At 46.6% G+C, this 57,671-nt stretch carries 51 protein-coding genes (2 of these 51 cut by a window edge); 29 read left to right on the forward strand and 22 right to left on the reverse strand.

Annotated features, from left to right (window positions below; genetic code table 11):
- The 10 genes from ASG33_RS05395 to ASG33_RS05445 all read left to right on the forward strand — a co-directional run.
- A protein-coding gene (locus tag ASG33_RS05395) for an ABC transporter permease (protein WP_056281145.1) crosses the window boundary here: on the forward strand, positions 1-376 show its final stretch. It extends 2,027 nt beyond the left edge of the window; 376 of the gene's 2,403 nt are visible here — the last part of the coding sequence; the start codon falls outside the window, past its left edge; the stop codon is at positions 374-376.
- 176 nt (positions 377-552) lie between these two features.
- Positions 553-2,922, forward strand: coding sequence for an ABC transporter permease (locus ASG33_RS05400; RefSeq protein ID WP_056281147.1), 2,370 nt, complete (start codon positions 553-555; stop codon positions 2,920-2,922).
- A gap of 300 nt (positions 2,923-3,222) precedes the next feature.
- Entirely contained in the window at positions 3,223-4,257 is a 1,035-nt protein-coding gene (locus ASG33_RS05410) for an ABC transporter permease (protein WP_162242726.1), read from the forward strand.
- Positions 4,258-4,277: 20 nt separating this feature from the next.
- Positions 4,278-6,710 (forward strand): ABC transporter permease, encoded by a 2,433-nt coding sequence (locus ASG33_RS05415; protein ID WP_056281152.1) that lies wholly within the window; start codon positions 4,278-4,280, stop codon positions 6,708-6,710.
- 249 nt (positions 6,711-6,959) lie between these two features.
- Positions 6,960-9,341, forward strand: a complete 2,382-nt coding sequence (locus ASG33_RS05420) for an ABC transporter permease (protein ID WP_056281155.1) — start codon at positions 6,960-6,962, stop codon at positions 9,339-9,341.
- A gap of 30 nt (positions 9,342-9,371) precedes the next feature.
- Entirely contained in the window at positions 9,372-11,744 is a 2,373-nt protein-coding gene (locus ASG33_RS05425) for an ABC transporter permease (RefSeq protein WP_056281156.1), read from the forward strand.
- Between the two features lie 161 nt (positions 11,745-11,905).
- Positions 11,906-13,405, forward strand: coding sequence for a capsule assembly Wzi family protein (locus ASG33_RS05430; RefSeq protein ID WP_229238562.1), 1,500 nt, complete (start codon positions 11,906-11,908; stop codon positions 13,403-13,405).
- 214 nt (positions 13,406-13,619) lie between these two features.
- Positions 13,620-16,019, forward strand: coding sequence for an ABC transporter permease (locus ASG33_RS05435; RefSeq protein WP_056281161.1), 2,400 nt, complete (start codon positions 13,620-13,622; stop codon positions 16,017-16,019).
- Positions 16,020-16,078: 59 nt separating this feature from the next.
- Positions 16,079-16,366 carry a hypothetical protein gene (locus ASG33_RS05440; protein ID WP_056281164.1) on the forward strand — a complete coding sequence of 96 codons (288 nt, stop codon included), beginning with the start codon at positions 16,079-16,081 and terminating at the stop codon, positions 16,364-16,366.
- Positions 16,367-16,468: 102 nt separating this feature from the next.
- A complete protein-coding gene (locus ASG33_RS05445) occupies positions 16,469-17,677 on the forward strand; it encodes a hypothetical protein (protein WP_056281166.1) in 1,209 nt (402 codons plus the stop codon).
- A 64-nt stretch (positions 17,678-17,741) separates the two neighbouring features.
- On the opposite strand, the gene ASG33_RS05450 is transcribed toward ASG33_RS05445, so the two are convergent.
- The 3 genes from ASG33_RS05450 to ASG33_RS05460 are packed head-to-tail and all read right to left on the reverse strand — an operon-like array spanning position 17,742 to position 20,393.
- Positions 17,742-18,605, reverse strand: coding sequence for a carbohydrate-binding family 9-like protein (locus ASG33_RS05450; RefSeq protein WP_229238563.1), 864 nt, complete (start codon positions 18,603-18,605; stop codon positions 17,742-17,744).
- The gene (locus tag ASG33_RS05455; protein WP_056281168.1) at positions 18,602-19,075 is read right to left on the reverse strand and encodes a GNAT family N-acetyltransferase; all 474 of its coding nucleotides are present in this window, start codon (positions 19,073-19,075) and stop codon (positions 18,602-18,604) included. Before ASG33_RS05455 ends, ASG33_RS05450 begins: the two co-directional genes overlap by 4 nt.
- A 1-nt stretch (position 19,076) precedes the next feature.
- Positions 19,077-20,393: a hypothetical protein gene (locus tag ASG33_RS05460; RefSeq protein WP_056281169.1), complete on the reverse strand. Its 1,317-nt coding sequence runs from the start codon at positions 20,391-20,393 to the stop codon at positions 19,077-19,079.
- Positions 20,394-20,615: 222 nt separating this feature from the next.
- Between ASG33_RS05460 and ASG33_RS05470 the strand changes: the two genes are divergently transcribed.
- Entirely contained in the window at positions 20,616-21,185 is a 570-nt protein-coding gene (locus tag ASG33_RS05470; RefSeq protein ID WP_056281173.1) for an RNA polymerase sigma factor, read from the forward strand.
- 293 nt (positions 21,186-21,478) lie between these two features.
- On the opposite strand, the gene ASG33_RS26150 is transcribed toward ASG33_RS05470, so the two are convergent.
- Positions 21,479-21,610 carry a hypothetical protein gene (locus ASG33_RS26150; RefSeq protein ID WP_255356466.1) on the reverse strand — a complete coding sequence of 44 codons (132 nt, stop codon included), beginning with the start codon at positions 21,608-21,610 and terminating at the stop codon, positions 21,479-21,481.
- Positions 21,611-21,885: 275 nt separating this feature from the next.
- Between ASG33_RS26150 and ASG33_RS05480 the strand changes: the two genes are divergently transcribed.
- From ASG33_RS05480 to ASG33_RS05490, 3 genes are all read left to right on the forward strand, one after another.
- Positions 21,886-24,336 (forward strand): T9SS type A sorting domain-containing protein, encoded by a 2,451-nt coding sequence (locus ASG33_RS05480; protein WP_056281177.1) that lies wholly within the window; start codon positions 21,886-21,888, stop codon positions 24,334-24,336.
- A gap of 113 nt (positions 24,337-24,449) precedes the next feature.
- Positions 24,450-25,841, forward strand: coding sequence for a GH1 family beta-glucosidase (locus tag ASG33_RS05485; RefSeq protein WP_229238564.1), 1,392 nt, complete (start codon positions 24,450-24,452; stop codon positions 25,839-25,841).
- Between the two features lie 73 nt (positions 25,842-25,914).
- Entirely contained in the window at positions 25,915-26,271 is a 357-nt protein-coding gene (locus tag ASG33_RS05490) for a hypothetical protein (protein ID WP_056281179.1), read from the forward strand.
- Here ASG33_RS05490 and ASG33_RS05495 read toward each other — a convergent pair whose 3' ends face one another.
- Complete coding sequence (locus tag ASG33_RS05495; protein WP_056281180.1) at positions 26,272-26,499, reverse strand: hypothetical protein; 228 nt, start codon at positions 26,497-26,499, stop codon at positions 26,272-26,274. It lies immediately after the preceding gene.
- 263 nt (positions 26,500-26,762) lie between these two features.
- Between ASG33_RS05495 and ASG33_RS05500 the strand changes: the two genes are divergently transcribed.
- Together ASG33_RS05500 and ASG33_RS05505 are read left to right on the forward strand one after the other, a co-directional pair.
- A complete protein-coding gene (locus ASG33_RS05500; RefSeq protein ID WP_056281182.1) occupies positions 26,763-27,803 on the forward strand; it encodes a DUF4097 family beta strand repeat-containing protein in 1,041 nt (346 codons plus the stop codon).
- 114 nt (positions 27,804-27,917) lie between these two features.
- Complete coding sequence (locus tag ASG33_RS05505) at positions 27,918-28,889, forward strand: helix-hairpin-helix domain-containing protein (RefSeq protein WP_056281184.1); 972 nt, start codon at positions 27,918-27,920, stop codon at positions 28,887-28,889.
- 4 nt (positions 28,890-28,893) lie between these two features.
- On the opposite strand, the gene ASG33_RS05510 is transcribed toward ASG33_RS05505, so the two are convergent.
- Positions 28,894-29,664 (reverse strand): TIGR00730 family Rossman fold protein, encoded by a 771-nt coding sequence (locus tag ASG33_RS05510; RefSeq protein ID WP_157474580.1) that lies wholly within the window; start codon positions 29,662-29,664, stop codon positions 28,894-28,896.
- 132 nt (positions 29,665-29,796) lie between these two features.
- On the opposite strand from ASG33_RS05510, the gene rpiB reads away from it, so the two are divergent.
- On the forward strand, positions 29,797-30,228 hold the full coding sequence (gene rpiB, locus ASG33_RS05515; RefSeq protein ID WP_031525927.1) for a ribose 5-phosphate isomerase B: 432 nt from the start codon (positions 29,797-29,799) through the stop codon (positions 30,226-30,228).
- On the opposite strand, the gene ASG33_RS05520 is transcribed toward rpiB, so the two are convergent.
- A complete protein-coding gene (locus ASG33_RS05520) occupies positions 30,225-31,637 on the reverse strand; it encodes a hypothetical protein (protein WP_056281185.1) in 1,413 nt (470 codons plus the stop codon). The two genes, rpiB and ASG33_RS05520, sit on opposite strands and share 4 nt — an antisense overlap.
- Before the next feature lie 206 nt (positions 31,638-31,843).
- Between ASG33_RS05520 and rbfA the strand changes: the two genes are divergently transcribed.
- Genes rbfA through ASG33_RS05535 form a run of 3 tightly spaced genes read left to right on the forward strand, consistent with a single transcriptional unit; the run spans position 31,844 to position 36,145 of the window.
- On the forward strand, positions 31,844-32,227 hold the full coding sequence (rbfA, locus tag ASG33_RS05525) for a 30S ribosome-binding factor RbfA (RefSeq protein WP_056281187.1): 384 nt from the start codon (positions 31,844-31,846) through the stop codon (positions 32,225-32,227).
- Positions 32,228-32,243: 16 nt separating this feature from the next.
- Positions 32,244-33,470: an FtsX-like permease family protein gene (locus tag ASG33_RS05530; RefSeq protein WP_056281189.1), complete on the forward strand. Its 1,227-nt coding sequence runs from the start codon at positions 32,244-32,246 to the stop codon at positions 33,468-33,470.
- Positions 33,471-33,511: 41 nt separating this feature from the next.
- Positions 33,512-36,145 (forward strand): M1 family metallopeptidase, encoded by a 2,634-nt coding sequence (locus ASG33_RS05535; RefSeq protein WP_229238565.1) that lies wholly within the window; start codon positions 33,512-33,514, stop codon positions 36,143-36,145.
- Between the two features lie 9 nt (positions 36,146-36,154).
- On the opposite strand, the gene ASG33_RS05540 is transcribed toward ASG33_RS05535, so the two are convergent.
- From ASG33_RS05540 to rplU, 6 genes are all read right to left on the reverse strand, one after another.
- Positions 36,155-37,219 (reverse strand): substrate-binding domain-containing protein, encoded by a 1,065-nt coding sequence (locus ASG33_RS05540; protein WP_056281193.1) that lies wholly within the window; start codon positions 37,217-37,219, stop codon positions 36,155-36,157.
- 522 nt (positions 37,220-37,741) lie between these two features.
- Positions 37,742-38,788, reverse strand: a complete 1,047-nt coding sequence (locus ASG33_RS05545; RefSeq protein WP_056281195.1) for a ferredoxin--NADP reductase — start codon at positions 38,786-38,788, stop codon at positions 37,742-37,744.
- A 1-nt stretch (position 38,789) separates the two neighbouring features.
- Entirely contained in the window at positions 38,790-39,905 is a 1,116-nt protein-coding gene (locus ASG33_RS05550; protein ID WP_056281197.1) for a hypothetical protein, read from the reverse strand.
- 77 nt (positions 39,906-39,982) lie between these two features.
- Positions 39,983-40,579 carry a NifU family protein gene (locus ASG33_RS05555; protein WP_056281199.1) on the reverse strand — a complete coding sequence of 199 codons (597 nt, stop codon included), beginning with the start codon at positions 40,577-40,579 and terminating at the stop codon, positions 39,983-39,985.
- 139 nt (positions 40,580-40,718) lie between these two features.
- Complete coding sequence (gene rpmA, locus ASG33_RS05560; RefSeq protein WP_031525912.1) at positions 40,719-41,009, reverse strand: 50S ribosomal protein L27; 291 nt, start codon at positions 41,007-41,009, stop codon at positions 40,719-40,721.
- 74 nt (positions 41,010-41,083) lie between these two features.
- Entirely contained in the window at positions 41,084-41,395 is a 312-nt protein-coding gene (rplU, locus tag ASG33_RS05565) for a 50S ribosomal protein L21 (RefSeq protein ID WP_056281202.1), read from the reverse strand.
- Between the two features lie 352 nt (positions 41,396-41,747).
- Between rplU and ASG33_RS05570 the strand changes: the two genes are divergently transcribed.
- The 7 genes from ASG33_RS05570 (at position 41,748) to ASG33_RS05600 (ending at position 47,302) form a co-directional block, all read left to right on the forward strand.
- Positions 41,748-42,401 (forward strand): thioredoxin family protein, encoded by a 654-nt coding sequence (locus ASG33_RS05570; protein ID WP_056281203.1) that lies wholly within the window; start codon positions 41,748-41,750, stop codon positions 42,399-42,401.
- Positions 42,402-42,420: 19 nt separating this feature from the next.
- Positions 42,421-43,329 carry an SMP-30/gluconolactonase/LRE family protein gene (locus tag ASG33_RS05575; protein WP_056281205.1) on the forward strand — a complete coding sequence of 303 codons (909 nt, stop codon included), beginning with the start codon at positions 42,421-42,423 and terminating at the stop codon, positions 43,327-43,329.
- Positions 43,330-43,439: 110 nt separating this feature from the next.
- Positions 43,440-44,117 (forward strand): DUF1361 domain-containing protein, encoded by a 678-nt coding sequence (locus ASG33_RS05580; protein WP_157474582.1) that lies wholly within the window; start codon positions 43,440-43,442, stop codon positions 44,115-44,117.
- Positions 44,092-44,466 carry a diacylglycerol kinase family protein gene (locus ASG33_RS05585; protein ID WP_056281208.1) on the forward strand — a complete coding sequence of 125 codons (375 nt, stop codon included), beginning with the start codon at positions 44,092-44,094 and terminating at the stop codon, positions 44,464-44,466. Before ASG33_RS05580 ends, ASG33_RS05585 begins: the two co-directional genes overlap by 26 nt.
- Before the next feature lie 36 nt (positions 44,467-44,502).
- Positions 44,503-45,618, forward strand: coding sequence for a hypothetical protein (locus ASG33_RS26195; RefSeq protein ID WP_056281210.1), 1,116 nt, complete (start codon positions 44,503-44,505; stop codon positions 45,616-45,618).
- A 20-nt stretch (positions 45,619-45,638) separates the two neighbouring features.
- Positions 45,639-45,935, forward strand: coding sequence for a transcriptional regulator (locus tag ASG33_RS05595; protein ID WP_056281212.1), 297 nt, complete (start codon positions 45,639-45,641; stop codon positions 45,933-45,935).
- Positions 45,936-46,216: 281 nt separating this feature from the next.
- Entirely contained in the window at positions 46,217-47,302 is a 1,086-nt protein-coding gene (locus ASG33_RS05600; RefSeq protein WP_056281214.1) for a hypothetical protein, read from the forward strand.
- A gap of 71 nt (positions 47,303-47,373) precedes the next feature.
- On the opposite strand, the gene ASG33_RS05605 is transcribed toward ASG33_RS05600, so the two are convergent.
- Positions 47,374-47,874: a DUF2911 domain-containing protein gene (locus ASG33_RS05605; protein ID WP_056281215.1), complete on the reverse strand. Its 501-nt coding sequence runs from the start codon at positions 47,872-47,874 to the stop codon at positions 47,374-47,376.
- Positions 47,875-48,060: 186 nt separating this feature from the next.
- On the opposite strand from ASG33_RS05605, the gene recG reads away from it, so the two are divergent.
- A complete protein-coding gene (gene recG, locus ASG33_RS05610) occupies positions 48,061-50,181 on the forward strand; it encodes an ATP-dependent DNA helicase RecG (RefSeq protein ID WP_056281217.1) in 2,121 nt (706 codons plus the stop codon).
- A 3-nt stretch (positions 50,182-50,184) separates the two neighbouring features.
- Here recG and ASG33_RS05615 read toward each other — a convergent pair whose 3' ends face one another.
- The 8 genes from ASG33_RS05615 to ASG33_RS05650 all read right to left on the reverse strand — a co-directional run bounded on the left by ASG33_RS05615 (position 50,185) and on the right by ASG33_RS05650 (position 57,466).
- On the reverse strand, positions 50,185-51,528 hold the full coding sequence (locus tag ASG33_RS05615) for an FGGY-family carbohydrate kinase (protein WP_056281219.1): 1,344 nt from the start codon (positions 51,526-51,528) through the stop codon (positions 50,185-50,187).
- A 126-nt stretch (positions 51,529-51,654) separates the two neighbouring features.
- Entirely contained in the window at positions 51,655-52,350 is a 696-nt protein-coding gene (locus ASG33_RS05620) for a GDSL-type esterase/lipase family protein (RefSeq protein ID WP_056281221.1), read from the reverse strand.
- A gap of 76 nt (positions 52,351-52,426) precedes the next feature.
- Positions 52,427-53,122, reverse strand: a complete 696-nt coding sequence (locus tag ASG33_RS05625) for a hypothetical protein (protein ID WP_056281222.1) — start codon at positions 53,120-53,122, stop codon at positions 52,427-52,429.
- 5 nt (positions 53,123-53,127) lie between these two features.
- Positions 53,128-53,808 carry a hypothetical protein gene (locus tag ASG33_RS05630; protein ID WP_056281224.1) on the reverse strand — a complete coding sequence of 227 codons (681 nt, stop codon included), beginning with the start codon at positions 53,806-53,808 and terminating at the stop codon, positions 53,128-53,130.
- A 250-nt stretch (positions 53,809-54,058) separates the two neighbouring features.
- Positions 54,059-55,369, reverse strand: a complete 1,311-nt coding sequence (locus ASG33_RS05635; RefSeq protein WP_056281226.1) for a TolC family protein — start codon at positions 55,367-55,369, stop codon at positions 54,059-54,061.
- Positions 55,370-55,384: 15 nt separating this feature from the next.
- Positions 55,385-56,047: an ABC transporter ATP-binding protein gene (locus tag ASG33_RS05640; protein ID WP_056281229.1), complete on the reverse strand. Its 663-nt coding sequence runs from the start codon at positions 56,045-56,047 to the stop codon at positions 55,385-55,387.
- Positions 56,048-56,321: 274 nt separating this feature from the next.
- Positions 56,322-57,227, reverse strand: coding sequence for a winged helix-turn-helix domain-containing protein (locus ASG33_RS05645; protein WP_056281231.1), 906 nt, complete (start codon positions 57,225-57,227; stop codon positions 56,322-56,324).
- A gap of 14 nt (positions 57,228-57,241) precedes the next feature.
- Positions 57,242-57,466 (reverse strand): hypothetical protein, encoded by a 225-nt coding sequence (locus ASG33_RS05650; protein ID WP_056281235.1) that lies wholly within the window; start codon positions 57,464-57,466, stop codon positions 57,242-57,244.
- Between the two features lie 189 nt (positions 57,467-57,655).
- Between ASG33_RS05650 and ASG33_RS05655 the strand changes: the two genes are divergently transcribed.
- Positions 57,656-57,671 carry the start of an MFS transporter gene (locus ASG33_RS05655; protein WP_056283325.1) on the forward strand. 1,229 nt of this gene lie beyond the right edge of the window, so 16 of the gene's 1,245 nt are visible here — the first part of the coding sequence; the start codon lies at positions 57,656-57,658; the stop codon falls past the right edge of the window.

Here is a 57,671-nt window from a genome sequence, read left to right on the forward strand (position 1 = left end):
GCTCTTTGGCATTTTCGCAGGTATCGCAATCCTGATCTCCTGTATGGGCTTGCTGGGACTGTCGATGTTCATGGCTGAGCTGCGGACCAAGGAAATCGGTGTGCGGAAAGTACTCGGCGCGTCGGTATCAAGTCTGGTGATTATGCTTTCCAACGATTTCCTGAAACTCGTAACCATCGCTATCCTGATTGCCTCGCCCGTTGCCTGGTGGGCAATGAACAACTGGCTGCAGGAATTTGCATACCATACAAGCATTCACATAGGCGTATTCCTTTTTGCAGCCCTGATATCGGTTGGGATCGCATTGCTGACCATCAGTTTCCAAAGTGTGAAAGCAGCATTGATGAACCCTGTGAAATCTTTGAAGTCGGAGTAATGGAGGAAAGGGAGAAAGGAGGAAGGGGAGGAAGGGGAGGATGGAGGAAGAAGGGAAGAATGTAAGAAATGGAGAATGGTAAGAAATGGAGGATGGAGAATAGACGAATTTAAGTTAATATAAATCCCTTTCCTCATTCCTCCCTTTCTTCCCTTTCCTCCTTAAAAATAAGAACTATGCTGAAAAACTATCTGAAAATCGCTTTCCGGACGCTGGTACATAGCAAGACCTACTCGGTGATCAATATTGCCGGGTTGGCTTTGGGAATGGCCGTTTCTGTTTTGATCCTCATTTTCGTCATGCACGAGCTGAGTTTTGATAAGTTCCATGCAAACCATGAACGCATATTCAGGCTTGTTGCCAAGATCAGGATAGACGGCAATGATCTTCAAATGACCGGGTTTAAGCGGGAGGTTGGTCCGGCATTGAAAAGGACGGAGCCGCACGTAAAGGATTTTGTGCGGATTAAAGAAGCTTATGACAAAGTGGTAATGAAATCGCCGGCTACCGGCCAGCTTTTCTACGAGGAAAATTTCCTTTTTGCGGATCCTTCCTTTTTCTCCGTATTCTCATTCACGTTCAAGGAAGGAAGCAGTCGCGCGCTCGACAAGCCGTTTACGCTGGTGATTTCCGAGCGGGCGGCGCATAAGTACTTCGGCACAGCCGATCCCATTGGAAAGACGATTTTGTACGATGGAAAACATCCGATGCAAATCACCGGTATCATTGAAAATGCGCCTTCCAACTCCACATTTGACCTCGATTTTATTACTGCTGCCAGTACTTTCCCACAGATAAGCGAACAGAACAAAGCGCTCTATGAAAATGAAGGTGTCTTTACCACTTACCTGCTGCTTGACTCGGAAAAGTCGGCGCGCAATGTGGAAAACCGGATTGGAAAGCTTAGCAGTACTACCGATTTTTTTGATAAAGACTCAAAGTATGTGCTCGATCAGTTCAGCACAATCCATTTGGGAAACAACTTTGAAGGGATAGGAGCGGGCAGGATGATACCGGTTTTTGCAGGAATTGCATTGCTGATCCTGTTTCTCGCACTGTTTAATTATATGAGTCTTACCACAGCCCGTTCCACTTTACGCGCGAAAGAAGTGGGTGTGCGGAAGGTAGTAGGCGCAGGTAAAAAGGGCCTTGTTACACAGTTTTACATGGAGTCGGTCCTGGTTTGCACGATCGCATTCCTGCTGTCTTTTGTGCTCGTCAACCTGCTGATGCAGCCGTTTTATAACCTGCTTGGCCTGCATATAGACGCTGCATTCCTGCTGTCGCCGCCCTTTATAACTTTCCTGATTGTGCTGCTGGTAATCACCGCAATCTTCGCGGGCAGCTATCCAGCACTGGTACTGTCGGGATTTGCTCCATTGGAGGTACTAAAAGGCCGCCTCTCTGGCGGACAAAGTGGTGCGGCGGTCAGAAAGACGTTTATGGTTTTCCAGTTTACCGTTTCAATTGCATTGATCGTGTGCAGCCTGGTTGTGAAATACCAGCTTACATTCCTGCAAAACAAAGAGCTCGGCTTCTACAAAGATCAGGTGCTTGCCATTCCCATTACCCAGTCACTTGCCGGTAACTACTTTCCATTGCGGAATGAGATCCGCGGGCGCGCCGGGGTAAATGGCGTTTCGGCTACTAACTCGGGGCTTTTTAAAGGTTATAACATATGGTTCCTGAAAAATTTCACAACACAAAAGGACGTGGGACTGATCACGATGGTGGCCGACAAGAATTTTGTAAAAACACTGGGCTTAAAACTGAAAGTGGCCCCCCAGCCGGGCACGTATAAAAACCGGAACTATGTGCTGCTCAATGAAGCCGCGATCAAAGAGCTGGGGATAAAAGGGGACCCAGTAGGGCAGAAGCTGGGTGACAAGGATGAAATTGCCGGAATCGTCAAAAACTTTCACTATAACTCACCGCGGGAAGGTATACGCGGGCTGGGACTTTATGTGATGAGCGATACGACCAATATCCTCAAATACTCCAATTCCAATGGAATACTTTATGCCCGCCTTGATCCCAAAGCCGATATCAAGGCAAATGTGGAAGCGATCGGTCGGATCTTCAAAAAGTACGAACTGGACAAACCATTTGAGTACTACTTCCTGGACGATGCATTCAACGAAACATTCCAGACGGAGGTACGCATGTCAAAAATGTTCTCGCTGTTTACAGGCGTAGCCATTTTCATCGCCTGCATGGGACTTTTCGGGCTGGTTACATTCACTGCCGAAACGCGCACAAGGGAGATCGGGATCCGGAAAGTTCTGGGCGCGTCGGTGGCGGGGATTGTTACTTTATTATCAAAAGATTTTATCAGACTGGTATTGTTGTCGATTGTCTTTTCCCTGCCGATCGCCTGGTATTTCATGGAAAAATGGCTGGAAGATTTCTCCTATCGCATTCAAATCCCGGTCTGGATCTATCTCACCGCCAGCCTCGCCGCCATCATCATCGCCCTCATCACGATCAGTTTCCAAAGTATCAAAGCAGCCTTGATGAACCCGGTGGATTCATTGAAGCGGGAGTAAAAGAGAATGGAGTAACGGAATATCGAACAACTTAACACACTACATTATGATGCTGAACTATTTGAAGATTGCGTTTCGCAATCTCATCAACAACAAGACTTATTCCCTGATTAATGTCGCCGGACTTGCAATAGGACTGGCAGTTTCGTTCCTCATCTTGCTTTTTGTAATGCATGAGCTTAGTTATGACAGATTTAATAGCAAGGGTCATCGATAAGAAAACTGTTTATGGTATTTCAGTTTGCAGTTTCAACTGCACTCATTATTTGCAGCATGATAGTTAAAGATCAGGTTTCTTATATGCAGAATAGAGAATTGGGTTTGTACAAGGATCAAGTCTTATCTATCCCAGTTACGAATGACAGCATACAGCATCTTTTTGCATTAAAGGATGAACTGGTCCAACAAGCCGGGGTGCAGAGTGCATCCATTACTGATCTCGGGCTTTTTCGGAGTTATAACATTTGGTCTATCAAGGATTCACGTACAAACAAGAAAGTGAATTTGTATTACATAGTAACTGATCCTGGATTTATTAAAACGCTGGGTATTAAATGGAAAATTGCTCCTGCATCAGGGACATTTACCAGCAGAAAACATGTGTTGCTGAATGAGGCAGCTGTAAAGGCATTTGATATAGAGAAAAAACCGATAGGGAAGTCTGTTAACGATTTGGATGAAGTCGCTGGCGTTCTGAATGACTTTCAATTTACATCTCCTCGTGACGGCATTAAGCCGATGGCTTTGATGATTGAAACCGATCCAGGCAGTTTTGATAAAGCAGCTGGCTCTAACGGCGGCATACTTTACGCCCGGCTTGATACCAAAGCAGATGTGAAAAGTAGTATTCAGGCAATTGAACAAAAATTCGCGAAGTATTATCCCGGAAGACCATTCGAGTACTATTTTCTTGACGACGCGTTCAATCAAACCATTAAGACGGAAATAAGAATGGCGAAGATGTTCGCTGTATTTACAGGACTTGCGATTTTCATCGCCTGTATTGGTCTTTTCGGTTTGGTAACTTTTACGGCCGAAGTACGAACAAAAGAAATCGGAATAAGAAAGGTGCTTGGTGCTTCGGTAGCAAGGATTGTTGCATTGATAGCTCAGGATTTTGCAAGATTGGTAATGATCTCAATTGCAATCTCCATCCCCGTAGCCTGGTACTTCATGAATAAATGGTTACAGGATTTTCAGTACCGGATTGAAATAAGCTGGTGGATGCTCGCCGGCGCCGCGACCATCGCTATTGTTATCGCATTCATTACTATAAGCTTCCAAAGCATCAAAGCAGCCTTGATGAACCCGGTGGATTCATTGAAGCGGGACTGACGTCAAAAAACAGATATAACATGTTAATCAATCATCTCAAAATTGCATTGCGCACTTTGTTGCGGTACCGGAATTATACGATCCTGAATGTAATGGGCCTGTCCGTAGGCGTAGCTGCCTGCCTGCTGCTGTATGTTGTTTTTAATTACGAATCAGGCTTTGATAAATTCCATTCGAAACACGACCGCATTTACCGGATTGTGAGAGAAACGCAGTATCCCAGCGGTCAGACAGACTATTCTCCCGGTAACCCACTGCCTTTTTCAGCTGCATTGAAAGTGGATTTGCCGCAGCTCACAAAGATTGTCCCGGTAAATGGTACCATGGACGCGCAGGTTACGGTTTTAGGGAAAGATGCCAATAACCAATCGCAACATCAAAAGTTCAGGGAAGACGAGGAAGGCCTCATGACGGAGCCGGAGTTCTTTGACATCTTTGATTTTGCCTGGCTGGCTGGCTCAAAAGACGTATTAAAAGATCCCAATGTGGTCGTACTCTCCAGAAGAAGAGCCGAGAAGTACTTCGGGAGCTGGCAGGAAGCGGTTGGCAAGTATTTGAAGATCAACAATAAGGTGGTAATGCAGGTTGGCGGCATACTCGCTGATCCGCCGGTACACACCGATCTGCCCGTAGATATGGTGGTATCCTACGAGAGCAAGCGGCAGCAGCCATTGATGTTCGGTCACGGAGATTTCAGTAACTGGGGCGCCACCAGCAGCGACGATCAGATCTTTGTTCTTTTGCCTGAAAATATGACGGTAGCCTCAGTTGAAAACCTGCTTGCCAAATTCATAGTCAAACACTACGATAAAGAGAATCACCAGTCGAGGATAAAGCTGCATTTAAGTCCGCTCGCCGACCAGCATCACGATAGCCGCTATCTTAATTTCTCAAATCACCAAACCAGCAGGGGAGTACTCTGGACGCTCGTTGTCATCGGGTTTCTCATCATTTTTATGGCTTGCGTGAACTTTGTAAATCTCGCAACAGTGCAATCGGCGAGACGGGCAATGGAAGTGGGTGTGCGGAAAGTGCTGGGCAGCAGCCGGCAGGAGCTCATGAGGCAGTTCCTGAGTGAAACCTTTTTGGTCGTGAGCTTTTCAGTGGGGCTGAGTGCGCTGTTGGCCACGTTTTGTATGCCTCTTCTTGGCAAAATATCCCAGGTGCCGGCCGACCTTCCCGTAGTAAGCAATCCGCGGATCTGGTTGTTTGTCGTCATTCTTTCCCTTGCGATAAGCATGGTCGCGGGATTTTATCCAGCTATTGTTATGTCAGGCTTTAAACCAATTGAGGCTATCAAAAGCCGGGCAGCGACGCGGTCTATCGGAGGTATTTCGCTCCAAAAAGCATTGATCGTGATCCAGTTTGGTATGTCTCAAATCCTCGTGGTGGGTACAATCGTGACGATCACACAAATGCATTTCGTGCAAAACCTGGATATGGGTTTTACCAAAGAAGGGGTTTACTCGGTTACACTCGATGATGCTTACGGCAGCCGGTTTCAGACTTTTAAAAATGAGTTGCTGCAAGATCCGGAGATCAATGCGGTCAGCTTTGCTTCGGATGTGCCCTCGTCTGACAACAAATGGTCGGGAAACTTCGCATTTGACAACAGGGGTAAAGACGAGGATTTTCAGATATTCAACAAGTTTGCCGATGAGGATTATTTCAAAACATACGGACTGGAATTTGTTGCCGGAAAGCATTACGAGCGGGGAGATTCGGTTGGCTCGTGTGTGGTGAATGAGACTTTGCTGAAAAAGCTGAATATCAAAGATCCTGCTTCGGTAGTCGGTAAAAACATCAGACTGGGCGGAGGAAGCTGGCAGCCAATCGTGGGTGTTGTGAAAGATTTTAAGACCAGCTCGGCGCGCGAAGCAATGACGCCGGTACTGATCCTGCCTATGAAGCAGTTTTACTGGCAGAGCGGCATTAAAATCCGCACGCAAAACCTCTCCAAGTCAGTTGCGTATATTGAGCGTGTTTACGGCAAAGTGTTCCCCGAAGTAGCTTTTCAGGGTGAGTTTTTCGACGAGTCGATCATCGATTTTTATAAACAGGAAAGACAAATGAGCCTGCTCTATCAGATTTTTGCAGGATTGTCGATCTTCATCGCCTGTCTCGGGCTGTTCGGTCTTGCTACATTCATGGCGCAGCAGCGGATGAAAGAGATTGGTGTCCGTAAAGTACTCGGCGCGTCTGTTTCCAGCATTGTAACGCTGCTATCCAGAGATTTCCTCACCCTTGTTGCGATTGCCATTTTGATCAGCTCGCCCGTAGCCTGGTACTTCATGAATAAATGGTTACAGGATTTTCAGTACCGGATCGAAATAAGCTGGTGGATGTTCGCCACCGCCGCAGCCCTCGCCATTGTCATCGCATTCATCACTGTAAGTTTCCAAAGTATCAAAGCAGCCTTGATGAACCCGGTGAAGAGTTTGAAAAGTGAGTAGGGAGAAGGAGGAAAGGGAGGACGGGGGAAAAGGAGGAAGGGGCTGGTATTTCGCCGTTAATCCGAACAAAAAACGTCCGAATGCGAACAGTGGTTTTCTGTGTTTAAATTGTAAATACCTTATTTTGAGCTTCTTAGGTAGGTGTTCTGGTGTTGGCGCATAATTTGTATCACCGCCAATAGCTAATAGCTAACAGCCAAACCCCATTCTCCATATTTACTTTCCTCCATACGTTTAACCCAATAAGGAATGTTAAAAAACTATCTGAAAATCGCTTTTCGAAACCTTTGGAAGCATAAGGTTTTTTCTTTTATCAATGTAATGGGACTGACCGTAGGGATGTCGGCTTGCTTCCTGATTTTCCTGTATGTCAGCTTTGAGCTGAATTATGATGCTTTTCATAGCAAGGGAGATCGTATTTACAGGCTCGTTACCGACATTAAAACGCCCTCCGAAACCATTAACACCAGTTCTACCTCGTGGGCTTTTGCTCCGGCTATTGCTGCTGATCTTCCTGAGGTGGAGGCTTTTACGCGAGTTAGCGGCGGTAGTTTCCTTGTCAGGAAAGGCGATATCAAATTTCAGGAGGAGAATACGGTTTTTGCGGATTCCAGCTTTTTCCGTGTTTTTGATTTTAAACTGTTAAAAGGAAATCCAAAAACGGCATTGAAGAACCAGCTCAGCCTGGTACTGAGTGAAAAGGCTGTGGAAAAGTATTTCGGCAATGCGGACCCGATCGGACAAACGCTCCTGCTCTCAGGTGACGGGCTGCCTGCGGTGGTAACGGGCGTTTTGCAGGATATTCCTGAAAATTCGCAGATCAAGGCGGATATGATTATTTCCATGTCCACGCAAACGCAGCGGTTTAGCAAAGACCTGGACGAACAATGGGGCAATTTCGGCGCTACTACTTACCTGCTGCTCAAACCCGGAACTACCGGGGCTGCACTGGAAAAGAAGCTGCCTGCTTTTTTGAAAAAACGGGCTGGTAAGCTGATGGACCAGATGCAGATGCATTACACCCTTTTTCTGGAACCGCTCAGAGATGTATACCTGCATTCGACACGCGGCGGGCAGGAGACGGGGAGTATGAACAATGTGTACATATTTGCGGCAGTTGCGATCTTTATCCTGCTGATCGCGTGCATTAACTTTATCAATCTCACTACCGCGCGTTCCGTTGAGCGGGCAAAAGAAGTGGGAATCCGCAAAGTGGTAGGAGCGCCTAAATCCCTGGTGGCGCGGCAGTTTATCAGTGAATCGGTGCTGCTTTGTCTCATTGCATTCATTTTATCCATGCTCCTGTCGGCTGCCTTGATGCCGTTGTTCAATACGCTCGCCGGAAAGATCATCAGCACGGGTATTTTCAGTAATCCTTCTTACGTATTGATCATGTTTGTGGCGGCATTGTGCATTGGTGTGCTGGCGGGGATCTATCCGGCTCTGGTACTTTCGTCATTTGAGCCGGTGGTTGTATTAAAAGGCAGGTTTACCACGAGTGTGAAAGGGATATTGCTGAGAAAAGGGTTGGTAACAGTTCAGTTTGCGATTTCAATTGCGCTGATCATTTCAACGATCGTGGTTTATACACAAATGAACTACATGCGCAACCGCGACCTGGGTTTTGCCAAAGACCAGATGCTGATCGTGAACTCTCAGGGAGATCCTAAAAAGGAAGCATTCAGGCAGTCGCTGACTAATCTGGCCGGCGTGAAATCGACTACCATTTCTTCCAGCGTACCTGGTAGCGGCAATCCCGGCGCCTATTCAGAGATCGAGAACAAGAGCGGGGATCTGCAGATCGCCAACCTCGATCTGTACTTTGTCGATTTTGACTATATCCAGCATTTTGGCTTGAAAATGGCTGCGGGCCGGCCGTTTTCAAAGGAATTTGGAACAGATACCACACAGGCAATGGTCATGAATGAAGCTGCGGCCAAGCTTTTCGGGTACAGCAAGCCGGAAGAAGCGATTGGTCGCAGGTTCAAGCAGTGGGGCAGGGAAGGCAAGATTGTGGGTGTTGTCAAAGATTTCCACTTCCGTTCATTGCAGGAAACGATCAAGCCGCTTACCATGCGCATTGAACCCAATGGGACAGAGCTGATTTCCGTAAAAATGGAAGGCAAGGATGTGAAAACCACATTGGCGGCAGTAGAGCAGAAGTGGAAGCAAATGATTCCGGAGCGACCATTTAGCTACTATTTCATGGATGAATTTTTCGACCGGCAGTACCGGGCGGAAGAGCGTTTTGAAAAGCTGTTCTTCAACTTCGCCATACTGGCTATTTTCATTTCGTGCCTGGGACTGCTCGGCCTGGCTTCTTACAGTACCATGCAGCGCACGAAAGAGATCGGTGTGAGAAAAGTAATGGGCGCGTCGATCGGCAGCATAGTCGGACTGCTTTCCAGGGATTTTCTGAAACTGGTATTCATCGCATTCATTATTGCCTCGCCGGTGGCCTACTTTGCGATGTACAAATGGCTCGAAAACTTTGCGTACAAAACAGATATATACTGGTGGATATTCGTACTCGCCGGCATTCTTTCCACCGCCATCGCCTTCCTGACCGTCAGCTTCCAGAGTATCCGGGCCGCAGTCATGAATCCGGTGCGGAGTTTGAGAAGTGAGTAAAAGGGAGAAAGGAGGAAAACCCAAAAAACTATGTTCAACAACTATCTTAAAATTGCGTTTCGTAACCTCTGGAAAAATAAGGGTTACTCAGCTATTAACATTGTCGGGTTGTCGGTGGGAATGGCGGTGGCTGTGCTGATCGGGCTCTGGGTTTTTGATGAGCTTTCGTTTAATAAGTACCATAAAAATTACGACCGCCTGGGCCAGGTCTGGCAGTTCGTCAAATTTGATGTCGAGAAGTCGGCGTACAATGTAGCGCCGGTTCCTTTGGCAGAGGAGCTGCGAAGTAAGTATCCGGACTTTGAAAAGGTCAGTCTTTCCGGATTCAAATCAGCGATTTTATCTGCCGGAGAAAAGAAGTTTGAGCAGACCGGCCAGTATGTCGAGCCTGATTTCATCGGGATGATGGGCGTGAAAATTGTTGCAGGTACCGGCAGCAATTTTGCAGATATCAATTCAATTCTGCTTTCAGAATCGCTGGCCAGATCATTTTTCGGAGCTGAAAATCCGCTTAACAGAATGATCAGGATTAACAACAAGGAAGAAGTAAAAGTAGCAGGGATTTATGAAGATATGCCGTCGAGCAGCAGTTTTAAGGAAGCGTCTTTTCTTGCTCCCTGGAAGTTGCTGGTTTCAATGGATAACTATGCGAGAAGCGCTTCCACACAATGGGACGAAAATTCATTTCAGGTATATGTACAGCTGAAAGAAGGAGCTGATTTCGGTAAGGTATCTTCCAAGATCAAAGAAACGAGAATGAAAAGGGATGATCCGCCTGCTTACCATCCCGAGTTTTTCATTCATCCGATGAGCAGCTGGCACTTGTACTCGGATTTTCAAAACGGGATCAACACAGGCGGGATGATCACGTTTGTCTGGCTGTTTGGTACAATAGGTGTATTTGTGCTTTTGCTTGCTTGTATCAACTTTATGAACCTGAGTACGGCGCGGTCAGAGAAGCGGGCGAAGGAAGTAGGTATCCGGAAGGCAATTGGCTCGTTGCGGCAGCAGCTGATCAGTCAGTTCTTTTGTGAATCGTTCCTGGTGGTATTTATCGCGTTTTCCATTTCCATTCTGTTGGTCGCATTGTCGCTGCCGATGTTCAATCAGGTGGCAGAAAAGGAAATAACATTGCCTGTGGCAAATCTGCGTTTCTGGATCGCCGGACTTGGTTTCAGTGCAATAACTGCATTGATCTCGGGCAGTTATCCCGCGTTTTACCTCTCCTCATTTCAGCCATTGAAAGTTTTGAAAGGGACCTTCAGAGTTGGCAAGCTTGCATTGATTCCGCGCAAAGTACTGGTGGTGCTGCAATTTACAGTTTCAGTCACTTTGATAGCAGGTACGATCATTGTTTTCAGACAAATAGAATTTGCCAAAGACAGGCCGGTGGGTTACAACAGGGAAGGTTTGATTGAAGTGGAGATGAGCACTCCTGACTTGTACAACCACTATAATGCACTGAAAAACGAGCTGCTTGGTTCCGGCGCAGTTTCCGCATTCTCTGAATCAAGCGGCTCTTTGACAGTACAGTATGGGGGTACCACCAATATTTCCTGGGCTGGTAAAGCATCCGGGTCTCAGCCGCTGATTATGTCCAACTCAGTAACGCACGATTACGGTAAAACGGTAGGATGGAAGCTAAAAGCCGGAAGGGACTTTTCCCGGGATTTCTCAACAGACTCCTCCGCCATTATCCTGAACGAAACCGCTGCAAAACTGATGGGATTCAAAAAGCCACTTGAAGCCGTTGTTAAATTGAACGGTAGAGAATTCAGGGTGATCGGAGTGATTGAAAATATGATCAAGGAATCACCTTTTTCGGAAGTAAGTCCATCATTTTTCGTGATTAACTATACTGGAGTGAATATGATCAATATGCGCTTATCAGGCACATTGGGCATAAGCCAGTCACTTGCACGTATCGAAAACGTATTCAAAAAGTTCAGTCCGGGCAGTCCGTTTGAGTACCGCTTTGTGGACAAGGAGTTTTTAAAGAAGTTTGGCGAAGAAGAGCGGATCGCACGTTTGGCTTCATTTTTCACATTGCTCGCAATCTTCATTTCATGTCTCGGACTCTTCGGGTTGTCTTCGTTTGTAGCCGAGCAACGGACCAAGGAAATAGGAGTTCGAAAGGTGCTAGGTGCTTCCGTGGCGAATCTTTGGCAACTGCTTTCTCGTGATTTCGTCTTTCTGGTTATGTTATCCTGCCTTATATCCTGTCCGATTGCAGGGTATTTCATGGAAAGCTGGCTGGACCACTACACGTACCGCGAGCCGATCTCCTGGTGGGTATTCGGATTAACAGGCTGCGGTGCGCTCCTGATCACACTGCTGACAGTAAGTTACCAGGCAATCAAAGCCGCACTTGTTGACCCTGTGCGGAGTTTGAGAAGTGAGTGAAATAAAGGAGGAAAGGGAGGATGGAGGAAGTCCCTTTCCTCCCCTTATTCCCTTTCCTCCTTTTCCTAAAACCTATAGGAGTAATTAGGGCTTTTTGAGGCTTTGCGCATAGATATACATTGCAAGCTCTTATCTTGCAGTATATTACTTCATCTAGCAAGATGCCTCTGCCCAGAATATTTACAATCACATTTATAGCGATCGCAATGCTGTGGTCGGTCTGCTCATACGGGCAAAGAAAACCCTTACCAGCTCATTTGTCGGCACAGGCAGAGCTTGGCGTGATCGCCGCCTCCAATGAAACTACACCGTTCTGGCTACGTACCAATCAGTTTGGTATCATTCCTACTGACGCTCCGGCGGCATTGCTGTCTGCTGCGCTGCGCAGGAACTATGTTTTTTATGATAGCCTCAGTAAAAAGGCACGCAAGTTCGACTGGAGTGCCTCTGTAAAGCCCGTATTGGTTTATTCCAAAGCAAACGACGCCAAAGTGCTGTTGCCCGAGGCTTACGCCAGTGTGCGTTTCAAAAATGTTGAGCTTTATGCCGGCAGGAGAATGGAGCTGATGGGACTCGGGGATTCTACGCTGAGTATGGGCTTTTACTCCGGCTCCGGAAATGCATTGCCGATACCCAAAGTGCAGATTGGTACCATTGGTTTTACACCTCTCAAATTCACGAAAAATTTCCTCGCGATCCACGCCGGCTTCTCACACGGCTGGTTTGCTACCAACTACCTTGAAGGTGTGCGTTTGCACCAGAAGTTTATGTATTTCCGGTTCGGAAAGCCCAAATCGAATGTGAAGGTATACGCCGGTCTTAACCACAACGTGCTTTGGGCCGGGCAGGCCGATTATCTGAAAAATGAGCCAGACCTGGCCAAAGACGGCAAATTCCCATCTTCATGGAGCCTTTATCCGAACATTGTATTTGCCTATACTCCTAAAAACTGGTACGAGAAAAATGGTTACGGCGCATTTGACAGTTACCGCCTTGGTAACCACCTGGGGAGCTATGATTTTGGTGTGGAAGCAAAGGTGCTTGGCTATAATATGTTTGTATACCACCAGCACCCGTTTGAGGATGTTTCCAGTATGATTTTTAAAAATGTTCCTGACGGGCTTTATGGGATCAGCTTTAAATCGAAGAATGCAGCTGCCGGAAATATGTTCAGACTTACGCGGCTTACGCTGGAATTCCTGACTACCAAAGATCAGTCCGGGTCGACATTCTATATACCTGGCAGCAAATTCCAGGGAGCTGATAATTACCTGAACCATAGCCAGTATGTACAGGGATGGTCTTATCAGGGCAATGCGGTGGGGACACCTTTCATTATCCCCGGCAAAGATATGGATCAAAGCAGGCCGAAAAGCGGACGTTTTTATCCCAACAATCGCGTCAACGTATGGTATGCAGGGGCACAGGCTATTTTAGGTAAATCCTGGCAATTTGGAGTGCGCGGTTCGTTCAGCCGGAACTTCGGAACCCCCGGCGACAGCTTTGAGCCTCCGCGCAGTCAATTGTCACTTCTGGCATCTGCCGGGTACAAACTTCCCAAGCTAAGGAACACCAGCCTTACAGCCCGCCTGTCGACCGATAGCGGCGAAATTTTCAGGAACAGCACTGGCGGTTTTCTCGGCATTTCAAGGACCTGGTAGCGGGCCGGATTGTCACTGCAATTTACAATGTTCAAAGGTGGACAAGCCTGTCCGCTTTTGAACATTTTTTTTGGTTTATAGTCGCGCAGGCAGTTGTATATGAGGTATTTACAGAGCTTGGCATAGGTTTGTTGCAAAAGGTTATTTACATGAAACAGCTTCCCGAAGCGTCACTTTAATCATGTGAGTACAAACCCTTTTTCCTGACAGGCAGATGCTTAAAAACTACCTCAAAATTGCATTTCGAAACATCTGGAAAAACAAGGTTTTTTCTGCGATCAATATCATCGGTCTGGCAGTAAGTATGGCGGCCTGTATCGTGATCATGCTATTTGTGGTTTACGAAAAGAGTTTTGACCGGCAGCACTCAAAAAATATTTACCGCCTCGACGAAGTACAGAAATTTGAAGGAATGGTGGCACCGCAGAAAGTGGCACTTTCTATGTTCCCGATGGGCCCGACCCTCAAAAATGAATACCCGGAGATCCGCAACTACACACGCGTCAACGCAAGTACCGACATGCTCGTTATGCGGGGACAAAAGAAGGTGGAGCTACCAAGAATCCTCTGGGCTGATTCCAGCTTTTTCAGCCTGTTTGATTTCAGGCTGCTGGAAGGAGAGCGCGAAAATGTACTTAAAGAGCCAAATACCGTGGTGTTATCCCGGGAATATGCCACCAACATTTTCGGGAACGAAGATCCGATCGGCAAGACGATCAACCACTACGGGAGCGATACACTTGCTTTGAAGGTGACCGGAATCATGGAAAATGTACCTGCCAATTCCCACCTGCAGTTTGACGCATTGTTCTCGTTCAGTTCAATCACGCGCCCCGATTTCATGGACAACTGGGGCGGCAACTGGCTGGTCACTTATCTTGAACTTGCACCTGGTACCAACGTCGCCAGCCTTGAAAGGAAGTTCCCTTCCTTTTTGCAAAAGCACATGAAAGGAGATAACTGGAAGTTCTATGAGCTCTTTTTACAACCGCTCGCCGAAGTGCATGCGAAGTCCACCGACATCACGCACGATTACATCAACTTCCAGAAATTCGATCAGAAATACACTTATATCTTCTCATTGATCGCGCTGATCGTACTGGTTATTGCGTGTGTGAACTTCATGAACTTGTCAACCGCACGGTCTACCGGCCGGGCCAAAGAGGTAGGTATCCGTAAGTCCATTGGCGCGCAGCGCTTGCAGCTTTCCGGTCAGTTTTTGGGCGAATCTATTCTGCTATGCATGATTTCGCTGGTGCTCGCTGTATTGATCGTCAAGCTGCTGCTTCCATCCGTCTCGGATTTCAGTCAGCGAAAGCTCGATTTTTCTATTTTCACCAATCTGCGCCTGTTGCTGATTGTACTGGGCGGAACGGTGCTGATCGGTATTTTCTCCGGACTTTACCCGGCCGCATTTCTCTCCGCATTCGAGCCGATCAAGGTTTTAAAAGGTACTTTACGCACTGGCAAAAGCACGTTCAGGAGTGCATTGGTGATCACGCAGTTTACCAGCGCCGTTTTCCTGATTATCGCCACGGGTTTCGCTGTGCGGCAGCTTCGTTTTATGGTTACAAAAGATCCGGGTTTTGATAAGGAACAAGTAATTATTATCCCGCTCGATTCGAAGTCAGGTCCCAAATACGCCTCGCTCAAACAGGAGCTGCTCACCAGTCCTTTCGTGGAGTCGGTCACAGGTTCGCAGCAGCGGCTGGGCAACAATTTTCACCAGACCGGGGTAAGGTTCCAGGGCACGGGACCGGTGAAGGAAATCGCATCGTCACAGGTGATTGTGGATCCCGACTATCTCAAACTATACAAGATCAAGCTGATCGCCGGACGGAATTTTGAAGATACGCCGGGCGATAATGCAAAAACCTATATTATCAACGAGGCACTTGCCAAAAAGCTGCTGCAGGAAGAGCCGACTTTAACCTTGCAATCGCTGATTGGAAAACGGTTTGGTTTCGGCGGAATGGATTCGCTTTCTACCATAGTTGGCGTGGCGGAAGATTTCAATTTCAATTCTCTTCACCATAAAATAGAAACCTTGTGCCTGTTCAACCAAAAAGACTGGGGCTATTCCGAAATGTCCGTGCGGATCAAAGGTACCCAGAATGAGCAGGCTATATCGGCTATCAAAGCGCAATGGACGCGGATCGTACCCGACCAGCCTTTTACGTATTCATTCCTCGACGAACATTTCGCCGAACTTTACCGCGCCGATACGCAGGTGAGCGAAATCGTAGGTATACTGGCTGGCTTGGCGGTATTCATTTCCTGTCTGGGTCTGTTCGGTTTGGCTTCTTACTCCGCCGAGCGGCGTTTCAAGGAGATAGGCGTACGGAAAGTAATGGGCGCTTCGGTCGCAGGTATTGTGGCGCTGCTTTCGGGTGATTTTATCAGACTGGTGATTGTGTCAATCCTGATCGCCTCGCCGCTCGCCTGGTGGGCTGTCTCCACGTGGCTGCACGATTTTGCTTACCGCATCGATGTGGAATGGGGCATATTCCTGAGTGCTGCGGTACTCGCCGTGCTCGTTGCATTGGCGACGATCAGCTTCCAGAGTATCAAGGCCGCATTGATGAACCCGGTCAAGTCGCTGCGTTCGGAATAGTGTTCCGGTACAAGTAAATGTTGGTTTGAACTTAAAATGAACATTAATATAGCAATCTCATGAGCCACATTGCCATTCCAATCCCACCGCTTCAGGGGAAGCAGGAGATTAAAGTTGAAGTGACGATCAATGGAATTAAACAAAACTTATTTTACCGGGTCGAGCTGTTTTACTGGGAAGATTGCTCCAACCCCGTAGCGCATCGCGCCGACTGCATTAGTGAAATGCTGTCGCACCACGATCCCGACTGGACGGTGTACTACATAGGCGCGCCCACCGACGAGTTTGTGCCCATTACGTTTGTTAAAAAAGAAAGCAGAAACCTGTTAAGAGAAGCTATCGCGTAAACACTACATCTTTCAGATTAAGGAAATCTTTATTTGCATCATTGTTGCATTTGTGGTTATCGAACCTATATTTGCATCATTGTTGCATTTAAAGGTTTTTTTATGAAAAAGGGTTTATTCAAAAGTTTGTTGATCGCTGCGGCACTGCTGAGCTTTACTGCCTGCGATAATGACAATGAAAAGGAAGTGGAGCCGGAGCTCGAAATGGAGCACCGTTTTGTGCGCATCCTGGTAAATGATGAAGTTTCCAACGAGGTATCGCTGGTGGATCCTCAGAAGCTGACCGCCGAAAAGTTTACGGCCGGTTTCCCTAAATCTGCATTGTACCGCACCGCGGCGGGAAGGTTTGGTGCCCTGGTTAATGGAACCAATAATCATGTGCAGCTCTTTGACACAGGTTTGGAAGGGCACGGCGACCATGTGGATGTAAAAGGTACCCCCAAGTTTGGCGCATTGATCGGAGATGGAAACAAGCCGACACACTTCAAGAGCAAGGGTGACGAGATTATTACATTCAATGACGGTGACGGCACATTGAGCATTGCGCAGCAGGCGGATTTTCATACAACCGGCGCGAAAATGAAGCTGATCAATGCGGGGAATGTGGCCCACCACGGCGCTATGACCAAGTTTGACAATGGAACTTATGCGATCACCGAGAAGGACGGTTCAGTTGCAGGGAGTTTGCCGGAGCGTGTTAAAATCATTGATGGTACCGGGAAAACCGTACATCCTTCCAGCATTCAGACGAAAGGTATTCATGGAAATGCGTCGAATGGACATACTTCGGTTTTCGGCTCGGCGAGCGGAATACTGGTAGTCGACCAGTCGGGTGCACAAAAGCTGATCCCGCACCCTGCCGACTTTGGCGATGCCTGGTTTGGCAGTATTTTCGAGGCGGCGGGTGTTGGCAAGTTTGTAGGCTTTACGGCTGCAAAGGGTGCTTTTCTTATTGATGTTGACAAAGGCGAGGTGAAGCCGGTGCTGGCCAGCGCGGATATTATGCAGGCAAAGATAGACCTGGCCGGCAAGAACCTGGTCGCATTGATGTACAATGGAGAAGTGAAGCTGTTTGACCTCGCGACGGGAGCAGAGAAAGTGAGCGGAATGGTGATTTCTCCGGTTGCGAGAAACGAAACGCAAAAACCGCAGGTAGAAGCGACCGCCAGGTACATGTATATCACCCAGCCTAAATCGGGGGAGCTTCTGCAGATCAGTACTGCAAACCTGGCCCGCATTCAACGCGTCAAAGTGTCGGGAACACCTTACCGGCTCAGTATTCTTGGATTTGAATCCAGCGAAGGACATTGATAATGTTGCAATCTGTAGGCATAATTAACATTGCCGACAGATTGCAACTTTTTACATTCAATCCTCATTTAGCCTTGCTTACCTGCTGTGCATGGAAGGTCAGCCGGCCCCAGTATTCGGGGTAATGCATGTTAATAATTCCCTGCGGCGACCATACCCAGTTATATTCCGGAAGAATCTTCTTTGTTGCGGGATCACGCTTTCTGGCGTATTTTCCATCGCTGTCCACTTCGTGTTGCCAGTTAACGCGCGAAAAGTTAATCCGCCATTCAGACCCGTCTTCGGGTATCACTGCCGTCACCTGGCTGGTGGATAATCCTGTAAACGGAATCGCAATTTCGACAGTCCATCGCTTGTCGCGATCGGCTGCATTGTTGATTGTTCCGTCAATGGACACGGCAGTTAGCAACCCTTTGATATCCCACCGGATGTCGGCCTTTCCGCCGCTGCGGTAAGTTTTTGGGAGAAAAAGATCAAAGATGTTGTTGAGCGCATTTACTTCCAGCTCGTAGTAGTTGTCGGTATCTCCGTCGGGATCAATGAAGACCTCGAAATCATTTTCCAAATAAACGATCTGGTCTTTCCTGTTCTGATAAGCCCAGATATGCTCTTCCTCGATCACGGCAGCAATGTAGAGGTAGTCTTTGTCCCAAAGCATTTTTGCCCGCGTTTGCTGCAAGGGTTTAGGCTTTTTATCTCCTTCTATATCTTCAAAAAGTGAAGTCCACGCAGCTTTTTTCCACGAACCCTCATTAAGCTTACCGTCAATGACGATTTTCTTGTCTGGTTGGTAACAATCATAGCTTTTCGGCTGCGCGGGAGCCTGTGCAAGATTTTCCTGAAAAAAACCGGGTAGTACCGAGGCAAAAAGAGACAGGCAGGTTCTGGAAAGCAATGTTGAAAAACCTGTAACCGGAATGCCGCTCATATTTTTTTCTCAAAATAGAGTACCCCTTCGTAGGGGTTATAATTGTAAGGCGGCGTTTCCACGAACCCGAAAGACTTGTACAATTTAACCGCTGCCGGCATTTTGGGGCCAAGCGTGTCCAGCTTGATGGTTTGATATCCCAATACTTCCGCCTTTTCGATCAATGCGCCCAAAAGCGCCTTACCAATGCCCATTCCCTGGAATTCGGGTTTGATATACATTCTCTTTACTTCGCAGGTGTGGTCATTTTCTATTCTCCGCAGTCCTGCTACTCCGATCGCCTGGTTATCGGCTTCAACCAGGAACAAGGCGCCGGTTGGTTCGCCGTACATTTGCGGGAGAATGGTCAGTTCATCGTCAAAATTCTGAAAGCAGAGGGTAAAATCCAGGGAGTTGGCGTAAGCGAGGAACATCGCTGCGCCTGCCTCGTATTCGGATGCTGTACCGGCTTGTTTAATGTGGTAATTCATACTATTTCGTTTTTTCTAAAAGTCTTCCCGCGCGCATCTGGTTGCTGAGTAAAGTCTGGAAAAGTTTCCATCGGAGCTCAGGCGCATTCGCGGTACCGCCCTGCGATTCAATGTAATTTTTGACAATATCCTGTCCGTAATTATAATTTATCACATAGCTTCTGTATTTCCGGATAAAGCGGATATAATCCGTTGCGCCTTTTGGCGGCAGCAAACAATAGGCTTCGAGCCAGCGCTGAGCCTCTTTTTCATCCATCGTTCCAGCCAGCAAGCCACGCGCAACTTCGTTTCTTGCATAACCAAGCCGGGATTTAAGAGATAATGCATTGAAATAAGCACTTGTGCCTGCGGTATCCAGACCGGCTACGGGCAAAAGCACATTCTTGCAAAACTGCTCCTGCTCTTTTCCAGGGAACGCAATGGAGATACCATAATTGGCGCTGCCTTCTGCAATGAGCGACTGCGGACTGAAAAGCGGGTAGAGGGATACTTCCAGCCAGCCTTTGTCACGGAAAAGGTTCTTTTCCAGCAATGCATTGTACACGTGGTGTCCGGGGTAACCTTCATGGCAGGCGAGATCTATTGCACGTTCAATGAAGATCGGCTGGCTGATATTGATCTGGATCAGGCTGTGAAAATTGCCTTTGTACCAGTTGTAGCCCGACCAGGGTTTGTCAGTAACATATTCCAGCTCGAAGGTTTCGTTTTCAGGTAGTTTGTAATGGGCCAATGTCCTCCTGCGTGCTTCGGCAATGGCGGTTTGAAAAACGGTATCGATTTTATCTTTCGGAATCAGAAAGCGCCCGGCCATTTTCTGGTAACGCTCCTGGATGCTGCCTTTGCCTGGCAGAACACGGTCCAGCTTGGAGATCAGATCCTGGAAATGCTTTTCATTAAAAACAGGCGCAGTCGCGTCGAAAAGCTCTTTCGACTCTGTGTCAAAAGGAGCGAAATCCTGGGTGAAAACTTTGATCCGCCGCTCAAATGCAGTCAGTTGGTAAATCAGCCAGTCCGCGCGGGCAGCAATCGTGTCGTTGGTGGTACCTTTCTGTAATGCTTGCAACTGTGCTTTCAATGCAGCTGCTCTGGACAGAAAAGCTGCTTTTGGAAAGGTATCGGACTTGCTTTCGGAAGGTTTTAAGGAATCGGGACCATAATATGCATCTACAAAGTCGGTATCGTAAGCTCCGATCGCGAGCCCCAGTTTCACATATTCCTTCCCGATCGTACCGAGCTTCGCCTTATCATCCTCATTTTCAGAAGAAGAGGAACACGCGAAAAGAATAACGGACAGAAAGAGAGTAATGCATTTTTTCATAGCATTTGCGACTTGGTGGTTACTTGTTCGAATATAGGAATTTAGGTGCATGTGAGAAAGTTGTGGAAGCACTTTGGCGCTGCGGCACACATCAAAATCAACATACCCCAAAATGAGTTGTATTTTCCCAGTTTGTCCGGGTCAAAAAGCTGGAATAGAATTGATATTATCTTCTCTGATTCCAAAATATTGTGAACCCGAATAACAAGAAACAAGGCTGACATGGGCAAAAAGGCTGTATATGCAGAACAAGAGTTGGTAGTTCTGCTCAAGAACAACAATCGAACCGGATTCGACTATCTGTATGAAAACTATTCAGCTCCATTGTACGGCATTGTGCTGAAAATCGTGAAAAGCGAAGACAATGCAGCCGACGTATTACAGGATACGTTCCTGAAAATATGGAAGAACATTGGCACTTATCAGCCGGAAAAAGGTACCCTTTTTACCTGGATCCTGAATGTAGCCCGCAACACCGCCATTGACAAGTTGCGCGGTGAAGTAAAGCTCGAAAGAATGGTCAAATTACAGGCCGTTCCTGAACACGAATTAAACTCCAAACTGGCATTCTATCCTGCCGCAGCCAATTTCGACATCAAGCAACTGGTTGATAACCTGCTGCCTGAGCGGCGCACATTGATCGACCTGGTTTACTTCCAGGGTTATACCCACGAGGAAGCTTCTGAATACCTGAGCCTGCCGCTCGGCACGGTTAAGTCGCGCGTGCGTAAAGCTTTGCAGGATCTGCGCGGCGTATTTGCATTGCGCGAGATGAGCCTGTACGCAAACTAGAAAATCATAATTTTTTACAGCTAAAATCCATTAAAACTGAAAGGAAGGTTGTGGATTTCCGTAAAATGGCGTGTAAAACTTGTAGAAGCGGGCTTTTTACAAAAAATAAAATTGTCGAAATTCTTCAGTGGAATGGACCGTTTGGCGGACTACTATACTGCTGAACACTGCATGTTACAATTACCGTTAAATAAAAACGTGTTATTATTTGGCGCATCCCTGCATTCAATTGCGCTTGCAATTAATTTTACCTGCACAGTAACCGTGCATTTACCGGTTCTCCACAAGACAGCTCAGCCCGGCAAGCTGCCCGAAATGCACCCTGCATTTTCTATGAGGTAATTACCGCCAAGCGTTTCCTGCAAAGTTGAAATTAAGCTTCCGGGATACCGGTTGTTGGAAAGGCGTGATATAGAAAAATTCATATCGATACTTTTATGTATTGTCAAGAATTACTGTTCACCCGATTTCGAAATACATCAGTCTTTTTTCTTCTAAATTTTAGCAATTATGAGGTTTTTATCTCCGAAATACTTCTCAGTAAAACTGTAAAATTAATTTAGAAATCAGCAGTACACCTACTTTGGTTCGATTTGTAATATAAAAAAAGTTATATTTTTTAATGGTCTGCGCATGTACATTTGCCCGTACATTTTATTGACTTACTCATTAAGCTAACCATTTACAAATCAACTACCTTATGAAAAAATTTTCCTTACTGTTACTTTTATTCGTGCTCAATCTGGGAGTTAGTATGCCCGGGTTTAGTACAGGCGTCGACTGCGACTGTCTCGGCTCCCAGAATGCCGTGAAAAATGGAAGTTTCGAATCCGGTACAAACTATTGGAGCAAAACAGACGGTACCAACTTCGGCACCGATGAAGCATACAACATGTGCGGCAGCAAAAATGGTCTGATCACAGGGTCGGGTACAGTGTACCAGGTGGTAGATCTGCAAGGCGGAAGCCAGGTTGACCTTTCCATTTACGGAGGTACCCATACTACAAGCAAAACGCACCAGTTCAAGCTGACTTTCTACACAAGCAACAACCAGGAGATAGGTGGTGACGAAAACAGGAGAGTCATCAACATGGACTACAAGGTTACCAACAACCAGCTAAAACATTTCACAACTTCGATTACCGCGCCGGCCAATGCGGCGAAAGTGGTGCTGTCCATTTACTCCGGCGGCGATTATTTCAAGTTCGACGTGGCTTGCCTGGGTGTAACCCCGCCAGCACCGACTGACTGCGGATGCCCCGATTCGGAGAATGCCTTGGCTAACGGAAGCTTTGAAAACGGTACCGCGAGCTGGTCGAAAACGAGCAATACCAACTTCCAGACAGATACCAAATACAGCCAATGCGGCGCTAAAAACGGTCTGATTGATGGTGCCGGGATTATTTACCAGGAAGTAAACGTGTCGGCAGGCGCTGAGGTAAGCGTGAGTGTATATGGCGGAACGCACGATACGAGCAAGACGCACCAATTCTGGCTGACTTTCTACAACAGTGCCGGACAGAAGATCGATGGCCCTCACAACAAGGTAGTTGACATGAACTACAAGGTGACCCAGTACCATAAATTAGAGGAATACAAACTATCCGGTACCGCACCTGCTGGCGCCACCAAAGTGCGCTTGTCGGCCTATTCGAGTGGTAATTATTTTAAGGTAGATGTAGCCTGCATGAATATCACCACGCCTCCGCCATCTGACTGCGGCTGCCCTGACTCGCAAAATGCGGTTAAAAACGGAAGCTTTGAATCTGGTACCGATGCATGGACCAGGTCAACAGGCACAAATTTCAGCCAGGATGAAGCATACAGCGTTTGCGGTTCTAAAAATGGTTTGATCTCCGGAGCAGGCAGCATTTATCAGGAAATTGATTTGACACCCGGCAGCGTTGTGACTGTTAAAGTGTTCGGAGGTACCCACGATACTTCCAAAAACCACGTGTTCAAGCTTGAATTTTACACGAGCTCAGGTCAGTTGATTACCATTCCGGTAAACAGTGACAATAATGTACAAATGGATTACCGGGTTACGCAGACGCACAAACTGCAAGAATACAATCTGACAGCAACTGCGCCTCTTTTCGCGGCGAAAGTCCGTTTCTCTGCAGTTTCAAGTGGCGATTATTTCAAAATAGATGGCGTTTGTATGTCAATCACACCTCCTGCGAAAGAGTGCGAAGGTTGCAACGACAACAGGCTAACCAATGCGAGTTTTGAAGAAGGTGCTGTGGGCTGGATTACGACAGGCAATGTGAGTGCGGAAACAATTATCGCAAACTGCGGGTCGAAAAGCCTTATCCTGCAAGGTGCGGGTTCATTCCGCCAGGATGTAGCGGTTGACGGAAATTCAGGAAATACAGCCAACCTGATATTCTATGGCGCAGTTACTGAAAACAGGGACCAGAAAGTTCAGATCATTTTCCTTGACAATTCAGGAAAAGTGTTGGGTAGTATTTTCAGGGATGTTGATAAAATCGTAGATGCATCTCCGTGGGGATTGCAGAAATACATATTGGCGGGAACAATGCCGGTTGGTACTACTATCGTTCGGATCCAGGCGTCGGGATCAGAAAATTACCTGGCTATCGACGGTACCTGCTTAACTTTCACAGGCCCTCCGCTTCCTGTAACACTCGCTTCTTTCAATGTGAAAAAAGAAGGAACAACTGCTTCCCTGGTCTGGACCACCACACTTGAAACCAATTCTGACCATTTCGATGTGCAGCACAGCGGCGACGGTAAAAACTGGTCGGTACTTACCACAGTGAAAGCACAGGGTGAAAGCAAAGCCACTATCTCTTACAGCTATACCCACACCAGTCCCTCTGCGGTTAACTTGTACAGGCTGAAAATGGTGGATGCGGATGAGACTTTTGCATATAGTTCTATCAAGAGCCTGAATTTTGAAGGTGATGGACAAATGAGCATTTACCCGAACCCGACTTCGGACCGCATCAAATTTACTGGTAACCAGCAGATCAGCAATGTAAAGCTGTACAATGTAAATGGCGTGCTGGTACTTAACACCAAGCCGGATACGGACAATGAAGTGGACCTGACCAGGCTTGCACAAGGAACTTACTTCGTGAAAGTAAATGACGGTACAACCACACGCAAAATTGTGGTAGTAAGGTAAGGCAGTCTTTTGCAAACAGCCGTAAGGCTTTAAAACCCCTCCTCCTGAAACTCAGGGCGAGGGGTTTTTTACAATATGTTCCTAACTTTCCGGAAAAGTCACTTCGTCATTTTGTGGATTCTGTAAATCATTTTTCTAAATCGCCGGAAGGTACATTGGTACAGCAGGCGCCATTATCCCGGTCAGACTTCGGCACCGATTTTCGCTGGGGTGTTGCCACAGCCGCTTATCAGATAGAGGGTGCGGTGAATGAAGATGGCAGGGGAGATTGCATCTGGGATATTTTCGCGAAGAAGAAAGGTAAAATCAAAAATGGCGACAATGCGCAGACTGCCTGTGATTTTTACCATCAATATGAAAAGGATCTGCTGCTGGTCAAAGAACTCGGCTTTACTTATTTCAGGTTTTCGATTTCATGGTCGAGGATACTTCCATCGGGATTTGGAGCAGTCAATGAAAAAGGTATCGCATTTTACAACCGGCTCATAGACCAGTGCATTGCATTGGGCCTGGTGCCTTGGATTACGCTATATCACTGGGACCTGCCGCAGTCGCTGGAAGAGCTGGGGGGCTGGACGAACCGGCAGATCGTAGACTGGTTTTCAGAGTACGCGGCCATTTGTGCCACGGCTTTTGGCGACCGCGTCAAGAACTGGATCATACTGAACGAACCCATGGCAGTTGCCGGGCTCGGTTATACGACCGGCCTTCATGCGCCCGGCAAAAAAGGGATCTGGAATTTTCTTCCTGCGGTGCATCACCTTGCATTGTGCCAGGCCGCAGGCGGAAGGAAAGTTCGCGCGTTGGTACCGGGTGCATTCATCGGTACTTCTGTTTCCTGTTCTTACGTGTATGCAGAGTCGGGTAGCGCGGCAGATATCCGTGCGGCGAAAAGAGCCGATGCAGTAATGAACAAGCTTTTTGTTGAGCCGGCACTCGGGCTGGGTTATCCCGTTCAGGATTTTCCTTTTTTGTCAAATCTGAATCGTTACATGCGTGAAGGAGATCTGGATAAGCTTACGTTTGACTTTGATTTTCTGGGTGTGCAAAACTATTTCAGCGTCGTCGTGAAACATTCCTGGCTTGCTCCGGTAGTCTGGCTGAAAGAAGTGCCCGCGAAACTGAGGAACGTACCGGTCACCAGCATGGGCTGGGAAGTAGATGCCGACGGAATGTACAGGATTCTGAAACAATATGCTGCTTATGAAGGCATCAAGGAAATCATTGTGTCAGAAAGCGGTGCCGCCTTTGAGGATCATTATTTAAATGGAGAAGTAGCAGATCCCGAACGCAGGCAATATTTTGAAGACTATCTGGCTGCGATCCTGAAAGCGAAAAACGAGGGCGTGAAAGTTAATGGATACCTGGCGTGGACTTTAATGGACAATTTTGAATGGGCGGAAGGTTACGCTGCAAGGTTCGGATTGATTTTTGTTGATTTTGAAACGCAGCAGCGGACGATCAAAGAATCCGGTTTGTGGTTCAGATCTTTTTTGAATGCATGAAATCCGTCGCTCGCATTTACAACCATTAATGCGGCTTGTACGTCTTTCAGCAAACCTGTAAACTTATTACTAAATGAAAATCCTCATTGTACTTTTCGGCCTGCTTGCCTGGATAGGCTGCCACGATGAAAGCAGCGTGCTTGATGACGAAGTTGTGGAAGTGGAAGCAACCTGGACCAATCAGCTGGCGTCAGACGGTTGTTCGTGGCATTTCAGCGTTTCCACCAAGGATAGTACCTATTCTCTTTTGCCAGATGAAGCTTCGCGCAAGACAATTGAGGCAGAGCTGGGGATTATTAAAGAGTATTACAGCTTCACGCCGGTACAATTAAAGTACAGTAAAACCGGAAAAAAAGCCGCTGTTCAATGCGGCTGGGGTAAAACGGGTACTTTTGATGAAATCAAGGTAATCTCAATCCGCAAAAAATAATTACAAGTTCAGGATCTGCTTCGCCTCTTTCTCAGAATAATAGGGGCCTAATTCTGCCTCATCTATAATTTCCTGCACCTGCTCCTCTGTGGCAGGTGTTGCTTTTTCATGATGTTCATACTGGTTGTCGATGTGCAGGGTAATCAGGCCTCTTTGTTCCAGAGTTTGCAGGATTTTGGTTACCAGTGCATTGTCTGTATCATTAACCTGGATTTGGTAAGTTTTCATAAGCTTTTTGAGTTTGAAATTAAAATCTCAAAAATCGTACCCGCTGGTTACTGTTGTACTGGTTCAGTGGGCATTGTGCTTTGAAATTGTCCGGATATGAACAGTACTTATGGTGTAAGTTTCTGTCCAACAGATACTTAAATGGTGGCTCAATTATTGAGCATTCATTGAAACAAACAAAGATTTGCAGTTACCATTGATTTATTCGGAACCGCGCAACTTCTTCTTCGTTTTCAGCATCATTGAGCAAACATCTGATAATCATGAAAAAAAGACATTTACTTCTGATCGTATTTCCATTGTTGCTGGCAACGGGCGCTTTGGCGCAGTCTGACAGCGAGCAGCCTTACGTTTCCAAAAAATTCACAAGCTCATCTTTGAAAGAGCTTGTTGTTGAAACTTCGGGAGGATCCATTTCCGTGACTGGCGGACGAAGTGATGGTTTTAAGGTAGATATGTTTGTAAAACCAAATAACTGGAATGGAAAAGACGAGCTATCGAAAGATGAAATTGAAGACCGGCTTGAAGATTACGATATCCTGATCGGAACAGAGGGGAACAAGGTTGTGGCTACGGCCAAGCGGAAATCGGGTACTACCTGGAACGACAAAAAGAGCATTTCGATCGGGTTCAAAGTATATGCGCCGAGGAATGTAGCAACTAATCTGAAAACCAGCGGAGGCAGCATTAAGATCGCTTCCTTAACCGGTGAGCAGAATTTTCAGACAAGCGGAGGAAGCCTGAAAGTGGAAGATCTGAGCGGAATGATACACGGACGTACCTCCGGCGGGAGCATTGACGTAACAAATTGCACTAACGAAATCGACCTTGAAACCAGTGGCGGCAGCATCAAGGCAACCGGACTGAAAGGCAAAATTGAACTGAATACCTCCGGAGGCAGTATCACACTCAACAGCATCAATGGCGATGTAGTGGCGCATACGAGCGGCGGCAGTGTGAAAGGCGACGATATCAGCGGCGCATTGGATACGGGAACTTCGGGCGGTTCTGTGCGGCTGGCAAATGTTTCGGGCAGTATCAAGGCAAGCACAAGCGCGGGCAGCGTAGAAGTGGAACTCACCAAGCTGGGCAAGTACGTGGATATATCCAGCTCCGCCGGAAGCGTGCGCGTAACTATGCCGATGGACGCGGGAATGGACCTGAACCTGAAAGGAAACAAAGTCTCCATCCCTTTGAAAAATTTCGATGGTCGCGCTGAGAAGGAATATGTTCGCGGTAAAATGAATGGCGGCGGCATTCCTGTCACATTATCAGCCAGCAGCGGCAGCGTTTATGTAAATTGATCCATACAAAAGCATTACGAAAGAACGTCGGGTTTATCGCCTGACGTTTTTTTGTTTTTTTGACCGATACCAAAATGAATTCCGGACGTCAAAAGGGAAAAGCGCTTTTGACATATGTTTAAAAAACTGACGGAGCAGATTCAGGATTTCTTTGGGATTTCAAGAAAGGAGGCACGCGGCGCGATCGCATTGATGGTGCTTTGCGCGCTGGTTATCTGGTTTCCCTTTTTATTCAGGAGGTATATACTCCCGCTTTTCCCGCCCGGTCCGGCGCCGTTGAGCGAGGCGAAGCTGGATAGCATTGTGGCCGACATTGAAACTGAAAACAAAGCCAGGTTTAAGGAACAGAAAAAGAAGTCGCGCCAGCAGTACGAAAAACCTGCCAAACCAGCCCATCTGTTTGCATTTGACCCGAATGCGGCTACTGTGGAGCAGCTTGCTGAGCTGGGAATACCAATGTTTTTGGCCAAAAGGATAGATAAGTTCAGGTCAAAAGGAGGGAAGTTCAGGAAAAAGGAGGACCTGCTGCACATCTATGATTTTCCGCCGGAGCTGTTTCAGAAGCTGGTTCCTTTCATTGAAATAAAGAATAACAACACTGCATTGACTTCAAAAAGTAACTTCTCAAATGCACCTGAAAATGTCAATAAAGCCAGAGAAGGAACACGGAAATTTACGCCTCCCGTTATCGCTTCCTTTGATATCAATACTGCGGATACTGCCCAGCTCGTCAGGCTGCGCGGCATTGGTACCAAACTTTCTGTAAGGATATTGAAGTTTCGCGATGCACTTGGCGGGTTTCATTCGAAGAGCCAGTTTGCCGAAATCTTCGGTCTTGATTCGATTGCGTTGGGTGAGCTTGACAAATATGCGGTGATATCGACCGGGGTGAAAAGGATCAATATCAATACGGCGACTGCTGCTGAACTGGGAAGTCACAGCTATATGAAAAACAAAAAGCTGGTTTCAGTAATTATCAATTACCGTAACCAGCATGGAAGCTTTAAAAACAGCGCCGATCTGCGCAATGTAAAAATACTTGACGAGGAGCAACTGCGGAAAATAGAGCCTTACCTCGACTACTGAACCATTAAAAGTTAGGTTTCAGCAGGTATTTGGAATAGAATGTATCGATCACCTTCACAGCCTCGTCGGGTGTATCTACAACGCTGATCAGTTTCAGATCTTCCGCATTGATATTCCGCTCCGTGAGCATTGTGCCTTTGATCCAGTCCAGCAGCCCGGTCCAGTAAGAACTTCCAACCAGCACGATCGGGAAGCGGCCGATTTTCTTGGTTTGGATCAGGGTTAATGCTTCAAAAAGCTCATCCAGCGTACCAAAACCGCCCGGCATCACTACAAAACCTTGTGAGTATTTGACAAACATTACTTTCCTCACAAAGAAGAAGTCGAAGTTGATGCTCTTGTCATGGTCAATGTAAATGTTGCTGTGCTGTTCAAAAGGCAATTTAATATTGAGCCCGACAGACTTACCGCCTTGCTCGGATGCGCCTTTGTTACCCGCTTCCATGATACCCGGCCCACCACCGGTGATCACCCCGTACCCGTGCCTTACCAGCTTTGCAGCGATTTCCTCAGCTGTTTTGTAATGCGGGTTATCTGGCAATGTCCTCGCCGAACCGAAAAGGGAAACGCAGGGGCCGATCTTGGCCAGTTTGTCAAACCCTTCCACAAACTCGGCCATTACTTTAAATATAACCCACGAATCGGCACTTTTTATTTCATTCCAGTTCCTGTCTTCAAATGCTTCCTTGATCCTTTTTTCATCTTCGGGCACTGCCGGATTAAGAAGGGAAACGTCAACCAACTCTGCATTGGTTGGTTTTGTTTGTTCACTCATATCACTCATATTCTAAACTCCATTTAATTGTTAAACCATATAATGGTATTTTTGTATTACAAGCGTGCCTTGGAGCCGCTCGCTATTCACCCGACCGTCTGCAAAAGACGGGCCTTAATTAACAGAAAAGTAATGAGAAAAATTGCTATTGGTTCAGATCACGCCGGATTTCCATACAAAGAACCGATCATTGAATGGCTGACTGCAAATGGTTTCGAAACCAAGGATTTCGGGACTTACAGCCCTGACTCTGCAGACTATGCAGATTTCGCACATCCTGTTGCCAGTGCTGTTGAAAGCGGCGAGTTTGAAAAAGGGGTTTTACTATGCGGAAGCGGCCAGGGGGTTTGCATTACTGCCAATAAACACCAGGGAATCCGCGCTGCATTGGTGTGGGATACTCCGCTGGCAGCATTGACGAGGCAGCACAATGATTCCAATGTAATCTGCTTTCCGGTACGTTTTATGGAGCTGGAAACCGCATTGGCGAGCCTGGAAGCTTTCCTGGCTACCGAATTTGAAGGCGGCCGTCACCAGACGCGGGTTAATAAAATCGCTTGCTAGTTGGTGCGTTCGTAAATGCCTTTCCAGGGGCTCAGCTTATACTGCTTCTGTAATGCCGGAACTCTGCTGAGCAGTTTCGGCATTAAATTCACTTTGTCGATCACGTAATCCGGCGGGTCCTTTTTGAAATTATCATAAACATGGATCACGCTGTCGAAGTTATCCAGGCTTCGCAAATCGTAGCTCGCCAATTCCCAGTTCAGGTAGGGTGTGGCGGTGTAGTTATCGATATACTCTCCTGAGTGACTTCCCAAAACAAGAATGCGTTTCCCGGTAATCTGTTCAGGCAGGTTAGCCGGCTTGGTGCGCAGGTTTTCCAGTCTTCCCATTGAAATACCCGGAATAATTCCCCGTAGTCCCTGGTACTGAATCAAAATAATCACCGCACCCATTAAGGTGAATTGCAGCTCGTCGGCCCAGCTGTTTTTCTTGAAACTCTGAAAATAATGGGTAGCAAAGAATGCAGCTGGCGGAATGAAGATCACAAACTGCATAGGAGCCAGAAACTGCATGAGCGGAATTGTAAATACCGCGACAATGAACCACAGCGCCATTACCTGCTGAATGCGGGTTTGATAGTTGACAAACCTAAGCGTGGTGAATATCCGCATAAAGCCCATGATCCCGAAACCAAGCGGCAGCAAGAGTGAAGCAAGCAGCGACGAGAAATCGTTGAGGTTATATTGTTTTACCTGAAACACCGAAGTAAGCAGGTTCCTGTTCAAGCTTTCAATGCCGTTGTTCAGATAGAAAAAGAGCACGACCATTAACAATGGAAACAGGGAGCCGAAAAGACCCAGTAAGTGGTGTCGGATCGTGGAGCCCGTGTAGAACAGCAGCGCCAGAAACGCCCAGATTACAAACAGAGATGCAGGCAGATAAAACAAGGTCGCGATCCCGATATAGAGCCCCATTTCAAAAACCTGCGTAGTAACCTCCCGCCTTACCAGCATTTTGACGATCGACCCGAATGCAAAAAGCAGGAATGTGTTGGCCATCAACATGGGTGAAAGTGTACCCATATCAAAGGAGATGTTGAGGAAAAGGGTGTAGAGCGCCCCGGGCAGGAATGTGCGTTCGGGGAATACTTCCCGCGAATGGATGACATAGTTAAAATACAGGATCTGGACAATGGATACCGTCATCGCGGCGATCTGATAAACCCATTGCGTGCGGCCGAAGAGGCTGTCGATCAGCCAGTATGTTAAGCCCGAGAATGGGCTTACATTGTCCCACACATCCCGGTAAAGCATGAAGCCGCGGCCCATTTGTTCACCCACGAGCATCCAGCTCAGTTCAGGGATCAGCAGGGGTGCGCCACCCAGGAAAAAGGGGAGGCGGAGCAGCAGGAAGAATACTACCAGGCTGATGGTCTGATACCTTGCATTGACTCGGAAAAAACTAAGCAAGTACGATGCGGATTATGTAGCTTACGGGAATAACTTTTACGAAATTACAACGCTGCATTCTACAAAAACAAAATAAGTGCGGATATTTGTGATCATTGGAAAAACGTGGAAGGATGATTTAGGAATGTAGTTTACATTACCCTAACTTGAGAAGCAGACAGTCTGAGTACCGCAAACGCGACCCTTCTCCGATAAAGAATTTACACATGGAATCGAAAAGACAACAAAAAGTAGGCAGGCAAATACAAAAAGATCTGGGCGAGATTTTTCAAAAAGACGCACAGCATTTGATCAACGGATCGATTGTGACGATTACTGCAGTGAGAGTTACACCAGATCTGGGCATAGCAAGAGCCTACCTGAGCTTTTTACCGGATAATAAAAAGACCATTTTACTGGAAACGATCAAGGAGAATACGCGCTTTATCCGCCAGAAGCTTGGCGAGCGTGTTCGCCACCAGCTGAGGATCGTACCGCACCTTCAATTTTACATGGATGACACAGCAGAATATGCGGCCAAAATGGAACTGCTGTTCTCCGATATTGTAATACCTCCTGCAGCGCCGGACGAGGAAGAAGAAACAAATTGATTCAATCCTCCCGGTCATGGATCTTTCTTACCGAATTGCCGTTCGCTATTTTTTCTCGCGCAACAAAAGAAGTTTTATCAGCCTGATTGCCCGGATTGCGATGGCCGGCGTGGCTGTCGGAACAATGGCAATGGTGGTGGTACTCTCTGTCTTTAATGGAATGGAGGATCTTAACCGGAAAATCTTCAAGACTTTTGATTCTGACATCAAAATAGCACCGGCGGCCGGAAAGCGGTTTACGATTACGCCTGCCATGCTCACCAGCATTAAAAAGGTGAATGGAGTGAGTGTGATCACCGAAGTGATTGAGGACAATGCGCTGGCAAGGTACGGTCATCAGCAGACTATTGTTCGTCTAAAAGGAGTAGACCGCACTTTTGAGCAGCAGGAAAGACTTGATACGGCGATGATCGAAGGTTCTCTAACATTGCGCGGCACAAATGGAACTCCGTATGCGATCGTATCAGAAGGTATCCGCAATGCATTGTCTATTTCGCTGGAAGACATTCTTACACCCCTCGAATTCCTATATCCCAGAACAAGTACAAAGGCACTGAACCTCACCTCGCCGGAAGCTTTCAATCAGTTGGCGTTGAGGCCGGGTGGCGTATTTTTTATAGAAACCCGCTACGACGATTACGTGATCGCGCCGGTGGACCTGGTCGATTCGCTGATGCAATACCGGGGTGACAGGTCGGCGATCGAGATCAATGTAAGTCCGGGATTTCGTGAACAGGCAGTGAGCGCGCAGCTTGCGAGTGTGTTGGGCAAGGATTTTGTGGTAAAAGACCGGGATTCCCTGAATGCTGATTTGCTGCGTGCGATCAAAATGGAAAAGCTTTTTGTGGCTGTTACCCTGTCCCTGATTATTTTAGTTGCCGCAATCAATATTTTCTTTTCATTGAGTATGCTGGCAATCGAGAAGAAAAAGGATATATCCATGTTGTATGCACTTGGCGCGACGCCTTCGCTGATCAGGAAGATTTTTCTGACAGAAGGTGCCATCGTAGCGCTTTCCGGAGCAATATTCGGCTTAGTCGGAGGTGTCCTGATTTGCTGGTTACAGATTAAATACGGCTTTGTTTCAATGGGAATGACTACTTCACTGGTGGATGCATACCCGGTCAAATTAATATGGGAAGATATACTCTATACAGGCATTGTTGTCGTTATGATTACCATGATAGTCTCTTACATACCAGCCCGGCGCGCAGCCGAGGCGGGCGCTATTTTGCGCGTTTAAGTACTTCCGAGAACAGAAAACGACTTATTAAATTCGATAATTTGAATCACTCCCCAGCTAACAATTCGAAAGCAGATATGACCGGTCGCAATACCTTACTTTTGAGCCGACTAATCGCTACAATCTTTGCATTCAATTTACTTTTGACCTCCGTCTCGGCCGCTCCTGATAACCGGGTTCCGGCTGATACAGTTTACCGGAGAAATCCCGGTTCTATCACTAAAAAAGGTCCTTACCGCCCTGAACGTACCAAAAAGAGCGATATCATTTACACGCGCCTTGACGTACAGTTTGACTGGGTCAAGCAGCAGGTACCTGCCTCGGCTGTAATCGCATTCAAGTCACACTTCCATCCCCAGAATACATTGGAACTGGATGCAAAAGGTTTTGATATCAAAGGCGTATCAATGCTGGACACTGTCGGAGATTATGGCGCACTTACTACGGAGGAAATTGCCGGAAAGGTGATCAAAAAGCTGAATTTTACTTATGAGGATAAACGAAAGCTGATCATCAAGCTTGATAAGAACTACACACGAAATGACACGCTGCTTGTTAAAATCGACTACGTAGCCAAACCAAACGATCTGCCTAGAAACAAGCCCGACGATAGTCAGACCGATAAGGGATTGTACTTCATCAATGCAGACGGGCTGGACGAGGGCAAGCCGCGGCAAATTTGGACGCAGGGAGAAACCGAGGGCAGCTCCTGCTGGTTCCCGACTATCGACGCGCCAAATCAGAAATTCACCCACGATTTTTACATTACTGTAGACAGTACCTTTAAGACACTGTCGAATGGACTGCTGATCGGGCAGAGCGAAGGTAAAAAGGGAACACGGACAGATCACTGGAAACAGTCCATTCCCCACGCGCCATACCTCGCTATGATGGCAGTAGGCGACTTCGTGGTTGCCAAGGATATGATGCCCAACGGGCTTGAATTAAGTTATTACGTAGAGCCCAAGTACGGAAAGGATGCACATGCGATCTTCGGCCGCACTCCTGAAATGATGGGTTTCTTTTCCAATATATTCGGCGTTGAGTATCCCTGGGAAAAATACGCGCAGATAGCAGTGCGCGATTTTGTGGCGGGAGCGATGGAAAATACAACGGCTACCGTACATGAAGAAGGTGTGCAAAATGATACGCGTTCGCTGGTGGACGGGAATTCGGATGCGGTAATTGCCCACGAGCTGGCGCATCACTGGTTTGGCGATTATGTAACCTGTGAGGAATGGGGCCAACTTCCTTTAAATGAATCTTTTGCCAATTATTCCGAATACCTGTGGAGCGAGTATAACGACGGGAAGTATGAAGCTGACTGGGGTAACTTACAGGAAATGAAGAGTTACATGCTTGAATCAGAGACCAAGCAGGTGCCAATGATCCGCTATTTTTATAAGGATCGTGAGAATATGTTTGACAGCCACTCTTATGCAAAGGGCGGGCGCATTTTACATATGCTGCGGTCGTATGTGGGCGACGATGCTTTTTTTGCTTCCCTGAAATACTATCTGCGTAAAAATGCATTGGGAACAGTTGAAATTGATGATCTGAGAACTGCATTTGAAAAAGTGACCGGTGAAGATCTCAACTGGTTTTTCGACCAGTGGTTCCACCGTCCGGGGCACCCTAACCTGAAAATACAGCAGGAATATATGGCCAATACAGGCAAGGTGGTATTGAAGGTGAAACAGGCTCAGGATACACTTGCGACTACTGTTTACCGGCTTCCGCTCAAAGTGGATGTGTGGGTGAGCGGTAAAAAAAACCAGTATAATGTGGTGATTGACAAAGTAAGCCAAACCCTGGAATTCCCTGCTGCCAAAAAGCCTGATCTGGTTGTATTTGATGCAGACGCGCAGCTGCTAGCTGTAATCGAGCATGAGAAAAACCGTCCTGAAATGCAGTTTCAGTATTTGAATGCAGATCGCTTTCTGCATAAGTATGATGCGTTGTCTCAACTGGAAGGCGCGCTCTCCGACACAACGGTGAAGAATATACTCGAGAAGGCAATGGGAGACCCGTTCTGGAAATTCCGTCAAATGGCGGTGAGTAATTTCGCCGAATATGCAGGCGCTGGTTTCGCCGACATTGAAACTAAAATTCAGAGCCTGGCCCGCAAGGATCCGCATCCGCAGGTTCGCTCCGAAGCGATTATTACTCTGGCTTCGTTTGGCGATAATAACAGTGATTCGATTTTTAAGGAGGCGCTTAGCGACAGTTCCTATCTGGTGGTATCCGTTGCGATTGAAAAATACCTGATGTCACAGCCGAATGATGCCAACGAGATAGCTGCCCAGTTTGAAAACTCACCCAACGACGCGATCGTGACGTCGGTTGCTAACTACTACGCAGGTCTAGCTCAGCCGGAGCGGTTTGACTGGTTCCTTGAAAAAATGCGGGCGATGAAGCCTACTGAGAAGTATAACTTCCTGCAGGTGTTTGGGAAATACCTCATTAAGTCAAAGCAGGATATTCAACGGAAAAGCATTCCGGTACTTGAAGGTCTGGCGCGGGACAATTCCTCTTATTTTGTCAGATTCGGCGCATTCCAGGCACTAGGGCTTCTGACGGACATTCAGGGTGTCACCGCACTCAGAAAAGATATCCGTGCGAAAGAAACCGAGCCAAAGCTTAAAGAAATGTACGCACAGTTCGGAGATCTTTAACAAATCTCGTCACTGCGGATCGAGGTAGTAATCCAGATTTTCCTTCGTGATAATATCGAGCGGAAGGAATTTAATGGGTGCTACCTCTTTTTTAAATACGAGGTGATTAGCCAGCTGGTGTATTCCCCAGTATCCCTGACCAAGCGGATTTTGGTTGATAAGGAAATGGATCACCTCTTTGTTGAGATAATCGAGGTTCGCTTCCACCAGGTCGTATCCTACCAGCTTGATGTCTTTCAGGCTGTTCTTTTCCAGGTAAGCCGCTACTTCAAAGGCTTTGGAATTAGTAACGTAAATCGCCTTCAAATCCGGGTTTTTGCTTCTGATCGCGTCAAGCTCACGGTCAGGACCTTCTTCATCTGAAAAATGAACTTCCCTGCTGATTACCTCAAAGCTTCTTCCATTCCCGAGACTTTTGAAATAATCTTTAAAACCTTCCTCTTTGGTGATCAGGTGAGCTGAGTTGGATATGTCTTCATTGATATGCGCAATCAGGATACTGCCGGAAGATTGCAATCCGAAACTCAGGATTTTGGCTGCCAGCGAACCACTCCGGTAGGAATCCTGCCCGATATAACACAGCGGATTAACGTGCTCGATCTGCGTATTGAAGAGCACATACGGAATGTTCATGTCTGCCCACTCCTTGAAAAACGGTAGTACCTCCTTGTAAAACACCGGTGCAATCAGCAGCCCGTCGGGTTTCTCGGCAGTTACCTCCTGCGCGCGCTCGATAAAAGATTGATCGTCGTGCGGATCGAAAATGAATTGTGTAATGGACAAACCGTATTGCCGGAGTTCCTTCTCTGCTTTCTCCAACCCCAGGCGTGGCGCCTGCCAGTAGGGGTCGAGTGCCGGATCAGGAACAAGTACTGCCAGATTATAGGTACGCTGCGATTTAAGTGACTGCGCAATGAAGTTAGGTTCGTAGTTCAGCTCTTTGATAATGCTCAATATCCTTTCCCGTACATCGTCGGCAACCCTTCCGCGGTTGTGTAGTACACGGTCAACAGTCCCTTTGGAAGTTTGTGCACGCTCGGCTATATCTTTTATTCTTACGATTTTCTTTTTCACAATTTAATCAGAGGTAGTTAGCTTCTGTGAAGCATGCAAAAGTAGTAATTAACAGCACTTTCAGGAACAGGATCACTGGCTGATTGGCTGATTAATAATTACTTTTCGAATCTTTTTTATAACAAAACAGGGAATGTGGAATTTACAAGCTAAATTTATGTGCTGGATCCAATTATGCAGTTGTCAAATCGTGTACGATAACGATGGTCACTTTTTATTGCGTGTTCGTGCACTTTTTCACAATTTCGCTTTGTAAATCTAATTTTACGATTAATTTTGTAATCAGTTAATCAAGTAGAAGATTATTCGTCATTTTCGAAGTTTAACATCTCTGATTAATGTCCATTCGAACAATACGTTTAAGAACTAAATAGCATTTGACGTTCCTTGCTCTTATACCTGAAATCCGCCTTTAACCTTTTCTATATTTCCTAAATTTTAATAATTCCTAAGTTTAAGACCCACTTATCCTAAATCCTGAGAAAGCGTAAGTCCGCCCGACTTGCGCTTTCTCATTATGGGTCAGGGAATTTCGATAGTTACATTGTCGCTGTCGACGTAGGCCGAGCACGTCAGGACCCAGCCTTCCGCTAAATCCTTATCCGTCAGAACTTCATTTACGCTCATGTGGACAGAGCCCGTCTTGCAAATGCCTGCGCAGGTAGAGCAGCGGCCGCCTTTGCAGCTATATGGAAGGCGAATACCCTCGGCGAGCGCGGCATCTAGCACGGTTGTATGCGCGGGTACATGGAGGTGGTACAATTTTTCGCGGAAATTGAGCACAATGTTATGCGGGTATGATTCAGGCGGGGGAGAGGGCGCGGAAGTGATCACGAAGTTCTCTTTTCTGATCTGATCTTTGGAAAACCCCATAAAATGGAGTGTGATCTCCGATGAGCGCATCAGATCAAATGGTCCGCAAATAAAAAAGCGCGCGTCTGCGGGACTGTATTTTAGCGACTTATTTACAAGCTGTTCCAGCCGCGTGTTGTTGATCCTTCCCCGGATCCCGTTCCATTCATCGGTAGGTTGACTATGAATGTGAATAGCGCGGAAACGCTCCTGGTATTTGCTTTCAAGGTCAAGTATCTGCTGCCAAAATAGGGTGGTTTTTATATTACGGCTTGCGTAAATAAGCGTTACGTGCAGCTGTGGACCCTCGCTGAGGGTTTGTTTCAAAATAGAAAACAAGGGTGTAATTCCGCTTCCCGCGCCAATCAGTACAATGTCGCGCTCGCCGGAAATACTTTCTTCAAGCACAAACCTCCCGGAGGGAAACAGGGTAGTGAAAATGTCACCTTCCTGAACATGATCAATCCAGAAACGCGAGATTTCGCCATTGGGTACGCGCTTGACGGTAATGGAAGGATAAGTGTCCACATCAGGCGCCGAGCTCATGGAGTAGGAGCGCCGTACTTCGTGACCGTGCATTTCGATCAGGAAGGTCAGGAACTGGCCAGCTTTGTAGACAAGCGGCTTTCCATCTGTTCTTTCGAAAACAAAGGTTTTTGCATCGTCAGCCTCTTTGATAATCTGCCTGACCTTTATGGATATCGTCGAATCTGACATGTTACTTTTTCAATTGGTTTGACACGTCGGCGGCAGTATTTTCAACCTGCGCCCACAGCATTTCGTACTCCGCCAGCAAAGTCCACGAATGCGCTTCACATACCCATTTCATGTGGAAGAGCGGAGATATAGACAGTTTATAAAGCAGCGGATTCTCATAGGCGGTGAGAAGGCCGGCAATGAAAAAGCCGAATCCTTCAAAATGTTTCGCGCTGAATTGCTCAACCGGGATACGTTTTGTGGCTACACCAAGCCGCATGAGAGAAATGGATAGCAAAACCCAGTCCATATCGTGCAGGGAAGTGGTGAGCAGCTGTTGCGTATCGGCTATCAACTTGATCCTGACAGATTCAAGTGCAGCAGGTTCGAATGCAGCTATCAGACGCGCCACGTGGTAAATGATCAGCGGAGTCCGCGGGTACTGGTGTGCGCAGCGAAAGGGGACTTTGATGTACCGATCGGTTGCTATTACTGAGCGAATGTATTCCAGACTGGCGTGGTCGTGTTCATTGAGCGGCAGCCCGTATTGATGGATACAGTAGAGCATGTTGCTCAACACACACACATCGAACTCTACATACATATTCTTACCAAACCAGGTGGAATAGGCTTTCAGGTTCCGGTACTCGGGGTAAGTATTCCTGATCCACAATTTGTATCCATTGGAATGTATCGCCAGCTTTTCTTTCAACCAGGCAAGTTCCTCCCGCGTCGGATTACTTGTCAAGTAGATGAAAGCAGTGTCATCTATGTCGTCGGGAATGCGGAAATGCTCGAAGCGGCGGAAAATGTAACCGTTCGGGAAGTGTTTAGAAGGTTTCGTTTTCCAGAAATTGTAGGTTTTCAGTCCGTCTTTATTTCTGAAATCGGGATAGTTGGCAATGATCTTTTCACAAATACGATCGATCTGCGCCGCGGTTTCTCCGGTAACGTGCCTGCGAATGGATTGCAGTGTAAAGCAGATAATGGCTGAGAAGAATATCGTTGTATCCTGCCGTTTGTAGCCGATCAGCGGGTTAATCCGCTGCGCGGGAAAAATCCCTGCTGGAAAATAGTTGTCTCCCGTGGATTGCAGTTTTTCAATCTCTGTAATAAATCGATGCAGCGGCTGCTTCATGTCCTGAAACTAACAAAACATTAAAAAAAAAGAAACCCTGCCTCACGACAGGGTTTCCAAAAGAAATCGGGAAAAGCTTAAACGCCTTCTGCAACTACTTCTTTTACATCGGGTACCATTCTGGTCAGCAAGTTTTCAATGCCTGCTTTCAATGTCAATGTAGAAGACGGGCAGCCGCTGCACGAGCCTTGCAGCAATACTTTCACAGTGCCTGATTCTTCATTGAATGAATGGAAGTTGATCGCTCCACCGTCTGACTCCACTGCCGGCCTCACGTACTGGTCTAGCGCTGCTTTGATTTTCTGCACGGTGTCCGAATCGCGGGAATCTACGATCAGGGTATTTTTATCAATAGTTTGCTGTTCAAAAACAGGGTGGTTTTCTTCGAAATATATTTTAATGAATTGCTTGGTATCTCTCAACACATCTTCCCATGCAATGTTGTCATCTTTCGTAATTGTGACGAAGTTACTGGCAATAAATACGCGCTTTACGTGCGGAAACTGAAACAGGTCGGACGCAAGCGGAGAAGCTTTTCCTTCTTCAAGGGCGGCCTGAAGGGAAGGGTAGTCAAAAGAAAGCCCGTCGGGTACCAGCTCGAAGTTCAGTACAAACTTCATTGAATTCGGGTTGGGGCTTAATTCGGTATATACAAAAACTGGACGTGTAAGCATGTCAGTAGAATGATTGGAAATAGGTTGTACTCAATTCAAACAAGCAAAGCGTGCTTTTGGTTTTCCATTGGGTTGTTGTAAAAGAAAAAACCCGTAAGGTGCGGGACCTGACGGGTTTTTTAAGAGCATTAACTAAAAACTAAGCTTCTGCAGTAGCAGTAGTTTCAGCAGCAACTGCGATCGGCTCGATGTGAACGTAAGATCTGTTTTCACGTGTTTTGCGAAAAACAACATTACCATCAACCAATGCAAACAAAGTATGGTCACGACCGATACCTACGTTTTTGCCAGGATTGTGTTTGGTACCACGCTGACGAACAAGGATATTTCCTGCTTTGGCAACCTGACCACCGAATAATTTTACTCCAAGACGCTTGCTTTCCGATTCACGTCCGTTTTTCGAGCTACCTACACCTTTCTTATGTGCCATGATATCTTAACTATTAGTTGTTATTTCCTGATTGAATAAAACTCCGGCTTCGATTTCTGTTGCCGGAAGCTGCATTAAGCTACGATCTCGTCGATGCTGATTTTGGTCAGATATTGACGGTGACCGTTTTTAACGCGGTAGCCTTTACGTCTTTTTTTCTTGAAGACGATCACTTTCTCACCTTTAAGGTGTTCAAGGACAGTTGCCTTTACAGAAGCGCCTGCTACTGTAGGTAGTCCAACCGATACTGTGCCTCCGTTGTCAACGAGAAGGACTTTGTCAAATACAAGTGCAGCGTTCACGTCACCTTCAAGCCTATGCGTGAAGATTTCGCGACCCTTTTCAACTTTAAATTGCTGACCTGCGATTTCTACGATTGCGTACATGTTAATAAATTAAGTAAGCTGTTTCAAAATGAGGTGCAAAGATAAACAGCTAAACACAGAATGACAATATTTTAGCAATATTATTGAGCCCGGATAGGGGTACCTGCGTATATTATTTGTTCGTTGAATAGGGAAACCGCTGTATTGGTTGTCTTTTGTTACATTTACCTGTGCAGCCAGCAACAAAGCAGGTCCCGGAATGCGCCTGCAAAAAGGCTTTTATAAGATTGCATGACGCCCGAACGTTTTGTTTCTGTGGCACTTGCCGGTCTTTAACAAAAATTAACAGTACTGATTGTTACTTTTCCACGGGAATTCCGTCTCAATAGAGAATGCATTTAAATTCGACATTATGAAAATTGGTTTATGGATTTCCCTGGTGCTATGTACGGGATTGTCGTTCTCATCTCACGGCGAAGATCGGCGCGGGCGGGAAGCGGCTGTCTATGAGCAAGGCCAAGGCGGGTACCAGATCGGCGATGCGGTAGCAGGTTTTCAGCTCAAAAACACGAACGGGAATACGGTATCCCTGAATGATTATGGTAATGCAAAAGGTCTGATCGTCGTATTTACAAGCAATCATTGTCCATTTGCCAAAGCTTACGAAGACCGGATTATAGCGCTTAACAGCAAGTTTTCGGGTCAGGGATTTCCTGTTGTAGCAATCAATCCAAGCGATCCCGGTACGCATCCTGATGATACTTTTGAAAAAATGAAAGAACGGGCATTGTCCAAGAATTACGGATATCCCTACCTGTCAGACCAGGCCCAGCAGGTATCCCGGGCTTTTGGCGCAGCCAGGACACCGCAGGTTTTTGTAGTACAAAAAAGCGGTTCAAAGTTTATTGTACGCTATATTGGCATGATCGACGACAATCCGCAGGATCCAGGCTGGGTTACAAAGCTGTATGTTGAAGACGCCGTGAACAACCTGCTTGGCGGGAAGCCCGTGGTAACTACCATCACAAAACCCGTAGGTTGTCCGATCAAATGGAAAAACCAGTAAAATCATTGCATTCATCCCGATGAACAAACGTATCCTTCTCTTCGCGACCGTTTTCTTATTATTTGTTCAGATTGCCTGGGCACAAACCAAAAGCAAGAAATTTTCGAGCGAAGGCGAGTTTACCAGTAATTGCGAAGGCCCTGCTGTGGACGATGAAGGCAATGTATATGCTGTAAACTTTGCACGTGACGGTACGATCGCGATCATGAATGGAAAAGGCAATGCAAGCTTTTTTGTGACTTTGCCGAAAGGAAGTACCGGCAATGGTATCCGGTTTGGGGATAAAAACACATTCTACGTGGCCGACTTCACCGGGCACAACATCCTGAAAGTGGACCTGATCACGAAGAATATTTCGGTTTTTGCCAATGAACCGAAGATGAACCAGCCTAATGATCTTGCGATTACCGCGTCGGGAAACATTTTTTGTTCAGATCCGAACTGGAAAGAAGGTACAGGGCAGATCTGGCACGTTTCCCCAGATGGAAAGGTGAAACTCGCGGCGGAGAATATGGGTACCACCAATGGAATAGACGTGAGCCCCGACGAAAAGAAATTGTATGTCAATGAGAGTGTACAGCGCAATGTATGGGTATTTGACCTGGCTGCTGACGGTACGCTAAGCAATAAAAAGCTGCTGTATCATTTCGAAGATGGAGGAATGGACGGTATGCGCTGCGATGTGAATGGGAATCTCTACATCGCGCGGCACGGAAAAGGCGAGGTAGCGATCCTCTCACCAGAAGGCAAGATCATTCAAACAGTTACTACGATCGGGAAAAAGGTCTCCAACATCTGCTTTGGTGGCCGTAATGGAAAAACCTGCTACATCACATTGCAGGACCGCGGCTGTCTGGAAACTTTCAAAGCGCCCACAGCCGGTAGGGAATGGGCGATGATGAAAGCATTTGCCAAAAACAACAAGTAGCAACTCCTTAGTTTTTCATTAAAAATTCTTAATCATAATTGTCAGCTGGTATTTTGTAACTTACTTTGCAGCTCAAAGTACTTTTCAATTTTATCATCAAAATTATGATAATGGAAATTCTAGCAGGCTATTTACAGCGTAACCAGAAAATTGCATTGATCGCATTCGTGTCGGCTGCGGCAATGAGCTTATTGTTGTTTCGGATTTTGCTGCACGACTGGGATTTTGTCTTCCTGTCCTGGAACCTGTTTCTGGCCTGGGTACCCCTGATTTTTATTAAATGGGTGGACGAAATGGAAGCGCAGCGCCGGGCTCCTTTTGGTCTGCTGATGTGCTACCTTCTTGTCTGGTTGCTGTTCTTTCCTAATGCACCTTACATTATCACGGACCTGAAACATTTGCGCGGGATCGGCGACAATATCATCTGGTACGACTCACTGATGATCTTTACTTTCTCGGTCGCGGGATTTTTAGCCGGGCTCTACAGTATCCGCATTGTACACCGTATTATCAATGCACGCTGGAATGAGGCACTGGCCTGGACTGTGATCCTGTTTTCGATGATACTGAGCGGATTCGGTGTATTTCTTGGCCGCTACGGTCGTTGGAACAGCTGGGATATTCTGACAAAACCAGTGTCTTTGTTAAGGGGTATTTTTGAAAGTATGCAAAATCCACTGGCTATAAAACACACCATCACGTTTTCGTTCGTGCTGATGTTATTGTACTTTGCGTTCCACATTTTCGCAGAACTAAAACAAAATGAAGGGACCCATCGATATCCGTAAGGCACTGCGCAGTTTTACCTTCGCCGGTGTCGGGATCTTCAACCTATTCCGGTACGAAAACAACGCCAGAATCCATTTGATTGCCTGTCTCGCCGTAGTCGCTGCCGGAGTGGGATTCCAGATTTCAGCCACGGAATGGATGATCCTTGTCATTCAGATTGCCCTGGTTTGGGCGGCAGAAGCATTTAATACTGCGCTTGAAAAGCTGGCTGATCTCGTGTCACCCGGCTATCACCCGGTGATCAAAGTAGTAAAAGATACTGCGGCTGCCGGTGTGCTGATCCTCGCTATTTCGGCGGTGATCGTGGGCGCCATCATATTTTTCCCAAAACTCCTTGTATTGCTCTGATTTGTACTACTCGCATTTATTAATGTAAATATATTTATGAACTCCAACCAGGATTCCCTGCACACGCTGACCGAGATCCGCGATTTAATGGAGCGCTCGTCAAAGTTCCTTTCGCTCAGCGGGCTGAGCGGTGTATTCGCTGGCTTGTTTGCATTGATTGGTGCCGCAGCGGCTTATTTAAGATATAAAACAGATTGGTTTGAAGAAATCCTGAGTCCCTTCGGCGCTTACCATGGACCTTCGGGAAAGCCGCTGATCGGCTTTTTGTTCGTCGACGGACTTCTGGTTTTGATCCTGTCGCTGGCAGTCGGTATCCTGCTGACGGTGCGGAAAGGACGAAAAAAAGGGTTGACAGTCTGGAACAGCAGCTCCCGCCGTTTGCTGGTCAGTATGCTGATCCCGCTCGGTACCGGAGGCGTATTTTGCCTGGCGATGCTGCATTACGGCTTTATCTGGCTGGTTTTTCCGGCAACATTACTCTTTTACGGGCTGGCTTTGGTGAATGCGAGCAGGTTCACTTACCCGGAGCTTTTCTACCTGGGAATGCTGGAAATTACAATCGGCTGCATTGCGCTCTTTATGACGGGTTATTCACTGCTTTTCTGGGCTTTCGGGTTTGGAGTACTTCATATTATCTACGGACTTACGATGCACAATCGTTATGACCGGGACAAGAGCAAAACCGGCAATACAGCTGCAAAAGGCTTGATCGTGGTGTTAATGCTGCTGTTTTCTGCCAAAAGCAATGGGCAGGTGGCGCCGGATAGTACCATCAAACAAGCTATTAAGTGGTATGACAAGGAGACGATCTATTTGCGCGGCGCTAACAGCTACGTCAAGGATAATGTCGTTTATTCGGGTCAGCGTGCATTGAAAAGGGAGTTTTTAGTGTCGACTCGCGGATTTGATCTTTATATGAGATCGCGGCGTACACGAACTATCGGTCTGGTGATTTCGGTTGCAGGTTCAGCGGGGTCCATTATTTCCCTGATTTCAGGAAACCGGGACAACCTGCGGACATTTTTTTGGGTTTCGGTTGGAACAGGTCTTGTTTCGGCCGGCCTCACAGGCAGAGCTAATAACCTGCGTGATGAAGCAGTTTGGGTAAGAAATCGCGATGCGATGCGCTTTATGCAACCCATTGTAGAGTAATTTGATGGGAGGCGAACAAAATGGAATGGTTAGAGAAATTCAATAAGGTATTTGAAAGTAAGATCAGGCTGGGATTAATGTCAGTGCTGGTGGTGAATGATGCTGTCAGCTTCAACGAGCTGAAAGAGCTTCTGCAGCTGACAGACGGGAATCTGGCGTCGCATTTGAAAGCTTTGGAGGAAATCAAATATGTTGAGGTTCAAAAACAGTTCGCCGGCAGAAAACCTTTAACAACCTACAAAGCCACCGAACTGGGGCACAAAGAATTCACCGAACATTTGCAGGTACTTGAAAACATGATCAAGGCGAATTTGTAGAAGGAGGAAAGGGAGGAAGGAGAAAAGGGAGGAACAACAAAAAACCGGAAGCTGGCTCACCCAACTCCCGGTTTTTTTATTATAGAGATATTACCTCAGAACTTTACAGGTACTGAAAACCCTTCTTTGTCCCACTGGAAATCAACAGATTTGTCGGTTACAATTTATTCTGCCGTAACATCTTTCATCTCTGCCATTGGATAATTGCTTACTGCCTTGAAAATCATGTTAAACTAACTTGATACAAGAGTTTGTTTTGTTCACTTAATCCCGGTAACACAATGGAGAAAGTTAAACCATATTACTTTGCTGAGTTTCAATTATTAGCTTTTGTAGTGGTTTTTATTCTTGCAATTTCTTGCAAGCATGAGATACCTATCGCTAGCGAGGCGTCAGCAGGCAGCATAGATTGCCATGAGAACCCCATCGATAGTACAGTTGCATATGACTCAGTAAACGTGCTTATCGCAGGAGCAATAAATGTTTCTAATAACAAATGGAACGCATGCTTTTGGAAGAATGACTCTATGCAGGTTTTAGAATCGAATCATTCTATTGCAAATGATATTCTCACGGCAGATGATAAGATCATCATCGGTGGAGAGTATGAAGATAAGCCGTGCTTTTGGATAAATGGAAATTTAGAGATCCTAGATCACTTGCATGATGGCAAAGTGAAGGCAGTTGGATATCATCAGGGAAAAATTTACATGGTTGGTCAAATCTATGAAGATGGTTCATATCCGAGACCATTTATATGGAAGGATGGAAAAGTAAGCTATTTGTCTCAAGGCAGAGGTTATGCAAGCGACATTGCATTCAGCGGAAAAGATATTTATGTCTCAGGGATGGATTCTGATAAAGCTTGTTATTGGAAGAACGGAGTGAAAGTAGAGCTCTCAGAAACTCTGGGACACGGGTATGCGATTGAGGTAAGGGGAGCCGACGTTTATGTCGGAGGAGAATATCGACCCACAAACGGAGGATATTTTATTGCTGGATATTGGAAGAATGGAAAGTTTGTTTCACCACAGGGTAATTCGGTTTACGTATGGAATTTGGGGATAAATGGAGGGCAAATTGTCTTGGTTGGAAATCAAGTACTCTTTGGCAATAGTGTTGTCGAGAATGCCATTTGTATCAGAGGGAATGACAAGGCTAATCTAAAAACAGAAGAAAATGTCTCTTCTGGTGCTATTGACATCACGTTCAACGGAAAAGACGAATATGTGTTGGGTACAAACAACAGAACCGCTGGTTCGAAACAGGTATCTCACCCCTGCTATTGGGTAAATGATAAACTTCATGATATTCCCTCCCCATTAACAGCCATAGCGTCAGCTATTTTCCTGGAACCTGCATTGTAAACAAACAATAATAAAAAAAACCGGAAGCTGGCACACCCAACTCCCGGTTTTTTTATTTTAGGGATATTACCTCAGAACTTTACAGGTACTGAAAACCCTTCTTTGTCCCACTGGAAATCAACAGATTTGTCGGTTACAGTAAAGGTCAGCTTCTCGGCTGATGTTGGGTATTTTTTGGCAGGTACAGAGACTTTCAAAACATCTTTTTCTTTGTTTTTCTCATATTCATAAGCACCTGACTGGCCAAGTACACTGTTCAAAATCACTGTCCATTGCTTCTCGCCAGGGATTGTGAACAAGCTGTAAGTTCCGGCTTTTACATCTTTACCACCAAACTTGCCATCTTTTTTGAAGGTAATTTCGGTAGACGCATTTGCACCGGTTCTCCAAATCTTGTCATATTTTTCAAGGCTCTCGCTACCTTCTTTTCCAAACAGCACACGTCCTTTTTTAGACGGTTGTCCATACGCAACGCTGACATTCTTGCCTTCGGCTGTTACGCGCGGGCTTTGTGCGGAAGCCCATGTGAATGCAACCAGGGAGAAGAAAAGCGCTAAAAATGATTTTTTCATAAAAACGAAAATTAGTTAAACAAAATAGGTGATTGGGAAACTTAAATTTCACGAAGTAATGAATTCAAAAGTTGTTAATCAAGTGGCTATGCGCCAATCGCAGCGATACGTGACCACATTAACGTTGATTAACATATCGGAAAACCAAAAACAGTGGTTTTAGCGATTTCACACTATATTTGAAAAATGACATTTGATACAAATCCATCTGTAAGAACCCGCTTTTTCGATACCAAAATCGAATTCCTGAGAGGAGTAGGGCCGCAAAAGGCAGCTTTGCTCAATCAGGAACTGAGCATTTTTACATTTGGCGACCTGATCCAGCATTATCCTTTCCGCCACGAAGACCGCACCGTTTTTCATCAGATTTCAAGTCTGAACGAACAAATGCCCGCTGCCCAGATCAAAGGCAGGCTCAGGGAAATGACGACGGTAGGTGAGGGTGGCAAAAAGCGGTTAGTAGCTTACTTTTCAGATGGTACCGGCATCATGGAGCTGGTGTGGTTCCAGAGCATCAACTGGTACGAAAAAAGCCTGCGTCCCAATGCCGAATACATTGTCTACGGTAAGCCGGTGCTTTTTGGCGGCAGGTGGAACATCACGCATCCTGATATTGAGATGCTCACTCAGGAGAATGAACGGGGCGGGTTTTGGCAGCCGATCTATCCACTGACTGAAAAGCTGAGGAGGAAATTTGTCGACAGCAGGGCGATCAGCAAAATGATGCGCAGCCTGCTCGAAATATCCCGGGCCCATATCAGGGAAACACTTCCTGAAACACTTACACAGAAGTACAGGCTTATCTCAAAAGCCGATGCACTCTGGCATTTTCATTTGCCCGATAGCCAGAAGTCGCTTCACCAGGCACAAAGGCGGCTTAAATTCGAAGAGCTGTTTTATAATCAGTTCAGGCTGATCAAGAACAAGCTTTTACATAAAACGGAATACCCGGGGCTGGTGTTTTCAAAAACGCATTTAGTCAAAGAATTTTACGAGCATTTTCTTCCTTTTCAGCTTACCAATGCACAAATCCGGGTTTTGCACGAGATCCGTGAAGACCTGAATACAGGTAAGCAGATGAACCGGCTTTTACAGGGTGACGTAGGTTCGGGTAAAACGATTGTGGCCTTTATCAGTATGCTTTTCGCATTGGATAATGAGGCGCAGGCCTGCCTCATGGCACCGACGGAGATTCTGGCAGACCAGCATTACCAGGGTTTGAAAAAGTTTGCCGACCTGCTCGGCGTGAACATTGGCAAGCTGACGGGCTCTACGAAAAAAAAGGAACGCGAAATCATACATAAGCAGCTGCTCGACGGTACCATGCAGATCATCGTCGGCACGCACGCACTGATTGAAGATATTGTACAGTTCAGGAACCTGGGATTGTGCATTATCGATGAGCAGCATCGGTTCGGGGTTGCGCAACGTGCTAAGTTGTGGGCAAAAAACAGCCGCATTAATCCGCATATGCTCGTGATGACAGCCACGCCGATTCCGCGAACGCTGGCAATGACGCTCTACGGAGATCTCGACATTTCCGCAATCAATGAACTGCCAGCCGGCAGGAAGCCCATTAAAACAGTACACCGCTACGACGCGCACCGACTATCCGTATTCGGTTTTTTGAAAGAGGAAATTGCGAAAGGACGGCAGGTTTATATGGTTTACCCGCTGATCGAAGAGTCTGAAAAAATGGACTTGAAAGATTTAATGGATGGGTACGAAAGTGTGTCGCGCGCGTTCCCGGATGTGCCGCTGAGTATTTTGCATGGTAAAATGAAAGCGCAGGACAAAGATTTCGAAATGGGACGGTTTGTTCGGAACGAAACCAAGATCATGGTCGCTACCACGGTGATCGAAGTTGGGGTCAATGTGCCGAATGCGTCGGTTATGGTGATTGAAAATGCGGAGCGATTTGGTTTGTCCCAATTGCACCAGCTACGCGGCAGGGTAGGGCGCGGTGCCGAACAATCCTATTGCATTCTCATCACGGATTACAAGATTTCGAAAGATACCAAGCTGCGCATTGAAACCATGTGCCGCACCAATGACGGTTTTGAAATTGCGGAAGTGGATTTGCAACTACGGGGGCCGGGGGATATTTCAGGAACGCAACAAAGCGGACTTGTGGATTTACTGGTGGCGAACCTCGCGCAGGATGGCGAGATTCTGAAAGCAGCGCGCCAGTCTGCAGAGGAGATCCTGGAAAAAGATCCGGATCTTTTGGAAGCTGTCAATCAGCCGATCCGGCTACATTTGGCAAATCTCCGGAAAGAGGAAACCAACTGGAGCCGGATCAGCTAACGATCAAAGTACTATCTCCCTTATTTCTTCTATAAAATCAAATGTCTGCGGACGCGTAACGTGCAGGGCAGCTCCGAGCGAAGTTGCGTAAGGCAGGTCTGTCGCGTAGACTTTATGATTAGAATAGTGACGTGCTATCAGTTTGGTGAAAATTTCATTGCGAGCAAAGCCACCATCGATATAAATAGCCTGCACATCATTGACCGCAATCAGATCCAGCGAAACAAACAGCAGTTCGGTTAATCCTTTGATCAGGTGATGATAGGCGATTTCAGCCGAAGAGAATGCACTTACCTGCCATTCCTGTGTATTTGGCTCAGGAAACGGACCATTTCCGGTCATGCATGCTGAATAGAATTTCGGAGTATCCAGGTCAAGATAAGCTTCATTGAACGCTACCCGTTTGTAAAAATCAGGTTCAACCCGGAAGTAATCCGCAATGCGTGCAACCTGGAAATCGTGCTCACGTCCCATAAACAAACGCGATGCAGTAACCCCGCTTCCTTCCGGTGTGAGGTAATTCATACAATCACGTTCAAGCTGGTAAGAGGTAAGCGGCTTGGATGCAAAAGAGTTGAAATTAATGCACCAGGTACCAGTTGAAAGCAGCACAAATGGTTTTTTAACGGCCATTCTGTACGGTATCAATGCAGAGGAACTGTCGTGCAGACCGAATCCCGATTGTACACCCTTGTCGCCGTGACGGTAAATGAAAGACGATGAAGCGAGTACCGGAGCCAGCTTTTTGTGAATGCCTTCTTCCTTCACCCACTCGTGATAATCCCACATTTCGAAGCTCCAAAGCGCAGTATGGCAGCCCAGGGAAGTATAATCGCTCACTTTGCGACCAGTGAGCAGGTACAAAATGTATTGGGGCAGGTGCAGCGTAGTAGCTATCTGCTTGTAAATGTCAGGTTTGGTATGTTTAAGCCAGTACAGCTGCATTCCCGAGTTCAGCATGCCCATTGCAGGTGAACCGGTTTGAAGCGAAATCCTCGTCGGATCGCCATAGGTGCTGTAAAACTGCCTTAACAGATCCTCAGGAAACGGTTTCAGATAAGAGTAAAGCGGGGTAAGTGGCTTATTGGCAGCGTCCAGGTGAACGAGGCTCGCTCCGTAAGCAGCTACATTAACAGCCTTGATATCGTATTCGGGATTGGCCAGCAGCTCGTTCCATCGGTCCTGGACCCACTTGGTCAGCAGCTCGCAGTCCTCGGTAGGAAACCCGTCCTCGTCGGTCGTCTCCGGCAACGACTCGGAGAATTCTTTAACGATATCGTACTTTTCATTGAAGAGCACATACTTTTTATTAGTCCTTCCAATGTCAAAAACCGCTGTTACTTTCATTAGCTAATGTTGTATCACTTTTTACCCGGAAATGTATTTTTTCGGTTAATATAGTGACTTTACGTTAAAACCTATACCCTTATTCTTTGTTTGTAAAATCTTGTTAATTGGCCCAATTTCACGTTATCAGGATGTTTTTTCAAGAATAGGTCTAAAAACCCTGGTCCACCTGCGGTAGCCTTCTTCATTCATGTGGAGACTGTCGCCAAGGAAAATGCTTCCATCGGGACGGCCATCTTTCAGCATAACCGGCCACACATCAATGTATTTGTGGTTCTTGTCGGATTTGATAAAATCCTGAATCAGCCGGTTGGCTTTGATAACATCCTCTTTTCTGTCCCAGCGCGAGGGAGAAGGTTTCAGAGATACGCCGTAAATGAGTACGTCAGGCTGTTTGTCACGGATTGTCTTTGTGAGTGTCACATACGCGTCACGTACCTGCTCGGGTGTTTTCTTCTTTTTACCAAACATATCGTTCTCACAATAGATCACCACGGTTTTCGGCTTGTATTTGGTAATGGTACGGTCGGCATAATGGATTACTTCCGGCAATGTGGAGCCGCCAAACCCGCGGTTAATGATCGGAAGCGGCGCGAGGTCCTGTGCCGCCGACTGCCACTTTGTAAATGAGGAGCTACCCGTAAATACTATTCCGCCGGGGGCAGGCATTTTTTCAGCATCCTTTTTCTCGAAATTCAGGATTGAACTTTCGGATCTGTCAACCTTATAATCAGGCTCCCAGGGAGCATCGAGGCTATTGTAATTGGGCTTGTGGCAGGCGGTCAGTCCGGCAATAAAAAGTAACAGGAAGTATTTTTTCATTCTAACTAAAAAGTGGATATGCCCAAAAAAGGCACATCCACCGCGTTTTTAATGTATATGGTGCAATTATCTTTTATTATTTCAAACCATAAAAATACCGCAAACCCAGTCCGATACTTCCTGATGAAATGTTCGGCGAAAAGAAATAATTAATTCCGTGTCCTTCGTATTTGACATTTTCCCCGTTGGGGTATTTATTCTGAAAATATTCGGTGGTCGTAAATCCATAACTAATACTGATCGGATTCAGGAATGCAAAGCCGCCTTCAACTGCCCATTTGGGCGATAACCGCCAAATTACCCCCGCACTGATGCCGGCACTTAAATTGATTGAATTGATCTTGCTTTCATAAACCAGCTCATTATTGTTGACCGCATTGTTGGTTTTGAACTGATACCCGAGATTCAACGCAGGTCGGGCGTATAAAGCAAATTTTTCACCCACCGACTTGTAAAACTCAGCAAAGCGCTCAACTCCTAAGCTGAGCTCCCCTAAAGTGTTGGGATCTGGTTTGTAGTAGCTGTTGCTCTGAATATTCAAAGAGTGTGTCAGGCCCCAGCCGGTTGCCCGATTGTCTTTGGTAAATTTGCCCAAAGAGATATTGATATAATGATTATAGGCATTTGTATTGGGCTCGCTGCCTTTTTGCCTCACATTATTGAGGTTGTTATAAAACGACCCGCTGATAAACGATTCGCCTGCCTGAAACTGTGCCGTTGCAATATGGTTCAATAAAACCAGCAGCAGGAATGTAAGTATGGAATTTCTCATGGCTCTCAGTTTTTAGGGAAGATATATTTGGCGACGCGGAGAGTAATTACATTGGGGAATGCCGTAGCAATACCGGTATTAAGTGTAAATACGCTGGGAGCGTCATTTTTGAAAGGAACATAATTAGCATTCAGAGAGAGGATATCTGCATAACCTTCGATGGCCCAGCCATTTTTCTTCGAAACATAGGCAATACCCGGTTTGATACTCACTCCGTATTGCCAGAAATCCCTGTACTCGTTAACCGGCGTGCTGCCCTGGATATTAGTAGTTCTGATCCACTGATATTGAGGACCAAGCTCACCGTGCAGGAACACCGACCAGTTGCTGCTTCCCAGCGATTTGTACTGGCGGATAAAGGGCAGTAACGCAATGCCCTGAGAGAGTTGGCTGTTCGCAAGATCGTTTTCGTCGTATTTTGTGCGGTTATAAGTTACATTATACCGTACGCCCAGTCCCATCATGGTCCGGTCCCCGATCATTTTTCCAAACTGGATTTCCGGCGCAATGGTGTGTCGCCGGGTCCTCGCAGAATTAAGAGGATCAGCGGGTTCTTCACTCCTTGAAGTTTCCCCGTCGAAACTGATCGTACCGCCGAGATAACAGGCCCCTTTCTGTATTTGTCCAAAAGCATTCCCGACCAGGAACCAGGTTCCGAGCAAGGCAAATAGAAGAAGTTTTCTCATGACTGTCGTTGTTAGTTTGACGAGGGCAATATACATAGCATTAAGTCACCTGAGAATTATTTAATTTATTTTAACTATAAGACAAAAAAAGAGGCCGCCCCAGCAGGACAACCTCTTAAAAATTACCGATACCAAATTTAACCTAACAAGAACATTGGGGGAACATCGGCTGTCGGCAATCGGCTGCCGGCTTTTACTTTGCAACTTCATCGCAAGCCGAAGTATGACAGCCGACGGCCGAAGTCTCCCCTTAAAATACCCCTTCCCAGTTTCCCTGGCGATAATATTGTAACAGTCTTTGCTGCATTAAGAAATCATATTTTGCCTGGATCGCATTGGCCTGAGCTTTTCCCAGGTTTGCTTTTGCGAGTGTATATTCATAGCTGTTGGCAATGCCCGCATTCAGCTTGCTTTCTACTACCGCAAAGCTGGCTGTGAGCGACTCTACCTGATCGCGGGCTGCTGCGTATTTGTCCGCCAGCGCATCCAAATTAAGTACAGCCTGCTCGATCGCTTGTCTGAGCTGCTGGTTGGTTACATCCAGCGTATTCTGCGCAAGCCGCTCCTGGACTTTGGCGAACTCCACACGTGGCCGGGTTACCCAGCGACCCATAATCGGAATGTTCAGACTGAGCATCAACGACCCGTTTCGGGTAGAGTTCAGCTGGTTCAGATAATCCAGTTTCCGGTTACTGGTCGCGTAAAATGCTCTCATATTTGCGCTCAAACTAAGCGATGGATAATTAGCCGCTTTAATCGATTTGACTTGATATTTGAAGCTTTCCCTGTACAGCTCCGCACTTTTTATTTCAGGAAAAATTCTCTGGGCACTTTCATAAAGCGCCAGTGCATCCTCTTTTCGCTGCAAAGTGTCTTTAGGAGCGAGTATTTCAAATTGGATTTTATCGTCAGGCGTGATGTTCATCCGCTGGAAAAGCGACAGCCGGGCAGTACGGTAATTGTTCAATGCGGTAATCTGCGCGAATTTATCATTGGAAAGCTGCGCCTTGATCTCGTAGAGCAGATTAGCACCCACCGTACCTGCATTCACCTGCTTCGAAACACGATCCACCTGCTGTTCAGAGGACAGTACCTGCTGTGTTGCCGCGTCGAGCAATGCATTGGTGGCGAGTACATTTACATATCCCTGCATTAAAAGGATAGTCTGTGCATTCAGCACCGCAGTACGGTTTTCCATCGCCGATTCTTTCAGCAAAACACCCTGACGGATCTGGTTCTGTAATTTGAAACCCTGAAAAACGGGTATTGAAAAGCCGGTTCCAATCGCATTCAGACCATAAACCTCATCTATATACGCATTGGTATACTGGTCGATGCTCCGGCCCATATTAAAGCTTTGATCGGCGCCAATGTAAATCTGCGGTAAGATCTGCGACCTCGTTTGCCGCAGCTGTGCCTGCGCTGATTCGGATTGCAGGTTGCCCTGCTGGTAAATCAGGTTGTTCTTGATCAGCAGATCGACGCAATCTGCCAGGCTAAGGGTATCCTGGGCCTGGCTGAACAGAGGCAGCAGGCAAATAAGTAGAAGAATACGTTTCATGGCTAATAGGTATTTTTAGGCTAACCAGCCGTCTTTCAGGCGGACGACGCGATTGCCGTATCCCGCATTTGTTTCTGAATGAGTTACTTGTACAATTGTTACTTTGTCTTCCTGGTTGAGTTTTTGAAACAACTCCATTATTTCTATTGACTGTTCCGAATGCAGGTTTCCGGTCGGTTCGTCGGCAAAAATCACCTTTGGGTTATGAACAATCGCTCTGGCAACGCCCACCAGCTGCTGCTGGCCTCCCGATAACTGGTGTGGGAAAAGGTCTTTTTTAGCTACCATATTGAACCTGTCCAGCAATTCGGCCACCCGGCTTTTCCGCTCCGAAGAAGAAGTGCCTTTGTAGAGAAGCGGCGTTTCGATGTTTTCATAGACCGTAAGCTCGTCGATCAAATGGTAAGCCTGGAACACGAAGCCAATGTGGTGGCGGTGCAATTCCGTGCGCTTCTTTTCTGACAATTTCTGAACAGGCTCGTCGAGGAAAAGGTATTCTCCTTCCGAAGGCTCTTCGAGCAAGCCCAGGATATGTAAGAGGGTAGATTTCCCCGAACCCGACGGGCCCATAATGGAAACAAACTCACCTTCTTTTATATGTAAATCGATGTGACGCAAAACGTAAGTCTTGCCAAATCCTGCCGGGTAGTACTTTGATATCTTTTCTAACTTAATCATAAAAAATGTTGGGTTTGAGATTCAGGTTGTAATTACGGACAAGCGTTTTTAAAAACAAATCCAGAACCATCGTCTCTTATACCAATGCTATTTTAAAAAGCCTTGCCAAAGTAGTATTAAGCTGATATATAGTGATTTGAGATTGATATAATGCATTTGATCGTTCAAAAACGTACAAATGTGTACGGTATCGGACGACCAAAACTACTGTTGTAAAATGGGTAGGGTAGCTTCCCGCGTGGCGATTCAGAAGTGTGATTTTCAGGACATAATGTCAGGAATGGATTTCCATTTTGTAGCCGACGCCGTGAATGGCGGTAATTTTTACAGCCGGATCGGCAGCCAGCAATTTGCGCAGCCGGGATACAAAAACGTCGACGCTCCGGCTTACGATAATGCCTTCATCTTCCCACACCGCTTTTAGGATAAAGTCCCTTTCCAACACTTGATTGCTGTTTTTTACAAAAAGACCAAGCAGCTTCGCTTCCCGGTAAGTAAGCTGATTTTTTACATTGCCGCACATGAGTACCTGATTCGGACTATTCAGTGACGAGTTCCCGAAATGGAGTTCAGAAGCAGCCAATGGAGTTATTTCTGTTTTGGTCAAATGCGTTTTCTGCTGGTTCCTTTTCCAGAAAAACAAACCGATCCCGGCAAGGCCGCATACAAATGGCAAGATCCATAAACGGCGATCGGAATTAGCGGTCGCAAGCTGTGGCTGGGGCTCAAAACTGATCTGAAGTGTAAAACAACCATTTTCGTCAGCCCTGTCTTCGCAGGCTACCCCACCTTTCTGACTGAGATCCTGAAAGTTATAACCGAGCTGCAACTCGCTTGTCTCGCAGTTAAAAACCATCACATTGTACCCACGATCAATGTTCTGGATTTGTAAAGATTGCTGCATCAGCGCGGGTAACTTTTCATAGTCACCCAGATTTTCAATGCGCACGGAGAAGGTGTTTGCATCAATTTGTTTGACAGCCGGAATCTTTGTTACTGAATCACCCGTTGCCAGGAGCAAATGGTGCGCGGTCCGCCTTAATGCGAGATTTACCTTTTCAGCAAAACGGACTGTTTCATTGTTTGCAGAAACAGTTTGAAACGCCGGCAACAAAGCGAGCAATGCTGCAAAGCAGAGCAGTGTGAATGAAAAAGCAGATTTGTTGCCGGTGTCTGTCATTTGTCAAAAATCGATTAGCAATTATCCCGTTGACCTTTCTTTTGTTCCAAAGGTCCGAACCAGTGAAATACCGGCGTAATGATTTTCTGTTTGGCCGGCTCAGTAACTTCCGCCGCGGTATTCTTCTGGGCAGCTTCCGGTTTTTTGACAGCTTTTTTTACTGGTTTATCCGAAGGCAGCGCGATAGAAGTCGTTACTGCGAGCAGGATCGCACAAATAAAGCCTGATGCATTTTTCATAGTTCCGATGTTTTTGTGAATGGAACAAATCTATCAGCCGGGGAATGAATGCGGGTAAAAGGGTTGTAAAAGCTTGTTAAGGAAATGTAAAACCGTTTCTTGCGGCACAAACTTCATTAATTTTCCACAAAAACAGAACATTATTGCCGACGTGTCGTGTTACGGTTTCAGAACACCACCACATCCGAATTGAAAACAGTTTCTT

This window comes from Dyadobacter sp. Leaf189 (assembly GCF_001424405.1).
Classification (GTDB): Bacteria; Bacteroidota; Bacteroidia; order Cytophagales; family Spirosomataceae; genus Dyadobacter.

Coding starts and splice junctions, on each gene's coding strand:
- ASG33_RS05635 (WP_056281226.1), bottom strand. CDS start 55,369: ATGAAACGTATTCTTCTACTTATTTGCCTGCTGCCTCTGTTCAGCCAG.
- ASG33_RS05445 (WP_056281166.1), top strand. CDS start 16,469: ATGAAAAAGGGTTTATTCAAAAGTTTGTTGATCGCTGCGGCACTGCTG.
- rpiB (WP_031525927.1), top strand. CDS start 29,797: ATGAGAAAAATTGCTATTGGTTCAGATCACGCCGGATTTCCATACAAA.
- ASG33_RS05410 (WP_162242726.1), top strand. CDS start 3,223: ATGCAGAATAGAGAATTGGGTTTGTACAAGGATCAAGTCTTATCTATC.
- ASG33_RS05570 (WP_056281203.1), top strand. CDS start 41,748: ATGAAAATTGGTTTATGGATTTCCCTGGTGCTATGTACGGGATTGTCG.
- ASG33_RS05500 (WP_056281182.1), top strand. CDS start 26,763: ATGAAAAAAAGACATTTACTTCTGATCGTATTTCCATTGTTGCTGGCA.
- ASG33_RS05640 (WP_056281229.1), bottom strand. CDS start 56,047: ATGATTAAGTTAGAAAAGATATCAAAGTACTACCCGGCAGGATTTGGC.
- ASG33_RS05435 (WP_056281161.1), top strand. CDS start 13,620: ATGCTTAAAAACTACCTCAAAATTGCATTTCGAAACATCTGGAAAAAC.
- ASG33_RS05430 (WP_229238562.1), top strand. CDS start 11,906: ATGCCTCTGCCCAGAATATTTACAATCACATTTATAGCGATCGCAATG.
- ASG33_RS26150 (WP_255356466.1), bottom strand. CDS start 21,610: ATGAATTTTTCTATATCACGCCTTTCCAACAACCGGTATCCCGGAAGC.
- rplU (WP_056281202.1), bottom strand. CDS start 41,395: ATGTACGCAATCGTAGAAATCGCAGGTCAGCAATTTAAAGTTGAAAAG.
- ASG33_RS05415 (WP_056281152.1), top strand. CDS start 4,278: ATGTTAATCAATCATCTCAAAATTGCATTGCGCACTTTGTTGCGGTAC.
- ASG33_RS05645 (WP_056281231.1), bottom strand. CDS start 57,227: ATGACAGACACCGGCAACAAATCTGCTTTTTCATTCACACTGCTCTGC.
- ASG33_RS05605 (WP_056281215.1), bottom strand. CDS start 47,874: ATGAAAAAATCATTTTTAGCGCTTTTCTTCTCCCTGGTTGCATTCACA.
- rbfA (WP_056281187.1), top strand. CDS start 31,844: ATGGAATCGAAAAGACAACAAAAAGTAGGCAGGCAAATACAAAAAGAT.
- ASG33_RS05615 (WP_056281219.1), bottom strand. CDS start 51,528: ATGAAAGTAACAGCGGTTTTTGACATTGGAAGGACTAATAAAAAGTAT.
- ASG33_RS05510 (WP_157474580.1), bottom strand. CDS start 29,664: ATGAGTGAACAAACAAAACCAACCAATGCAGAGTTGGTTGACGTTTCC.
- ASG33_RS05585 (WP_056281208.1), top strand. CDS start 44,092: ATGAAGGGACCCATCGATATCCGTAAGGCACTGCGCAGTTTTACCTTC.
- ASG33_RS05600 (WP_056281214.1), top strand. CDS start 46,217: ATGGAGAAAGTTAAACCATATTACTTTGCTGAGTTTCAATTATTAGCT.
- ASG33_RS05440 (WP_056281164.1), top strand. CDS start 16,079: ATGAGCCACATTGCCATTCCAATCCCACCGCTTCAGGGGAAGCAGGAG.
- ASG33_RS05505 (WP_056281184.1), top strand. CDS start 27,918: ATGTTTAAAAAACTGACGGAGCAGATTCAGGATTTCTTTGGGATTTCA.
- ASG33_RS05460 (WP_056281169.1), bottom strand. CDS start 20,393: ATGAAAAAATGCATTACTCTCTTTCTGTCCGTTATTCTTTTCGCGTGT.
- ASG33_RS05555 (WP_056281199.1), bottom strand. CDS start 40,579: ATGCTTACACGTCCAGTTTTTGTATATACCGAATTAAGCCCCAACCCG.
- recG (WP_056281217.1), top strand. CDS start 48,061: ATGACATTTGATACAAATCCATCTGTAAGAACCCGCTTTTTCGATACC.
- ASG33_RS05575 (WP_056281205.1), top strand. CDS start 42,421: ATGAACAAACGTATCCTTCTCTTCGCGACCGTTTTCTTATTATTTGTT.
- ASG33_RS05550 (WP_056281197.1), bottom strand. CDS start 39,905: ATGAAGCAGCCGCTGCATCGATTTATTACAGAGATTGAAAAACTGCAA.
- ASG33_RS05425 (WP_056281156.1), top strand. CDS start 9,372: ATGTTCAACAACTATCTTAAAATTGCGTTTCGTAACCTCTGGAAAAAT.
- ASG33_RS05595 (WP_056281212.1), top strand. CDS start 45,639: ATGGAATGGTTAGAGAAATTCAATAAGGTATTTGAAAGTAAGATCAGG.
- ASG33_RS05650 (WP_056281235.1), bottom strand. CDS start 57,466: ATGAAAAATGCATCAGGCTTTATTTGTGCGATCCTGCTCGCAGTAACG.
- ASG33_RS05580 (WP_157474582.1), top strand. CDS start 43,440: ATGGAAATTCTAGCAGGCTATTTACAGCGTAACCAGAAAATTGCATTG.
- ASG33_RS05450 (WP_229238563.1), bottom strand. CDS start 18,605: ATGAGCGGCATTCCGGTTACAGGTTTTTCAACATTGCTTTCCAGAACC.
- rpmA (WP_031525912.1), bottom strand. CDS start 41,009: ATGGCACATAAGAAAGGTGTAGGTAGCTCGAAAAACGGACGTGAATCG.
- ASG33_RS05625 (WP_056281222.1), bottom strand. CDS start 53,122: ATGAGAAATTCCATACTTACATTCCTGCTGCTGGTTTTATTGAACCAT.
- ASG33_RS26195 (WP_056281210.1), top strand. CDS start 44,503: ATGAACTCCAACCAGGATTCCCTGCACACGCTGACCGAGATCCGCGAT.
- ASG33_RS05620 (WP_056281221.1), bottom strand. CDS start 52,350: ATGAAAAAATACTTCCTGTTACTTTTTATTGCCGGACTGACCGCCTGC.
- ASG33_RS05455 (WP_056281168.1), bottom strand. CDS start 19,075: ATGAATTACCACATTAAACAAGCCGGTACAGCATCCGAATACGAGGCA.
- ASG33_RS05400 (WP_056281147.1), top strand. CDS start 553: ATGCTGAAAAACTATCTGAAAATCGCTTTCCGGACGCTGGTACATAGC.
- ASG33_RS05470 (WP_056281173.1), top strand. CDS start 20,616: ATGGGCAAAAAGGCTGTATATGCAGAACAAGAGTTGGTAGTTCTGCTC.
- ASG33_RS05545 (WP_056281195.1), bottom strand. CDS start 38,788: ATGTCAGATTCGACGATATCCATAAAGGTCAGGCAGATTATCAAAGAG.
- ASG33_RS05630 (WP_056281224.1), bottom strand. CDS start 53,808: ATGAGAAAACTTCTTCTATTTGCCTTGCTCGGAACCTGGTTCCTGGTC.
- ASG33_RS05480 (WP_056281177.1), top strand. CDS start 21,886: ATGAAAAAATTTTCCTTACTGTTACTTTTATTCGTGCTCAATCTGGGA.
- ASG33_RS05420 (WP_056281155.1), top strand. CDS start 6,960: ATGTTAAAAAACTATCTGAAAATCGCTTTTCGAAACCTTTGGAAGCAT.
- ASG33_RS05490 (WP_056281179.1), top strand. CDS start 25,915: ATGAAAATCCTCATTGTACTTTTCGGCCTGCTTGCCTGGATAGGCTGC.
- ASG33_RS05495 (WP_056281180.1), bottom strand. CDS start 26,499: ATGAAAACTTACCAAATCCAGGTTAATGATACAGACAATGCACTGGTA.
- ASG33_RS05530 (WP_056281189.1), top strand. CDS start 32,244: ATGGATCTTTCTTACCGAATTGCCGTTCGCTATTTTTTCTCGCGCAAC.